This window comes from Actinomadura geliboluensis, assembly GCF_043197915.1.
Lineage (GTDB): Bacteria > Actinomycetota > Actinomycetes > Streptosporangiales > Streptosporangiaceae > Spirillospora > Spirillospora geliboluensis.
Window position 1 is genome coordinate 1 of sequence record NZ_JBICUA010000019.1, and the last position, 57,671, is coordinate 57,671.

The 57,671-nt window shown below is 70.2% G+C and carries 46 protein-coding genes, 1 tRNA gene and 1 riboswitch (1 of these 48 running past the window's edge); of the genes, 23 read left to right on the top strand and 24 right to left on the bottom strand.

Annotated elements, in window-relative coordinates; translation table 11 throughout:
- Positions 1-360 (bottom strand): helix-turn-helix domain-containing protein (locus ACGFI1_RS41080; RefSeq protein WP_392793063.1); only part of this gene is annotated, 360 nt, incomplete at its 3' end.
- 138 nt (positions 361-498) lie between these two features.
- Here ACGFI1_RS41080 and ACGFI1_RS41085 point away from each other — a divergent pair.
- From ACGFI1_RS41085 to ACGFI1_RS41100, 4 genes are all read left to right on the top strand, one after another.
- Positions 499-888: an ATP-binding protein gene (locus ACGFI1_RS41085; RefSeq protein ID WP_392793065.1), complete on the top strand. Its 390-nt coding sequence runs from the start codon at positions 499-501 to the stop codon at positions 886-888.
- Positions 889-1,060: 172 nt separating this feature from the next.
- Complete coding sequence (locus tag ACGFI1_RS41090) at positions 1,061-1,204, top strand: hypothetical protein (RefSeq protein ID WP_392793066.1); 144 nt, start codon at positions 1,061-1,063, stop codon at positions 1,202-1,204.
- Between the two features lie 81 nt (positions 1,205-1,285).
- Complete coding sequence (locus ACGFI1_RS41095) at positions 1,286-1,453, top strand: hypothetical protein (RefSeq protein WP_392793067.1); 168 nt, start codon at positions 1,286-1,288, stop codon at positions 1,451-1,453.
- Positions 1,450-2,529 (top strand): methyltransferase domain-containing protein, encoded by a 1,080-nt coding sequence (locus ACGFI1_RS41100; RefSeq protein WP_392793068.1) that lies wholly within the window; start codon positions 1,450-1,452, stop codon positions 2,527-2,529. The genes ACGFI1_RS41095 and ACGFI1_RS41100 overlap by 4 nt, the downstream gene beginning before the upstream one ends.
- A gap of 58 nt (positions 2,530-2,587) precedes the next feature.
- On the opposite strand, the gene ACGFI1_RS41105 is transcribed toward ACGFI1_RS41100, so the two are convergent.
- The 4 genes from ACGFI1_RS41105 to drmD form a co-directional block, all read right to left on the bottom strand.
- Complete coding sequence (locus ACGFI1_RS41105) at positions 2,588-3,313, bottom strand: hypothetical protein (RefSeq protein WP_392793069.1); 726 nt, start codon at positions 3,311-3,313, stop codon at positions 2,588-2,590.
- Entirely contained in the window at positions 3,310-4,380 is a 1,071-nt protein-coding gene (locus ACGFI1_RS41110; protein WP_392793070.1) for an EcsC family protein, read from the bottom strand. Before ACGFI1_RS41110 ends, ACGFI1_RS41105 begins: the two co-directional genes overlap by 4 nt.
- Positions 4,381-4,953: 573 nt before the next feature.
- The gene (locus ACGFI1_RS41115; RefSeq protein ID WP_392793071.1) at positions 4,954-8,979 is read right to left on the bottom strand and encodes an Eco57I restriction-modification methylase domain-containing protein; all 4,026 of its coding nucleotides are present in this window, start codon (positions 8,977-8,979) and stop codon (positions 4,954-4,956) included.
- A 2-nt stretch (positions 8,980-8,981) separates the two neighbouring features.
- Positions 8,982-12,080, bottom strand: coding sequence for a DISARM system SNF2-like helicase DrmD (gene drmD / locus ACGFI1_RS41120; RefSeq protein ID WP_392793072.1), 3,099 nt, complete (start codon positions 12,078-12,080; stop codon positions 8,982-8,984).
- 213 nt (positions 12,081-12,293) lie between these two features.
- Between drmD and ACGFI1_RS41125 the strand changes: the two genes are divergently transcribed.
- From ACGFI1_RS41125 to ACGFI1_RS41140, 4 genes are all read left to right on the top strand, one after another.
- A complete protein-coding gene (locus tag ACGFI1_RS41125; RefSeq protein ID WP_392793073.1) occupies positions 12,294-14,102 on the top strand; it encodes a WD40 repeat domain-containing serine/threonine protein kinase in 1,809 nt (602 codons plus the stop codon).
- Positions 14,103-14,184: 82 nt separating this feature from the next.
- Positions 14,185-16,650, top strand: coding sequence for an AAA family ATPase (locus tag ACGFI1_RS41130; RefSeq protein ID WP_392793074.1), 2,466 nt, complete (start codon positions 14,185-14,187; stop codon positions 16,648-16,650).
- Positions 16,650-17,912, top strand: coding sequence for an McrC family protein (locus tag ACGFI1_RS41135; RefSeq protein ID WP_392793075.1), 1,263 nt, complete (start codon positions 16,650-16,652; stop codon positions 17,910-17,912). Before ACGFI1_RS41130 ends, ACGFI1_RS41135 begins: the two co-directional genes overlap by 1 nt.
- A gap of 338 nt (positions 17,913-18,250) precedes the next feature.
- The gene (locus ACGFI1_RS41140) at positions 18,251-19,768 is read left to right on the top strand and encodes an alpha-L-arabinofuranosidase B (RefSeq protein WP_392793077.1); all 1,518 of its coding nucleotides are present in this window, start codon (positions 18,251-18,253) and stop codon (positions 19,766-19,768) included.
- Between the two features lie 46 nt (positions 19,769-19,814).
- On the opposite strand, the gene ACGFI1_RS41145 is transcribed toward ACGFI1_RS41140, so the two are convergent.
- The 12 genes from ACGFI1_RS41145 to ACGFI1_RS41200 form a co-directional block, all read right to left on the bottom strand.
- The gene (locus ACGFI1_RS41145) at positions 19,815-20,783 is read right to left on the bottom strand and encodes a suppressor of fused domain protein (RefSeq protein ID WP_392793079.1); all 969 of its coding nucleotides are present in this window, start codon (positions 20,781-20,783) and stop codon (positions 19,815-19,817) included.
- A gap of 58 nt (positions 20,784-20,841) precedes the next feature.
- Positions 20,842-21,111 (bottom strand): hypothetical protein, encoded by a 270-nt coding sequence (locus ACGFI1_RS41150; RefSeq protein WP_392733296.1) that lies wholly within the window; start codon positions 21,109-21,111, stop codon positions 20,842-20,844.
- A complete protein-coding gene (locus ACGFI1_RS41155; RefSeq protein ID WP_392793081.1) occupies positions 21,108-22,319 on the bottom strand; it encodes a hypothetical protein in 1,212 nt (403 codons plus the stop codon). Before ACGFI1_RS41155 ends, ACGFI1_RS41150 begins: the two co-directional genes overlap by 4 nt.
- Before the next feature lie 82 nt (positions 22,320-22,401).
- On the bottom strand, positions 22,402-23,454 hold the full coding sequence (locus tag ACGFI1_RS41160) for an SRPBCC family protein (protein ID WP_392793082.1): 1,053 nt from the start codon (positions 23,452-23,454) through the stop codon (positions 22,402-22,404).
- A gap of 244 nt (positions 23,455-23,698) precedes the next feature.
- On the bottom strand, positions 23,699-24,940 hold the full coding sequence (locus ACGFI1_RS41165) for an IS256 family transposase (RefSeq protein ID WP_392793083.1): 1,242 nt from the start codon (positions 24,938-24,940) through the stop codon (positions 23,699-23,701).
- A gap of 148 nt (positions 24,941-25,088) precedes the next feature.
- Positions 25,089-25,388 (bottom strand): hypothetical protein, encoded by a 300-nt coding sequence (locus tag ACGFI1_RS41170; RefSeq protein WP_392793085.1) that lies wholly within the window; start codon positions 25,386-25,388, stop codon positions 25,089-25,091.
- Positions 25,389-25,426: 38 nt separating this feature from the next.
- A complete protein-coding gene (locus ACGFI1_RS41175; protein WP_392793086.1) occupies positions 25,427-25,678 on the bottom strand; it encodes a hypothetical protein in 252 nt (83 codons plus the stop codon).
- Between the two features lie 37 nt (positions 25,679-25,715).
- Positions 25,716-25,943 carry a hypothetical protein gene (locus tag ACGFI1_RS41180; RefSeq protein ID WP_392793088.1) on the bottom strand — a complete coding sequence of 76 codons (228 nt, stop codon included), beginning with the start codon at positions 25,941-25,943 and terminating at the stop codon, positions 25,716-25,718.
- 37 nt (positions 25,944-25,980) lie between these two features.
- Positions 25,981-26,856 (bottom strand): hypothetical protein, encoded by an 876-nt coding sequence (locus ACGFI1_RS41185; RefSeq protein ID WP_392793089.1) that lies wholly within the window; start codon positions 26,854-26,856, stop codon positions 25,981-25,983.
- A 256-nt stretch (positions 26,857-27,112) separates the two neighbouring features.
- The gene (locus tag ACGFI1_RS41190) at positions 27,113-28,405 is read right to left on the bottom strand and encodes a HEAT repeat domain-containing protein (RefSeq protein ID WP_392793090.1); all 1,293 of its coding nucleotides are present in this window, start codon (positions 28,403-28,405) and stop codon (positions 27,113-27,115) included.
- A gap of 16 nt (positions 28,406-28,421) precedes the next feature.
- Positions 28,422-30,929, bottom strand: coding sequence for a multicopper oxidase domain-containing protein (locus tag ACGFI1_RS41195; protein ID WP_392793092.1), 2,508 nt, complete (start codon positions 30,927-30,929; stop codon positions 28,422-28,424).
- Complete coding sequence (locus ACGFI1_RS41200) at positions 30,926-32,116, bottom strand: hypothetical protein (protein WP_392793093.1); 1,191 nt, start codon at positions 32,114-32,116, stop codon at positions 30,926-30,928. The genes ACGFI1_RS41195 and ACGFI1_RS41200 overlap by 4 nt, the downstream gene beginning before the upstream one ends.
- A gap of 59 nt (positions 32,117-32,175) precedes the next feature.
- Between ACGFI1_RS41200 and ACGFI1_RS41205 the strand changes: the two genes are divergently transcribed.
- On the top strand, positions 32,176-32,952 hold the full coding sequence (locus tag ACGFI1_RS41205; protein WP_138640416.1) for a DUF2249 domain-containing protein: 777 nt from the start codon (positions 32,176-32,178) through the stop codon (positions 32,950-32,952).
- 100 nt (positions 32,953-33,052) lie between these two features.
- Here the strand turns inward: ACGFI1_RS41205 and metH are convergent, their stop codons facing one another.
- Complete coding sequence (gene metH / locus ACGFI1_RS41210; RefSeq protein ID WP_392793094.1) at positions 33,053-36,658, bottom strand: methionine synthase; 3,606 nt, start codon at positions 36,656-36,658, stop codon at positions 33,053-33,055.
- A 173-nt stretch (positions 36,659-36,831) separates the two neighbouring features.
- Between metH and ACGFI1_RS41215 the strand changes: the two genes are divergently transcribed.
- Positions 36,832-37,461, top strand: a complete 630-nt coding sequence (locus ACGFI1_RS41215) for a uridine kinase (RefSeq protein ID WP_392793096.1) — start codon at positions 36,832-36,834, stop codon at positions 37,459-37,461.
- On the opposite strand, the gene ACGFI1_RS41220 is transcribed toward ACGFI1_RS41215, so the two are convergent.
- The 4 genes from ACGFI1_RS41220 to ACGFI1_RS41235 form a co-directional block, all read right to left on the bottom strand.
- Positions 37,458-37,841 (bottom strand): DUF6221 family protein, encoded by a 384-nt coding sequence (locus ACGFI1_RS41220; RefSeq protein WP_138642253.1) that lies wholly within the window; start codon positions 37,839-37,841, stop codon positions 37,458-37,460. The two genes, ACGFI1_RS41215 and ACGFI1_RS41220, sit on opposite strands and share 4 nt — an antisense overlap.
- A gap of 58 nt (positions 37,842-37,899) precedes the next feature.
- Positions 37,900-39,153 carry a lipase family protein gene (locus ACGFI1_RS41225; protein ID WP_392793098.1) on the bottom strand — a complete coding sequence of 418 codons (1,254 nt, stop codon included), beginning with the start codon at positions 39,151-39,153 and terminating at the stop codon, positions 37,900-37,902.
- Positions 39,154-39,289: 136 nt separating this feature from the next.
- Entirely contained in the window at positions 39,290-40,426 is a 1,137-nt protein-coding gene (locus ACGFI1_RS41230; protein WP_392793099.1) for a glycosyltransferase, read from the bottom strand.
- Positions 40,427-40,471: 45 nt separating this feature from the next.
- Positions 40,472-41,566: a hypothetical protein gene (locus tag ACGFI1_RS41235; RefSeq protein WP_392793100.1), complete on the bottom strand. Its 1,095-nt coding sequence runs from the start codon at positions 41,564-41,566 to the stop codon at positions 40,472-40,474.
- A 104-nt stretch (positions 41,567-41,670) separates the two neighbouring features.
- Between ACGFI1_RS41235 and ACGFI1_RS41240 the strand changes: the two genes are divergently transcribed.
- The 9 genes from ACGFI1_RS41240 to ACGFI1_RS41280 all read left to right on the top strand — a co-directional run bounded on the left by ACGFI1_RS41240 (position 41,671) and on the right by ACGFI1_RS41280 (position 50,540).
- Positions 41,671-43,059, top strand: a complete 1,389-nt coding sequence (locus ACGFI1_RS41240; protein WP_392793101.1) for a type I restriction-modification system subunit M — start codon at positions 41,671-41,673, stop codon at positions 43,057-43,059.
- A complete protein-coding gene (locus tag ACGFI1_RS41245) occupies positions 43,052-44,083 on the top strand; it encodes a restriction endonuclease subunit S (RefSeq protein ID WP_392793102.1) in 1,032 nt (343 codons plus the stop codon). Before ACGFI1_RS41240 ends, ACGFI1_RS41245 begins: the two co-directional genes overlap by 8 nt.
- Before the next feature lie 31 nt (positions 44,084-44,114).
- On the top strand, positions 44,115-44,894 hold the full coding sequence (locus tag ACGFI1_RS41250) for a class I SAM-dependent methyltransferase (RefSeq protein ID WP_205719471.1): 780 nt from the start codon (positions 44,115-44,117) through the stop codon (positions 44,892-44,894).
- A gap of 42 nt (positions 44,895-44,936) precedes the next feature.
- A tRNA-Glu gene (locus ACGFI1_RS41255) sits at positions 44,937-45,008 on the top strand.
- 1 nt (position 45,009) lies between these two features.
- Positions 45,010-47,205, top strand: coding sequence for a transcriptional regulator (locus tag ACGFI1_RS41260; protein ID WP_392793104.1), 2,196 nt, complete (start codon positions 45,010-45,012; stop codon positions 47,203-47,205).
- A gap of 236 nt (positions 47,206-47,441) precedes the next feature.
- Positions 47,442-47,954: an ATP-binding protein gene (locus ACGFI1_RS41265; protein WP_171069247.1), complete on the top strand. Its 513-nt coding sequence runs from the start codon at positions 47,442-47,444 to the stop codon at positions 47,952-47,954.
- A 153-nt stretch (positions 47,955-48,107) separates the two neighbouring features.
- Positions 48,108-49,148 (top strand): hypothetical protein, encoded by a 1,041-nt coding sequence (locus ACGFI1_RS41270; protein WP_171069246.1) that lies wholly within the window; start codon positions 48,108-48,110, stop codon positions 49,146-49,148.
- Between the two features lie 41 nt (positions 49,149-49,189).
- The gene (locus ACGFI1_RS41275) at positions 49,190-49,945 is read left to right on the top strand and encodes a class I SAM-dependent methyltransferase (protein WP_301174445.1); all 756 of its coding nucleotides are present in this window, start codon (positions 49,190-49,192) and stop codon (positions 49,943-49,945) included.
- A gap of 10 nt (positions 49,946-49,955) precedes the next feature.
- Complete coding sequence (locus ACGFI1_RS41280; RefSeq protein WP_392793105.1) at positions 49,956-50,540, top strand: methyltransferase domain-containing protein; 585 nt, start codon at positions 49,956-49,958, stop codon at positions 50,538-50,540.
- Between the two features lie 26 nt (positions 50,541-50,566).
- Here ACGFI1_RS41280 and ACGFI1_RS41285 read toward each other — a convergent pair whose 3' ends face one another.
- Positions 50,567-51,385, bottom strand: coding sequence for an exodeoxyribonuclease III (locus ACGFI1_RS41285; protein WP_392793106.1), 819 nt, complete (start codon positions 51,383-51,385; stop codon positions 50,567-50,569).
- 214 nt (positions 51,386-51,599) lie between these two features.
- Between ACGFI1_RS41285 and ACGFI1_RS41290 the strand changes: the two genes are divergently transcribed.
- Together ACGFI1_RS41290 and ACGFI1_RS41295 are read left to right on the top strand one after the other, a co-directional pair.
- A complete protein-coding gene (locus tag ACGFI1_RS41290) occupies positions 51,600-52,751 on the top strand; it encodes an FKBP-type peptidyl-prolyl cis-trans isomerase (protein WP_138639226.1) in 1,152 nt (383 codons plus the stop codon).
- A gap of 210 nt (positions 52,752-52,961) precedes the next feature.
- Positions 52,962-55,649 carry a transglycosylase domain-containing protein gene (locus ACGFI1_RS41295; RefSeq protein WP_392793108.1) on the top strand — a complete coding sequence of 896 codons (2,688 nt, stop codon included), beginning with the start codon at positions 52,962-52,964 and terminating at the stop codon, positions 55,647-55,649.
- Positions 55,650-55,717: 68 nt separating this feature from the next.
- Here the strand turns inward: ACGFI1_RS41295 and ACGFI1_RS41300 are convergent, their stop codons facing one another.
- Positions 55,718-56,089, bottom strand: a complete 372-nt coding sequence (locus ACGFI1_RS41300) for a hypothetical protein (protein WP_392793109.1) — start codon at positions 56,087-56,089, stop codon at positions 55,718-55,720.
- Positions 56,090-56,141: 52 nt separating this feature from the next.
- Positions 56,142-56,258: riboswitch (SAM riboswitch) on the top strand.
- A 42-nt stretch (positions 56,259-56,300) separates the two neighbouring features.
- Here ACGFI1_RS41300 and ACGFI1_RS41305 point away from each other — a divergent pair.
- Positions 56,301-57,560, top strand: a complete 1,260-nt coding sequence (locus ACGFI1_RS41305) for an aminotransferase class V-fold PLP-dependent enzyme (RefSeq protein WP_392793110.1) — start codon at positions 56,301-56,303, stop codon at positions 57,558-57,560.
- Between the two features lie 101 nt (positions 57,561-57,661).
- Positions 57,662-57,671, top strand: the 5' end (the start) of a protein-coding gene (locus tag ACGFI1_RS41310; RefSeq protein WP_392793112.1) for an SseB family protein. The gene runs 3,767 nt beyond the window's last position; 10 of the gene's 3,777 nt are visible here — the first part of the coding sequence; its start codon is at positions 57,662-57,664; the stop codon falls past the right edge of the window.

Below are 57,671 nucleotides of genomic sequence, written 5' to 3' on the forward strand. Positions count from 1 at the left end.
AGGCTCAAGCACTAGCCTGGAATGCATTCCGACCTTCCATCGACCTCCAATCATGCATTCACTCGAAACGTGCGACTTCACGTCGCACAACCAGTTCGGGTCATGCGCCATACGGGCGTACCACAGCAGCAGTTCAAAGAGTCCGCCAGTCTCGAATTTCACGTCGAGACGCCGCGCATAGTCCACCTGCAGCTTCGCACGCCCGGCTTCGATGTTTGAAACGCTCGATCGAGCCATCCCGATGATCTTTCCCCACTGAGCGAGCGACAGCTCCTCCTTCTCCCGCATGAACCGCAGGTAGTAGGCCAGGAAGTGCCACATTGAGGTCTTGGGGTCGAGGGGTTCGCGGACGATCTTCATCGGCCCTCCGTGTTTTTGATTTCCGTTGATACAGGCGAGATTAGCCACCGCGCGTGATCCTCGTTACAGGAAATCGGAAACTCGGGCAAGGACGGGACGATGGCGATGACTGCGGCCGCAGAGCCGATCATGCCCCTGATGGGCACACCTTCCGCAGTGGGGCAAGCTCGCACATTCACGGACACACAAATCCGTAAATGGAACTACCCGCACATTCTCGACAGCGCGCTTCTCATCGTCTCGGAACTCGTCACGAACGCGGCCCGCCAGACGCCGGACGAGGAGATCCGCCTCCAGCTCAGCCGGGACGACTACGGGGTCATCATCGCCGTCTGGGACGCCGACCACGAGCTGCCCGCGGCCAAGCCGATGAAGGAACTCACCCTCGACGACCTCGACCTGTCGGAGGAGGCGTTCGACGACAACGGCGGCTGGGGCCTGCACATCGTCCAGGCCATGTCCGCCAAATGCGGCGTCACCGCCGACCCCGCAGGCGGCAAGTGGGTCTGGTCGCGGATGCACCCGTAGCCGACCTCGGCTCCGCGCTCATCCGCATCGCCGGTCCAGGCATGACCTCGACGAGAGGCAGCACGAAGATGACCACTGACCACCTGTCGTGCGGCATCGTCGCGCGCAGCGGTACGGCCGCCGCCGACACGATCGCGCACGCGGTCGGCGCGCACGCCGGAATCCGTCCGTGATGGGGAGCGAGTTCGCGCAGCTCCTGCGGCTGTTCCTGCTCTTCGGAGCGGGATGCCTCCTCTTCGGAGCCATGGCGGGCTACCTCCTCGGTCCGGGCCTGGTGCACCAGACCCGCCGCCTCCTGCACAGGCTGCGCCGATAGGGCCGATCACGGCCGACGCCTGGACCCCTCCGGGCGGACGGCGTTCCGGGCGCGGCACATGCCCGTCCGTCCGGAGGTTCAGTGCGGTTCACCAGCCGCAACGACACAACCAAGGAGAAGATGATGGGCGACCGCGACAAGGGAAACAGCGACGAGAGGACCGCCACCGACGGGGACAAGCCGCAGGGCGGATCCCGTGGGACCGGTGACAGGACCAACGGCAACCCCAACGACGGGAAGCGTTCGTGACCAACTGGCACGAGACCATCGGCTCGGTGCCCCGGCGTTCGTTCACACCCGATGTGGTGTGGGCGGACCTGGGGCCCGGCCCTTGGGCACGGATCGACCGCAACGCCGACCCCGGCACGTGGGAAGAGGTCGTGGCGCTCGACCAGCCCCTGGTGACCCAGTTCGAGGACGGCCGGACCGAGGGCGAAGGGCTGGCCAGCTCGTCGCTGTCGATGCCGACATTGGTGGTCGAGTTCCTGGAGCAGCTCGACCCGTACGACCACGATCGCGTCCTGGAGATCGGCACCGGTTCGGGATGGACGGCCGCGCTGCTGTCCGCCCGGGTGGGCGCCCACAACGTGACCACGGTGGAAGTCGACGCGGACCTGTCGGCCAAGGCCGCGGAACGGCTCCGGGCCGCCGGCCACGAGCCTCGCGTCATCGTGGGCGACGGCGCGAACGGATACCCCGAAGGCGCCCCCTACGACCGGCTCCACGCGACATGCGCGGTCTCGCGCGTGCCGTACGCATGGGTGGAGCAGACGCGGACGGGCGGACGGATCGTGACCCCGTTCTCGGCCGGGTTCGGATGCGGCGCCGTCCTGCGCCTGGACGTCCTCGACGACGGGACGGCCGTGGGCAGGTTCGCCGGGTCGGCCGACTACATGGTGCTGCGCGCACAACGCCCCGCCTACGGGCCAGCCCGGACATGGGCGAAGGCCGTGGACAGAGAAGTCCGGGTAAGCCGCACCCGCCTGGACCCCCGCTCACTCTCCTACGGACCAGTGAGCATCGACCTCACCGTGGCAGCCCTCGTGCCAGGCGTGGTCTCAAGGCTCTACTCCGACGCCACCGGAGCGACCGCCTGGGTCCTGGACCGCGAATCCCATGAAGGCGCGTGGGCCTCGGTCGACTACGAGCCCGGCCGACCCGACTACGAGGTCCAGCAGGCAGGAGACCGGTCCCTCTGGGACGAGACCGAGGCCGCCTACCTGCAATGGCTCAGATGGGGACGCCCCGACATCACCCGCTTCGGCATCACCGTCACACCCGACGACCAGACGATCTGGTTGGACACCCCAACCAACCCGATCTGATCGGCAACACCCGGCTGCCAGCCCCGCTGACCCGAAACCGAGGCTGGCAGCTCACTTCTCATCCAGACCGTATTGCCAGAGCGGGCGGGGCCAACATCCGCGCCGGGCGGTGGGCGAGGTCGAGCGCCTCAGCGTCCGGCAGGCGTGGAAGCGGCGTCAGTTGCAGTGGCGGCGCGCTGGTCGCGAAGGCGGCCCGGTGACCGGGGCCGATCAGCCATGTGCAACGAGGTCGGATGGTCCACAGACGCCAGGCGAGCTGGCGCTGCTCGTCGCCCCGCTTCTTCGTCTCCGGCCCCGGTGCCTCGTCGGCGAACCGGCTCAGCATGCCTTCGCGTAGCCGCTTCAGGGCGCCGGTGTCCCGCTTCGCCTCACCGAGAACCACGACATTCGATTCGTCATCGACTATGGCCAGGTCCAGTTGCAGGGCCGCCGGAGGCAGCTCGAAGAGCACGCGCTCGGCCGGATAGTAAAGGTTGGTGATCGCGTCCACGTAGGACGCGATCTGGGGAAGGTACTCGGCGTTGTACCAGCCGCCGGTGCGCGACCGCGACAGCAGCCCCCAGCGACCGGTAGGTGTCGGACGATCGATCGTGTTGAACCGCGCCCCGCGGTGCAGCGTGATGAGTCCACGCTCAACCCCCGAGAAGAACAGCGCGAGGTCGTCGGCGTCGATCGCGTTGGCCGTGGGGTTCAGTTCACCGGTGCTCATGAAGTCGGGGTTGTCGGCGTACAGCTCGGCCGCTCCCCGCTGCAGCAGCTCGATGAAGTCGTCCAGCAAGCTCATCCACGCTCGCCGCCTTCTGCACCCGGCGCGGGTTCGCGGCGTTCGCGCTCGTTGTCGTCCTCGACGATCTCAGCGTCGACGATGTCGACGATGTCGACGTCATCGCGGGAGTCCGCATCCGCATCGGCGGCGACCGGGTCGGGCTCCGCCTCGATTCCGTAGCGGTCGCGCAGGAACCGCTCGCGGTAGAGGTGCTCCGCGTCATCCGTGATGCGCCTCAGAAACCGCGTGTTCATCCCGGCGCCGATCGCGATGCCCATGACCGGAACCGCTTGCCCCAGCTTCACCTTCGTGAGGCGGAACCCGAGGCGCGTGAACACCGTCTCCACCACCTTGGTGACGACGCTCTTGTTGAGATGCTCCCACGTAGCGTTCCGTGCGAGTGCTTGGACGAGCTTGTTGAGCTCCGCGTAGGCAATGACCTTCCCCGCCTCGGAGGCCGTACCGAGGTTGAGTATGCCGAGCATGAAGAGTTGTTCGTCAGGATGGTCGGGGTCGTAGCCGTAGTAGGCACCGATGTGCGCGATGGCCCGCTGACCGGCGAGAAGGACCGCCGCGGAATCGGCTACCAGCGTTCCGATGACGAGTGCCGCACCGGGCGCGGCGCCGGCACCGGCTCCCGCGACGGTGCCGCCCGCCGCGAGCAGTCCGCCCCCGGAGGCGGCGAAGCCCGCTCCCGCACCTTCGGCACCGGCGAAGGCCGTGTAACGGAGGCCGAGCCGCGGCTTGACCTTGTCGATCAGCGCGAGATCGAGCTCCCGGATGTCCTCAAGATCTTCTACTTCGGCGTCGTGCTTGCGGTACGCCTTGACCACGGTCTTCTTCGGGACCGTCGCAATTGCCGCCCGGCCACCCAGCCCCACCAGTTCTTCGAGCGACTTGAGGAAGACCTTCTCGAAGTCGGGCAGGCCGGGCACGGCCTCGACACGGGTGCGGACCTTCTGCCCGACGCCGCGAAGACGCTCACGTGTCCCATCCGGCAGGGCTGCCCGCCGCGTGCGCGCGGCAAGGCGATCATTCCGCCATGCCTCGATCTGATCCCACGCCTTGCGGTCGTACGGCGCCATCTCACCGAGCATTTGGTTCCCGCCGTTCATCATGTCCCCCGTGCCACCTTGAGGGGCCCCACGTTTTTCGGACAGCCTTAAATAGGCGACCAGTAGGCAGACCTACACTGCCCGCCGCCTATCCAGCTCACGAGGTGAACCTCGGCCGACGTCCCACAATCACCAACAGATTGAAGACCAGGCCAATTGTAGAAGCCGTCGAAGCACAACACAATAGCGCGGCAAACATTGGACCACGGGGTCATCCACCAATGCATCAACGCGCGCGGAACGGCCGGCAAGTGGTCGGGCCAGGAGCGGTAGTTTCTCGGGCTCAGGGCGACAGTCCCGCGTATGGACCAGGTTATCGGCGATGAAACTGCTACAGGCGTAGAGGCGTCAGACGGTCCAGGTTCGCAACACCCCACCTGGATGCTCGGCCCGACCCCTCCAACTCGCCCCTCAAAATCGCCCTTCGATGGAAGGGCACCGCATCCGAAAGGCGATCACGGGCATCTTCCCACCCGAACCCGTCGGTTTCCGGCGTGTTGCCCGCATGCACGTCCTCATGACAATACGCCGCAAGTCAACGAATCAGAAGAGGCCGTCCTGTTCACTGGCTTTGCGGCGCTTCTTGCCCTTCTTGTCATGCAGACCGGCGGCTACCTCGGCTGCGTAGCGTTCGTGGTTCAGCTCCAGCAGGCGATCCACCAACTCCCGCTGGACGGCAGGACCCACGGTGTATCGAGTCTCACGTCCGATGTCGTGGTGCCCGTGGTCGAGCTGCGAGATTAGGTCATCCCACCCATACGCCCGACACACAGCCTCATCGATCGACTTGTGGGTCTCTCGCAGTTCAACGATGTCCGCATCGCTGCACTCCGGGTCATGGACGAGGTTGTACGTCTTCGTCAGCCCAGCCTGCCGCGCCAACATGACGTCCTGCCGGAACCGATCAAGCCGATCCCCCAGCCTGCGCATCTCCTGCGTCATCTCTGGCAACGGCAACGTCTCAAACACATCCGACGGCGTGTACCGCAGGTCAGCCTTCATCGATGAAGCACGCGAGACCGCCCACCAGTAGTGCGGCGAACTGCTCAGCAAAGCCAACATTGCCGTGTCATCCGTCGCGAACACGCCCAGCATGTGCGAAAAAACCTGCCCAGTCGGCACCATCACCGGCATGACCGTCTTACTGACAAACGTGATGGCGATAACCCGCTGCAGCCCCACAATCGCTTGGCGCATGGTCATCTGGTTCTCGGCATACTGCCACCAGCGTTCACGATAAATTTTCCGCGCGACCCTGTCGCGTTCAGGTTTCACTAGGCGAAGAACGCGATCGAAGCAGTCAGGGTAGGATTTCGCCCTTTGCAGAGGCCAATCTCGAAAGTCAATGATCCACCGACTGGCCGACAGATCGGGACGAGAATTCAGATCTTGACCGATAAGATAAGGATGCAAAACCTCTGCATTTTTCGGGTCAGTCGCGATCAATCCTTGAGCAACTTCGGGCTCCATTGTAAACCCTAGTCCGTTAACCAGGATCCCGTAATGCGCGATGCCCTGGCTGGCGACAAGCCTTTGCGCTCGTCCGGTCACACGCGATACCGGTTCAAGGGAGGAAGTAATACCCGCAACAGGCAGGCCGTCAGCTACACGCCGCGCGCTCTCCCCAAGCGGCCTCTTGCTAGACCAAAATACACAGTACTCAAGCACGGCACTCTTAGACGGCCAAGGGCGCGACTTAACAGACCCGCGAATCACAACCCCTGAAGCGAGAAGCTGGTCCAATCCCACTTCGCGCGTATCGCCTTGCGCTAGACTGTTTGTCGCAATTAGGCCGACCTGCCCTTCTGAATTTACGATCCAGTGGGCCCGCAAGACAAAATACGCAACCAGGTCAGCGGATCCTTTTTTGCCATCAGCGACCGAGACCACCAAGTGCTCGCGATATGCGACACCAGCAGATCCGGAAATTTTACGCCCGCCCAGAAATGGCGGGTTTCCGATAATGGCGTCGAAGCCGCCGTTCTCGAAGACCTCTGGAAAAACGAGGGGCCAGTGAATGGGCTCACGGTCGAAGGCTCCCGGCGGCTGGTCGGTGCGTAGCCACATGTGCAGTTGGTCACGGGCGGCAAGCTCGGCTGCCGCGTCACCGGACATGACCTTGAGAGCCTGGGTCACGCCCTGCTTGGAGGCTGTGTCCAGACCCGCCGCTCCCCTGCTGGCGTAGGCCAACGCCGCTCCGGTGGTGAGGTCGGCGAGGAGGCGGGCGCGTTCGGTGTCCTTTTCGACCTCGGCGAGCATGGCACGCTTGGTGGCCAGCTTGTCCAGGTCGGTGCCTTCGATGGCGACCAGTTCGCGGCGCTTGTCGGCGACGCGGGCGACCAGCCCCCGAATGCCCGTGGTCAGGTCGAAGAGGGCGCCGTCGTCCTCGTGCAGTTTCCGGCCGGCCTTGGCGTCCATGTGCATGACTTCGAGCTGGTCGAGTGACGTGATCCCGAGCAGCGAGTCGCCGACGATGAGGCGGTCGTCCAGGAACGTGAAGGGCTTGTTCGGGTCCATGGAGACGAGCCACAACGAGAGCTTGGCCATTTCGACGGCCATCTCGTTGATGTCCGCGCCGTAGAGGCAGTGCTCGATGATCTGGCGGCTGGCGTCGATGGTGACCGGGTCCGTCTCGGCGTCGGCGGCCGTGGTGGTCGACTTGCCCTTGTAGTCGCGGACACGCTCGTCGCCCTCGCGGACCCACGCCTCCACCAGCTTGTCGGCCAGGTAACGGCAGGCGGCCACCAGGAACGCGGCCGAGCCCATGGCGATGTCGGCGACCTTCAGCGACAGGATCTCGTCCGAGGTCTTGAGCTTCCACTCATTCTTGTCGGCCGTCTGCAGGGGGCCGGGCGAGTAGACGAGCGGCTCCAAGGCACCCTCGACGACCTGCTTGGCGAGGAAGCTCGGTGTGTAGTGGGTGCCGGTGTTCTTCCGCAGCGACGACTCCGTGACGTACAGGGCGTCCGTCAGGATCACCACGGGCTCGTCGCGAAGGTCCCTGCGGATGAGGTTGTAGAACGGCAGCAGGCGTTCGGTCAGCGGGTAGTCGCCTCCCGTGACGGCCAGGAGTTTGCGCTGGGCGTCCTGCTTCTCGGCATCCGACAGGGGCGCGAGGCGCTTCTCAAGAGCCTTGGCGGAGCCGATCCGGGAGTCCTTGTACTCGGTGGCCAGCCTCGCGGCCAGCGACGGGACGTCCGGGCAGTCGGCGGCGAATTCCTCCAGGGTGCGGAGGGCGACCTCTTCTTCCAGCCCGGCCTTGCCGATCAGGCCGACGTAGGTCTCGTCCGCGTAGAAGCCCTCGAAGGAAAGCAGGCCCTCGTAGACGTATCCGATCTGCTCCACGTCCAGGGCGGCGAAGGAGAGCCTGCGGCGTTCGCGGCTCTTACCGGTTCCGATCTCGACGTACTGCACCGCTCGGAGCATGTGCAGAACGGTCCGGTCGTCGATGGTGTGCGGCAGCCACGCATACGTCTCCGGGTTGAAGATGGAGCCGTCGTGGGCGTGCATCTTCATTTCGGGATGGTCGACGCCGTAGTACACCGCGTTGAAGAGGGCGAGGAGGCGGTGCCAGCCGGTGTAGGTGTGTTCGAGGTCCTCCTCGCTGCCGTCCAGGGCGCGCTGCTCGAGTTCTGAGCAGAGGCGGCCTGCGGAGTATGCCGTCAGGTACAGCTCCCTGTCGGCGGGGAGGAGTCCGCGTTCCTCGGCGAAGAGGAGGAACACCACGCGCATCATGACGGCGACTGCGCCCCGGTAGACCTCGTGAGCGGACACGTCCCCGATGCCGCGTCCGCCTTGGGCGACGTCGGTGGTGTGGGCGCGTCCGATGGCGGCGACCAGCAGCTCCACGGCCTGGCGGACCTGGACGCCGAGGGCCTCGGTGATGTCCTCCTGGTTGTCCTTGCTGACGTCGAGGAGGTGTACGAGCGTCTCGTCGTCCGGGACGGCGAAGAAGCGGGCGCGATGGAGAATCGACACGAAGGCGCGGACGACGTCGCGTTCGGCGGCCTCGTGCCAGTTGACCGCGTCGAAGACGGCGGTGGTGGTGACGCCGCCGCGCGGGGCCCAGACGAGGGCCCACCAGCGTCCGTCGGTGGCGAGTCCGAGCTGGACGTCGTGGTGGCGGCAGAGCTGGGCGAGGCGGTCGACGGGAGTCGCGGCCCAGTCCGAGTCCTTGATCCGCTGGGTGGGGCGGTCGTCGCTGATGAGGCCGAGGAGCCGGACGTTCTTCGCGTCCGTGCCGGGGGTCGTGCCCGGTTCGAGGAGGGCGAACGACGGGGCGACCGCGGTGTCATGCTCGGGGACGTCCATGGACAGGGCGTCCAGGCCGGTGAAGTGCGCCGCGTCGTCCCAGCCGAGGAGTTCGGTCAGGACGTAGCCGATCCACGGGCGGCCCGGGAGGGCGGCGTGCTCCTGGCGGCGGCGTTCACGCGTGGCCTTGTCGAGCGCGTCGAGGGTGGGCCAGACACGGCGGAGTACGGGAACGCTGAGGAACGGGCCGGACACGTCGATCAGGCTGAGCCAGTCGGCGTGGTTGAAGTCGTCCTTGTGCTTGGGGAACCGTGCCATCGTCAGATCGCCTCTCGCTTCGGGACGACGAACACCACCGCGACGGGGAAGGAGTGCGGTTCGGGACTCGCGTAGCGTGCCTCGATCTGCTGGAGTTCGAGGGCCTTCTCGTCCTCCAGGCGTTGCAGGCGGTCCTCCCAGGACTTGCGGTCGTTCTGGTACTGGCGGATCTCGTCGCGGCTGCGCGTCTCGATCACCGAGAACAGGGTGTCCTCCTCGTCGCCCTTGGCGAGCTGGCCGCGCAGCGTGGCGGCGAACTGATCGATGTTCGCGGTGATGCGACGGGATTCGGCCTCGCGGCGCTGGTCGAGGCGCCGTTCGAGGGACTCCTGGCGGGTGTCCGCGCGCCACTTGATCGCGGCTTCGAGACCGGGGCGCAGCGACTCGAACCGCTCGGCGACCCGGTTCTGGATGCGCGGGGTCGCGGCCGTGCCCGCGGTGAGGGCGCGGTCGAGGATACCGCCGAGGCGGGTGAGGTTCTCCAGGCGGCGGAACCGTCCCCCCTCGGGCGCCCAGCCGCCCGCGTGGAGGACCTCCTCGTGCAGGCGGACGCCGTCCGCGCCGACGAGGACGAAGCGGGAGAACGCGGCGACGAGCGTCGCCTCCAGCTCCGGGTCGTCGCTGGTGACGGCGGTGACCCGGTGCAGGTCGATGCGGTCGTTGGACACGGCGGCGCGCAGCAGCCGGGTCGACATCGCGACGAGCGGGTGCCCGAGGTGGGCGAGGACGACGTCGTCGCGGTCCTTGGCGATCCGCTGGTCGAACGTGACGGGAAGCTGGCGGGGCGGCTGGCCGTCCTTCGGCAGCTTCTCCAGCAGGCCGGTGGACGCGCGCTCCCACGACCCGGTCAGGACGGGCACCTCATAGACGCCGTCGTCGGGATCGACGGCCTTCTTGAGCGGCTGCTGCCGGGCGAGTTCGAGGGCGGTGTCGACGACGCGCTTGATGCCGGGCGGGGTGATGCGCAGCTCGCGGACCGTCTCGTCCAGATTCTCGCGGAGCTTGCGGACCTGGCCGCCGACGTCGGACTCGGAAGGGACATTGTCCTTCTTCGCGGCCCTCGCGGTCTCGGCGTCCACGTCGACTCGCTCGCCGAGAAGCCGGCGCTGCACGGCGTCGGCGAGGACGGCGTTGACGGACCCGAGGTCCTCCTGCATCTGCGCGACCTTCACGGCCACGCGGGACAGGAACTCCAGGTCGGCCTCGTAGGAGTCGACGGCCTTGTCCCATCCGGTGCCGACGAAATGGCGGATCTCCGGGACCTCGGTCTGGCCGTAGCGGTCGATGCGGCCGATGCGCTGCTCCAGCTTGTTCGGATTGAACGGGATGTCGTAGTTGACGAGCCGGTGGCAGTGGTTCTGCAGGTCGATGCCCTCGCTGGCGGCGTCGGTGGCGAGCAGGATGCGGACGGGATGCTCGGCCGGCGACTTCTGGAACGCCAGGCGCAGCGTCTCCCTCTGCCCGGCGTCCATCGAGCCGTCGAGTTCGGCGACGCGGTCGCCGCCCATGCCCTGGGCGCGCAGAAGGTCGCGCAGCCAGTCCTTGGTGTCGCGGTACTCGGTGAAGACGATGACGCGCTCGTTCGTCCAGTCGCGGTCGGGACGGCAGACCGACCGCAGGTACTCGATGAGCTTGCGGGCCTTCGCGTCCGGCTGCGCCTCGTGCGCCGCCGCCCAGTCGTGCATGCGCTGGAGGAGGGCCAGTTCCTCGTCGCGGGACTCCACGAGCGGGGTGGTGAGGGTGAGGGCGTCGGACTCGGCCTCGTCCAAGGACTCGTCGTCGAGGGTGGCGACGTCGTCGAAGAAGCCCTCCAGCCATTCGTCCTCTGGCGGGAGGATGCGGCGTCCCTTCGACCGCAGCGTCTCCATGTAGGCGGCGACGGTGTGCGCGAACGCGGCCGGGCTGGAGAACAGGCGCTTCTTCAGCAGCAGGGTCACCAGGTCGGCGGCGCGGCGCCCGCGGGTCTTGTTGAGGCGCCGGCGGCGGATCCGCGCGAACTCCTGCAGCAGCTTGTGGATCTCGCGCTCGTCGTCCGGGTAGACGACGGGGATCTCGCGGGCGTCGCGCGCCTTGAAGCGCGGGTCGCCATTGTCGATGATCTGGCGCTTGAGCCGCCGGACGACCGTGTCCTTGACGGCGGAGTCCTCGGGCCGGACGCCGCGGGCGAAGCGCTGGTCGTCGAGGATCTCCAGCAGCGCGGTGAAGCTCGCCTGGTAGCCGTTGTGGGGGGTCGCTGACAGGAACAGGCGGTGCGTGAAGTGCTGCGCCAGCCTCCGGATGAGCTTGGTCTGCTGGGAGTCGACCGCGTAGATCTGCTTGGGCGCGGCGGGAGCGACGTGGTGCGCCTCGTCCAGGATGAGGAGGTCGAACGTGCGCGGATAGGTCGGGCCGTCGGCCGGGAGTACCTCGTCCAGGAGACGCTGCGCCTTGGCGCCGCGCAGCCACGGGAGCGACACGATCGCGTGCGGGTACACCGCGAAGGGATTCGCGGCGCTGCCGTGCGTGCGGCGGACCCTGGCGCATTCCTCGGAGTCGATGATGGTGAAGTCGAGGCCGAACTTCTCGGCCATCTCGTCCCGCCACTTCACCGTCAGGCCGGCCGGGCAGACGATGAGGATCTTGCGCCCGCGCTGGCGGAGCAGGAGCTCCTGGGCGACCAGGCCCGCCTCGATGGTCTTGCCGAGGCCGACGTCGTCCGCCAGGAGCAGGTTGACGCGGGGCGCGTCGAGCGCGCGGGCGACGGGTTCGAGCTGGTAGTCCTCGATGGCGACGCCGGAACGGAACGGCGCCTGGAGGGTTCTCACGTCGGCGGACGCGACGGCGCCCCAGCGGACCGCGTCAAGGAACGCGGCAAGGCGCTCGGGCGGGTCGAACCTTCCCTGCCCCACCTCGGGGAGGGAGCCGGAGGGAAGGGTGCGGCGGCCGGGCTCGACCTCCCAGATGACGGAGAGCGTCTCGCCGTACCGGCCGTCCTCGACGGACTGGAGGGTGACGAGCGTGCTCTTACGCTGCTCGTCCACACTGCTCACGACCCAGCGCTGGCCGCGCACCTGGACGAGGGCACCTGTCTCGGGACGCTCATCGGGCACTGTCGCCGCCAACAGGTCTCCTCGGGTCGTGGCCACATTGAGCTGCGCACACTTCGTAGCACAGTGGCCGCGGGACATGTGGCGCATAGTCCCTATCCGGCCGACGGGAGCTCTGCCACCCTACGCCTGCGGCACATATCCGATCAACAGATGGATGTCGCGTGTAGCAAGTACACGACCAGAGACGTGATGCGTGCGTGATAGCCGATGTCTATCGTTGGCGCCGTGGCGGGGACTTCTGAGCTGGTGGGCGGCCGGTACCGGCTGGTCGAACTGGTCGGCCAAGGCGGGATGGGCCGGGTGTGGCGCGGCCACGACGAAGTGCTGGACCGTCCGGTAGCGGTCAAACAGATCCTGCTGCACACCGGGCTCGCGGACGGGCAGCGCGACGAACTGAACCGGCGGCTGCTGCGGGAGGCGCGTGCCGCGGCGCGCCTCAACCATCCGGGCATCGTCACGGTGCACGACGTCGTCGCGCACGACGGCGCCCCTGCCATCGTGATGGAGTTCCTTTCCGGCCCGTCACTCGCATCCCTGATCGAGCAGGAGGGACGGCTGCCGCTCAAGCGGGTGGCCGAAATCGGGGCGGCCATGCTGGACGCCCTGCGGGAGGCGCACGCCGCGGGCATCGTCCACCGCGACCTGAAACCCGACAACGTGCTGCTCGCCGGGCGCCGGACCGTGATCACGGATTTCGGTATCGCCAACGTCGCGGACGCCACGGCGCTGACCGCGTCGGGCACCGTCTTGGGCACCCCGGTCTTCATGGCTCCAGAACAACTTGAGGGCCAGCCCGCCGGCGGGGCGTGCGACCTGTGGTCACTAGGCGTGACCCTGTACAAGGCGGTGGAAGGTGTGGCCCCGTTCAGCGGACCGACCCTGACGTCCTTGTACGGGGCGATCCTGACGAAGGAGCCTCGTCCGGCGGAGCACGCGGGTCCTCTGGCGGAGGTTCTGGCGGGTCTCCTGGTAAAGGATCCCGCCCTGAGAGCCACCGCCGACCAGACGGCCGACGCCCTGGCCGCGCTTTCTCGCGAGGCGCCGCCTGCCGTGGGAGCGGGCTCAGCCCTCCCTCCCGGTCAGGCCACCGCCCCGCTCACCGAGCACACCGCCTTCAATGGCACCACCGTGCCCGCCTTTGATGCGGCCCTGGTGGCCCCTGTCCCTGACCAGCCGACACCACGGCTGCTCAAGGCCCACACCGACGCCGTCCGCGAGGTGGCGTTCAGCCCGGACGGCGAGGTGTTGGCCTCCGCGAGCCCCGATCGGACGGTCCGGTTCTGGGACATCGCCACGGGTCGCGTCATCCGCACGCTCGACGGTCACGCCAGCGCTGTCGAGTCGGTGGCGTTCGGCCTGGACGCCCGCACCGTGGCCACCGGCCACGCCGACGGTACGGCGCTGCTGTGGGAAGTGGCCACAGGCAGGACCATCCACAACTTCACCCTTCCCAGATCCGGCATCCGGTCGCTGGCATTCAGCCCCGACGGCACGATGCTCGCCATCAGCAACGCTTACACGACGCAGTTGCGAAGCGTGGAATCAGGCCGCACCGTCGTCACCCTCACGGACAAGTACAGCGGTGCCGGCTCGGTCGCCTTCAGCCCCGACGGCACCACGCTGGCCACCAACTCATGGTTGTGGGACGTGTCCACTGGCCACATGATCCACGGATTCCTGGAGTACAACGGCCACGTCAACGCCTCCGCGTTCAGCCCGGACGGCACCGTCCTGGCCACCGCCGACCGTGACGGGGCGGTGATGTTGTGGGACCTCGCCACCGGTGCCGCCACCACCCTCGAAGACCACATCCACATGGTCAACTCGGTCGCGTTCAGCCGCGACGGCATCCTGGCGGCCGGCAGCTCCGACCATACGGTCCAGCTGTGGGACACCGCCACGGGCAGCGCCTTCGGAGAGACCATCGCTCACAAGGGCTCGGTCGACACGGTCGCGTTCAGCCCGGACGGCACGCTCCTGGCCAGCGCCGGCGCGGACCGAATGGTGCGATTGTCGTCGGTACCACCGTCATGAGCCGGCCACGAGTGTCGCGAGTCGGTCACGAAGCGCATCCACGGGTTGATAGGCCCCGGCCTGGAACCGCTACCAATGGAGTATGGGTACCGGGCTGAGCGTCACCATCAACGAAACCCCTGACGGGCGTCGCATCGTCCACTACGACGGGCAGTCCTACGAGCTGACGCCGTCTTCCGGCGAGGTGATCTGCCCGGCGAGCGACGGGACGGCGCTCCACCACAGCCGGACCTGCACGCATATGGTCGGATACGAGGACGGGTGGAGAATCCATCCCGATCCGGACGGTGACCTTTGGCGGCACCTTCTGGAAGCGGCGTCGGCGGATGACGCGCGAGGGCGGCATGCGTTCGCAGAGGGTGCGGGGCTTCGGAACGGGGCGGGCCGTCCGGTGTCCAAGGTGTGCCAGACGTGCACGTTGGTTCCGCTCACGAGCTTCAGCGGCATCACCACGGCAGCGAAGCCGCTGTCCAAGGCCATCGCCGAGTTCGACCGTTCCGCCTGCGCGCCCCTCACCGCCGAGGCGGACGCGGAGATCGCGCAGGTGGTTCGCGACTTCCCGCTGGGCGCCTGGGCGACCATGCCCCTCGAGCGCTACGCCCTCGGGACGGACGTCTACCAGGACTCCTTCTGCCATCGCATGGAGTTCGGAACAGACGCGCTGTGCAGTATGAGAGGAGGAAGCGCCGGTAAGCACATCATCTTCCGGCGCAAGAAGGAGGGCGTATGGAGATATCCCTCCGAGTACGACGATGAGCAGAACGCATGGGAGGCCGTGCGCGCCGGCTTCGTCGAGGCTTTCGACACCATCCAGGCCGGGCGCATCAGCGATATCGACACCATCGCATCAATCCGGCCCGGGCCGGCGCTGACGGCCAAGGCGATCTCCTGCTATTTCCCCGGCGCACTCATCCCGGTCACGAGTCGGAACCATGTACGCGCGTTCATCTTCCAACTGTCCGGAGAGCGCGCCCAGCTGGACGCGTTCGCCGCGCACGAGCGGCTCAAGCAGGTCATCGATGACGACGGGCGGTTCGGCGGATGGCACCCGTACGAGATCGGAAGGTTCTTGTACGAGTGGGCCGACCCGCGTCCGGCTACCACGACGATCCTCAAAGTCGCACCCGGCGAGAACGCGAAGTTCTGGGACGAGTGCTTGGCGGGCGGATACATCTGCATCGGCTGGGAAGACGTCGGGGATCTCAGCGAATACGGCTCGGAGGAAGAATTCCGTGCCGCGTTCGAGGAGGCCTACACCACCGAATACAAGGGCAACAAGAGCAAGATCTCGGCGAAGGCGAATGAGGTTTGGCGGTTCTACCGGCTGGAGCCGGGCGATCTGGTCGTGGCCAACAAGGGCATCAAGGAGGTGCTCGCGGTCGGCACGGTGACCGAGGAGGGCTACCAGTGGCGTGAAGAGCGTACGTCCTTCCAGCACACCGTCGCCGTGAACTGGGACACCGGTTACGCGCAGAATCTCGCGAAACCGCAGAAGTCGTGGGGCACCGTCACCGTCGCAAAAGTCTCGGCCGAGCTGTGGAAATCGCTCCAGCCGTCCGGGACGGCCAGGCGTCCCCAGAGCAGCATCGTCCCCGCGGATCCGCTGTTCACCGAGATCGCCGGGCTTCTCGGCCGCAAAGGGCAGGTCGTCCTCTACGGACCGCCGGGAACCGGGAAGACGTACACGAGCCTGCGGTTCGCGCTCTGGTGGCTGGCGACCCAGATGCCGCACACGGCGGTGGACTCGCTCGCCGAGTACGGAACGGCCGGATTCCGGCGCGCCCTCGAGACCTTTCACGCAGCCGGGCATCTGACACAGGTGACGTTCCATCCCGCGTACGGGTACGAGGACTTCATCGAAGGGTTCCGGCCGGCGGAGGGCGACGGCGGCGGGCTGCGGCTGGTGCTGCGGGACGGGGTCTTCAAGCGGGTGTGCGAAGCTGCCGCGGCGAACCCCGAACGGCCGTACCTGCTGCTGATCGACGAGATCAACCGGGGCGACATCCCGAAGATCCTCGGAGAGCTGATCACGCTGCTGGAGCCCGACAAGCGGGGCATGCACGTCACGCTGCCGTCCGGAAGGCGCTTCGCCGTGCCGTCCAACGTCTACGTGCTGGGGACGATGAACACGGCGGACCGCAGCATCCGGCTGCTGGACTCCGCGCTGCGGCGGCGTTTCGCGTTCCACGAGCTGCTGCCCGACACCGACGTCCTCGATGGGCAGAAGGTCGGGGAGGTGGACCTGGGCCTGCTGCTGCGGGAGCTCAACCGCCGCGTCGTCAAGGAGTTGGGGCGGGAGCGGCAGATCGGGCACTCGTTCTTCATGCCGGGCGGAGAGCCGGTCGACAGCGAGGCCGACCTGGCCGCCATCGTCCGGACCGAGGTGCTGCCCCTGCTCCAGGAGTACGCCTACGACGACTATTCGATGCTGTCCCGCTTCCTCGGCCAGGAGATCGTGGACGTGCAGGCGCACACCGTCGCAGGGCTGAGTGATGAACGGCTCGTCGAGGCGCTGTCCTCGGAACTCCAGGCGAACGCGAGCGAGTAGTGGAGGCGGTCGTCGTCGAATACGGGAGCCGGCGGGTGCCGGGCCTGGAGCCCAGCGCGGCGGACCTGGCCATCGCCGAGTCGGAGGAGCTGGCCAAGCGGATCACCCTCCGGTGGCTCCGGGACGGCACTCTGGAGATCGTCGCCGGATCCCATGTGGGAGTGGTGGAACTCGACTGCGTGTCCGTCCACGTCCGGCCGAAACTCGCCGGATCCGAACTCGGCGTGCTGGAGATGCTCGACTACGCGGCCGGGCTGGACTCCCTGCGCGAGTTGCCGCTGCTTCGGCGGCTGGGCACCGGATTGAATCTGCGCGACCTCGTATGTCTGCTGCTGACTCGGGAAAGCGAGCGGCTGCTCCGGCACGGCCTGCGGCGCGATTACCTGCGGCGGGAGGACGCGCTGCCGGTCGTCCGCGGGCGCCTGCTTGTGGAACGGCAGGTCACGCGGCGATTCGGGATGCTCGACCGGCTGGAGTGCCGGTACGACGAGCGCAGCGCCGACATCCCGGACAACCGGCTTTGCGCTGCGGCGCTCCAGCTCGCGGCCCGTACGGCGGAGAACGCGGATGTGCGCACCGCGGCGCGGCGGCTCGCGGCCGATTACTCCAGCGTGTGCGCGGTCGGCGCCTTCGATGTGCGCGCGGCCGTCGAGCGCCTCACCTACCACCGGGCCAACGAGCACTACCGCAACGCGCATCGGTGGGCCCGGATGCTGCTGGAGGGCTCGTCCTTCACCGATCGGCACGCCGTGGACGGCAGGACGACCCACGCCTTCATGATCGACATGAACACGCTGTTCGAGAAGTTCGCGACCAGGCTGCTGCGGGACGCCTTCGACGGATCCGATGTCGTCGTGCGGGCGCAGGAGCCCTTGACCGGGGCGGTCCGGGGCGAGGGCGGCGGGGCGTACACCGAGATTCGGCCGGACGTTCAACTCGTTCACGGGCATGGGCGGCGCGCCCGGCGCTGTTCCGTCGACGCCAAGTACAAGCTCTACGCGGGCAAAAGCGTCGCGGCGCCGGATCTTTACCAGAGCTTCGTGTACGCACAGGCGGCCAGCGGCTCGAAGGCAGTTCCGGTCGCCTTCATCATGTACGCCAGTGATCGGTCCGTGCCGGTCAGGACGGTCACTCTCCATCGCGGAGACGGGAACGCGGCCGCGCGGGTGACCTACGTGGCGGTCAACATTCCCGAGGTGCTCAGTTCCGTCGACGCCCGGAGAGTGCTGCTCGCCGAACTGCGGCTTCTGATGACCCCCTAGTTCCATGCCGGAACGACATGCGCGTCCGTTGTGCGGGTTCGCTATGGAGGGTTGACAGCGTCCGCTGGTTGGTATGTGCTCTCAGCACCGCCCTCAACAACGACCTGATCAGGGAGGGATGCCGCGATAGCGAAATGTTAGCGATAACATAGGTGGTTATCCCCAGCAGGCGCACCACGTGTGACCCCTGTGGATATCCGGCTAGCTCCCTGCTTCCACATGTGAGCGCTAACTACCTTGCCCGGAAACACCGTGAAACGCCGCTGCGCGTCCAGCAGCAGAAATGGAGGGTATGCACGATGACTCGGTTACGGCTTGCGCACTGGAAAAGGAGACTGATGGTCGCGGCGGCGGCCGCCGCGGTCGGGTTCGCCGGGCTGGTCGGGATGCCCGGACAGTCCCTGGCCGCCGGGACGCTGCCGTGCGACATCTACGCGTCAGCCGGGACGCCCTGCGTCGCCGCGCACAGCACCACCCGGGCGCTGTTCGGCTCCTACGGCGGCCGCCTCTACCAGGTGCGCCGCGCCTCCGACAACGGCACCCGCGACATCGGCGTGGTCGGCGCCGGCGGGTACGCCGACGCCGCCGCGCAGGACGCGTTCTGCGGCGGCACCGCCTGCGTCATCACGGTCATCTACGACCAGACGTCCCGCCACAACGACCTGACCCCGGCCCCGCCCGGCGGTGTCGGCGGCCAGGACGCGCCGGTCCCCGCGGACGCGCTGCCGATCACCGCCGGCGGCCGCACCGTCTACGGCGCCTCGTTCTCCGGGCACATGGGATACCGCGACAACTCCACGTCCGGCATCGCCACCGGGAGCCAGCCCGAGGGCATGTACATGGTCACCACCGGGACGCATTACAACAGCAGTTGCTGCTTCGACTACGGCAACGCCGAGACCAACAACCTGGACAACGGCAACGGCCACATGGACGCCATCTACTTCGGCACCCTGTGCTGGTTCTCGCCCTGCCACGGCTCTGGCCCGTGGGTGATGGCCGACCTGGAGAACGGCCTGTTCCAGTCGAACGCCGGCGGCAGCCAGAACACCGGTTACACGGGCAACCGCAACCCGTTCGTCACGGCGATGCTGAAGAACAACGGCACGAACTACTTCGCCATCAAGGACGGCAACGCGCAATCGGGCGGGCTGTCCACGCGCTATTCCGGGGCCTTGCCCACCTCGCCCTCCGGCTATTCGCCGATGCACAAGGAAGGCGCGATCATCCTCGGCATCGGCGGCGACAACAGCAACACCGCCATCGGCTCCTTCTACGAGGGCGTGATGACCTCGGGCCTGCCGTCCGACGCGGCGGAGAACGCCGTCCAGGCGAACATCGTCTCGGTCGGCTACGGCGCGCCGAGTCCGGTCGCGGCGGGCACGCTCAACCCCGGCTCGACCATTTCACTGCGCGCGACGACGGCCTGCTGCACCACGCGCTACATCCGCCACCAGAACGACGGCGTCGTCACATCGGGGATCTCGTCGGGCAGTTCGTCCCTCGACAAGAACGACGGGAGCTGGATCGTCCGCCGGGGCCTGGCGAACAACTCCTGCGTTTCGTTCGAGTCGCGCAACTACCCCGGTGACTTCCTGCGGCACTTCAACTACCAGCTCTACCGGCAGCCGATGGACGGCTCGGCCATCTTCCGCGCCGACGCCACATTCTGCCCGCAGGCCGGGAAGAGCGGCAGCGGAACGTCCTTCGCCTCCTACAACTACCCGGACCGTTTCCTCCGCCACTACAACGACACCCTTTACATCGCCAGCAACGGCGGCTCTCACGCCTTCGACGCGTCCGCGAACTGGGCCGCCGATGTCACCTGGGCCGTCACCGCCCCCTGGGCCCCCTGAAAAAGGCGCGAGCCGCCCCCCGGCCTGGAGGGGCGGCTCGCCCGCGTCAGGGGACGATGGTCACGGTCAGGGCGTCGACCCGGTAGGTGCCCGGCTGGGGGCGGACGGTCTCGGCGATGGCGTGGCAGACGGCGTCCGGGAGGGTGATCTCCAGGGCATGGTCGGCGTCGTTGTGCGTCACGGACTGGCCCGGGAGCAGCGCGACGGGGCGGCCAGGGCCGCGCAGGATCAGCGGGTTGCCGTGCGGGACGCGCGCCGGCAAGACCCGCGTGAACTGCGGGACATGCCTCGCGCCGATCTCCAGCGTCACGCCGTTGGACGTGTCGGCGCCGAGCTGGTGGAAGAACAGGTAGCCGGTGCCCGACCCCTCACGACGGGACCCCTCCCGGACGGTGTCGGCGACCCCGGGGACGTCCGCGAGGGACGTGCGGCCCAGGTCCGTCACCAGCAGCGGGAGGTGCGGCGCCATCGCGTCCATCAGGCCCGCGACGTGCCAGGACTGGGCGGCGTGCAACTCGTCGGTCGTGATGCCGACGAACTGGAGGAAGGCGACCTCGCCCAGGGGCGTCCCGGCGCGGCCGAGTTCGGGGTCGAGGACGAACGCGCCCGCGCGGACCGCCGAACCGGGCCGCTCCGGGTCGAGCGGGTCCGGGAACTCGATGTAGTGGCCCGGCTCGAAGTCGTTGCCGCTGTTCGACACGTACGACGCCAGCTTCTCCAGGTGCGCCATCGCCCAGTTCGGCGCGGCCGTCTCACCCGGGAGGCGCGGCACGCGCAGCGTGAACTCGTAGCCGCGCTCCTCGAACGGCGCGGTCAGCGCGTAGCCGATGAGGTGCCAGTGCGGCACCGGCTCCGTGCGCGGGTAGACGGCGATCGTGTTGGTGACGAACTGCCCCATCGGCATCGGCCCCATCGGCCGGTAGGGCATCGGCGCGTCCCACTCCAGGCGCTCGGCGTCCCCGTACCGCGCGTTGAGCACCCCATCGATCGCGTTCCATCCGTCGACGTTCAGCATCCTGCTCCCTCTGGACGATCACATGTCCAGGTACAGACGCGGGAGAGCTGATCTTGGTTCAGCCGTCGACGTCCGAGTCCGGGGGCTGCAGCTTGGCCGCGATCGCGTAGTCGATCTGCACGTCGCGGTAGGTGACGTGCGCCTCCACCTCGTCCGGGATATTCGTGCGGGAACTGCCGGACGACGACTCGGCGGAGGCGTCACCGGAGAACTCCACCGAACTCTCCGGGACGACCTCGAAGCGCAGTTCATCGGCCTTGATGCTGGCCGTGAAAAGGATGTCGGCCGTCCGCCGGACCTCGGCGTCCGGACGCTCGTCGCCGCTCATGAACGCCCCGCCCCGCCGGAGACCAGCCGGAGCAGCGCCCGTCCCAGATCGCGCACGGACTCTTCGGCCTCGTGGAGCGCCTCCTCCATGGATCCCGACCCGCCGGGCTCACCACCGCCATCGCCCTCATCGGACCCGCTCTCCGGCGGGTCGTCGCCCTTGGCGTCCTCGGTTCCCTTGGCCTCTTCGGCTTCCTTGCGGTCCTCGGTTCCCTTGGCCTCTTCGCTTTCCTTGCGGTCCTCGGTTCCCTTGACCTCTTCCGTTTCCTTGGCGTCCTCAGTTTCCTTGCGGTCGTCGCCGGACTCCTCGGTCTTCTCCGTGGATGCCGTGGGACGTTCCGTTTCGGACGAGGTATCCGCCTCGCCCGCGGCGCCTGCGGCCTTGCCCGCCTCACCCGCGACGCCCGCAGCGCCCGCCTTGCCCGCCTCGCCTGCAGCGCCCGCAACGCCCGACGCGGCCGATTCCGCAGCCTGTCCAGTGCCTTTGCCGACACCTTCGACCGCGCCGCCCGCACCCTTACCGACATCCTGGACCGCACCACCCGCGCCCTCACCAACGCCTTGCACGGCACCGCCCGCGCCCTCACCGACGCCTTGCACGGCACCACCAGCACCCTCGCCAACGTCCCGCACTGCGCCGCCCGCGCCTTCACCGACCTCCCGCACGGCGCCACCCGCGCCCTTGCCGACGTCCTCGACAGCACCGCCCGCACCCTTACCAACGTCCCGGACGGCACCACCGGCGCCCTTACCAACGTCCTCGACAGCACCGCCCGCACCCTTGCCGACATCCCGGACGGCACCACCGGCGCCCTTGCCCACCTCGCCGACGGCGGCGCCGGTCCCGGAGCCGATGTCGCGCGCCGCCGCCTCCACGCCGCGTCCGACATGCTGGAGAAGCTCCGGGTTGCGGTCGAGGGTGGTCAGGACCCGGTCGACGATGACGGCCACATTGTCCAGCCGGACGTCGAGCCGCGCCTGCGCCTGGACTCCCTTGATCTCCAGCTTGACCCTGCCGAGGAACACGTCCGCGCCGACGTTCAGCTTGAGCAGGTCGAGAACCTGGGCGACGAGCGAGACGTGCGCCTCCAGGTTCTCGACCTCAAGGGAGATCTCCTCGACTTCGACTTGGGGGACGTTGAGGTAGACGTCGGGCCCCTCGCTCTGCTTCCGCTCGAGCTTCTGCCTGCCAGACGCGTCGCTGTCCATCGCTCCCCCAGAGCCTCGGCCGGTCTCTGCCTCCGTGTCACGACCCGCTACCCGACGCCTACCAGCGAAAACGTCGGGGCTCTCAGGCACTGCTCCCGGCCTTCTCCTTGTCGCGGGCTTCCTTCTCGGCCTCCTGGCCCTCTTGCTCCTCCTGCTCCTCCTGGCCTTCCTGCTTCTCCTGGCCCTCTGGCTCCTTCTGGTCCTTCTCCTCCTCCTGGTCCTTCTGCTGCTCCTGGCCTTCCTGGCCTTCCTGGCCTTCCTGGCCTTCCTGCTTCTCCTGTTCCTCCTTGAGGGCGTCCTCATGGGTCTTGACGACCTCGCCGTCGCGAATCTCGCCGCGCCAGCCCTCGACTTCCTCCTGCTTGAGGAGGGCCTGGGTCATCATGTGGCGCTTGATGTGCTTGAAGTCCAGGCGGAGCCGGCGCCCCTGGGCCCGCCACAGGTTCGCGGTCTTCTCCACGAAGCCGTCCGGGTGGTACTCGGCGACCAGCAGGATCCGCGTCATGGTCGGGGCCAGCTCATGGAACGTCACGGCGCCGTCGACGTAACCCTTGGACCCCTTGGACTTCCAGATGATCCGCTCGTCCGGCACCTGCTCGATGATGTTCGACTCCCAGCTGCGATGCGACAGGAAGATCTGCGCCCGCCAGTTGATCTTCTCGTCCGACTCCTGCTCGACGCTTTCGACCTTCCGCGTGATGGTCGGGTAGTCGGCGAACTGCGTCCACTGGTCGTAGGCGACACGGCGCGGCAGTCCCACATCGAACTGCTCGATGATGTTGACCACCTTGGGACCGCCACCGGTCCCCTTGCCGTCCCCGCCGTCCTTGCCGCCGCCGAAGGGCAGGGCATTCTTCACCTTCTCCTTCGCGCCGGTCATGCCCGCGCTGACCCCCGCCTTGAGCGGGGACTCCCCCTCGGCGAGCTTCTTCGCGCCCGCGGCGGCCATCTTCGTGCCGGTGTCCCCACCGTCCGCGGCGTCGGTCAGCCGCTGGGTCATGTCCTGGATCTTCCCGCTGGCCCCCGTGATCGCCCGCACCATGAGCGCCTGGACGAGATCCCGGCCGGCTTCCTTGAGCTGCTCAACGGGTAGCTCCTTGCTCTGGTCTCCGCCGCCCGTGTCCGCCATGGTCATCACTTCGCTCGGTAGACGATGCCTCGTACACCCCCGCCATAGCCCCAGAAATCGCCACGAAACGACCGTCCCCCGCCCCTGACCAGCAAAAAGCAAAGATCTACCGCCCCTTGCCACCCCCACCGCCCCACCCCTTTCGCCGCAGGAGGGCGTCCAGACACCAAACGGCCCCGCCCACATGCAAAGGGTCACGTCCAGTGGAGTGGTGTATGAGTTGATCTTCGCGTGATCCTGTTTCTGCAGGTTAAGCGGTGAGTTCTCGCTGGTCGATCTCGGGGTCGGGTGTGTTGCCCTCGACTACTCGAAGGCGGGCTTTGGCCAGGAACTCCAGGCCCATGTAGCGGCGGGCCTCGGTCCACTCATCGGTCTGCTCCATCAGCACGGCGCCGACGAGGCGGACGATCGCGGCCCGGTCGGGAAAGATCCCGACCACATCAGTGCGCCGGCGAATCTCCTTGTTCAGCCGTTCCTGGGGATTGTTGGACCAGATCTGCCGCCAGAGCCGACGCGGGAAGCCGGTGAAGGCCAGCAGGTCCTCGCGGGCGGCGTCCAGGTGCCCGGCCGCCTCGGGATGCTTGGCCTCCAGCGAGGCGACGACCCGGGCGTGCTGGGCGTGGACCTCCTCGGCGGCGGGCTGGTCGAAGATGGTCCGCACCAGCGTGGCCACCCACGGCTGCGCCGACTTGGGCACCCGGGTCAGCAGGTTGCGCAGGTAGTGCGTCCGGCACCGCTGCCAGCACGCGCCGGGCAAGGTGGAGCCGATGGCCTCGACCAGGCCGGCGTGGGCGTCGGAGATCACCAACTGCACCCCCGACAGGCCGCGGGCGACCAGCCCGCGCAGGAACGCCAGCCACCCGGCGCCGTCCTCTGCCGAGGAGACCTCGACCCCCAGAATCTCGCGGTGCCCGTCGGCGTTCACGCCGGTGGCCACCAGCACATGCACGTTCACGATCCGGCCGCCCTCACGGACCTTCTGGGTCAGCGCATCGACCCACACGAACGCATACGGACCGCCCTCCAAAGGCCGGTTGCGGAACGCGGCGACCTGGGCGTCCAGCACCTTGGACATCTCGCTGACCTGGCTCTTGGAGATGCCCTTGATGCCCATCTGCTCCACCAGCTTGTCCACCCGCCGAGTGCTGACGCCCAGCAGATAGGAAGTGGCCACTACGCTGACCAGGGCCTGCTCGGCCCGGCGACGCCGCTCCAGCAGCCACTCGGGGAAGTAGGACCCCGACCGCAGCTTGGGGATCGCCAACTCCACGGTGCCGGCGCGGGTGTCCCAGTCCCGGACCCGGTAGCCATTGCGGCGGTTGACCCGCTCATCCGAGCGGGTCCCGTAGCCGGCGCCGCACACCGCGTCGGCCTCCGCGCTCATGAGCGCCTCGGCCATCGTCTTGACCATCGACCGCAACACATCGGGCTCACACGCACCGATCTGCTCGGCCAGCCAGCCCGCAGGGTCCACACTGTTGTCCACGGCCATCGCGTTCTGTTCTCCTTCGGTCTTGGTCGATTCGAAGGATCACGCGATGGCCGTCTCACGTCACGACGCCACGCCATCTGACCAGGTCAAACTCATACACCACCTCCGTGGACGCAACCATGCAAAGTGGGCGGGACCGTAGGGGACGTCAGTCGAAGAGGTCTTCGGCCTTGTCTACGAGGGCCACACGTTTGGCCCAACACTCAAGCTGATCGGTATCCATGCAGCTCGTAATGCGCTGACGCGTCTCGCCCGAGACAGTGATTCCCCGAGCCTCCAACACAATGAGAACCGCCCTCGCCGCCCCCTCAGCGCGCGCCTCAGCACGCACCTCAGCACGCGCCTCAGCAAGGCCTTCGGCGCGGCCCTCAGCAAGGCCTTCGGCGCGCCCCTCAGCACGGTGTTTCTTGGCGAAGTCGGACTTCCACTCGTAGCCCGCAAGCATCATCGTGCCCTCCCGCAATATCGGCAGGACTGAACCAACCGTCAGTCCAGCAGGTCCTCAGCCCGGTCAACAACCGCAGCCCGCTTGAGCCAGCCCTCAAGCTGGTCAGAGTCGACACAACTCATGACGCGCTTACGCACCTCATTGGGAACCGCGATCCCACGACCTTCCAGCACCAGAAGGAGCGCCTTCGCCTCCCCCTCGGCACGTCCCTCGGCACGTCCCTCGGCACGGCCCTTGGCGCGGTGAGCCTTGGCGAAGTCGGACCTCCACTCGTAGCCCACGAGCATCATCGTGCCCTCCCGCAGTATGCGTAGACCGAGCCGGACGTCAGTCCAGCAGGTCCTCGGCCCGGTCAACGACCGCAGCGCGCTTGAGCCAACGCTCGAGCTGATCGGAGTCGGTGCAGCCCATGACACGCCTGCGCACCTCGTCCGGAACCGCGATCCTGCGGCCTTCCAGCACCACGAGGAGCGCCTTCGCCTCGCCTTCGGTGCGGCCTTCGGCGCGGTGGGTCTTGGCGAAGTCGGACTTCCACTCATAGCCCGCGAGCGTCATCGTGCCCTCCCGCAGTATGGGCAGTCCGAGCCGGACGTCAGTCCAGCAGGTCCTCGGCCCGGTCGACCACGGCAGCGCGCTTGAGCCAACGCTCGAGTTGGTCAGAGTCGGTGCAGCTCATGACACGCTTACGCACCTCGTTCGGAACCGCGATCCCGCGAGCTTCCAGCACCACGAGGAGCGCCTTCGCCTCCCCCTCGGCACGTCCCTCAACGCGGCCTTCGGCGCGGTGGGTCTTGGCGAAGTCGGACTTCCACTCGTAGCCGGCGGTCTTCACGATCTCCTCCAGGAGCTTTCGGGCGGCTTCGGAGAACTGCTCAGCCAGGTAATCATCGTACAGACAACCGTGGTCGTGCTCCTTGGCTGCGACGACGGCGATGGCGGCGGCCACGCTGGTCAGGACGGCTTCGGCATGCGGGCCGTCGGCGTGGGCGGGGGCGCTGTAGACGGCCAGTTCGGGGAGTTGGCGGGCCTGGTCGGGGTCGGTGACGGGGGGCAGCATGCCGGGGTGGACGGTCAGTGGCCGGAGCACCCATTCGGGATGCCCCATGTCGATCGGCTGGGCGCAGCGCTCCGCGACCGCCGCATTGGGGCAGAAGACCAGCAGGGTCGCTCCGCACCTGTGGCGGTGCCGGAGCAGTGCCGCGTAGGCGGGCCAGCTGAAGATCTTGTCCTCGTCGAACTTGAGTTGGGACTCCACGATGATTCCGTGGCTCGGCTTCTTGGGATCGTCGAGGACGACTGTGGCGTCGCAGCGCAGCTCGGCCGGGTTCAGACCGGCGAACGACTCCGAGGACAGGGTCGCCGCATCGTAGGAGATGTCCAACCCGAAGACGGTCTGCAGGATCACCGGGGCGAGCACCGGCTTCTCACGGACCAACTCGAGTGGCATCTCGTGATCGGTTGATGGCATGACGAGCAAACTAACGGTAATCAGAGGCTCGCGGAGCGTTAAAGGCGCGCGGAAGCGGGTCATTTGACGACTTGGCCCGGGTGGACTGTTTCACCTGGTCAGACAGGGTGATGCGAGGTGTCTGCTTTGCCTGTTGGCTGGGGATAGATGGGGCCAGAAGGGCGAGTGCCGGATGTGCGCGACGCCTACGTCGGCGGTCTCGTGGAGGGGGCCGAGGCCGGAGGTGGGCCGGCCTCGGCGGGGCGGGCTGGGTTGGTCAGATTTCCAGGGCGCCCTGGGGGTGGCCGTGGGCGCGGCCGCAGGCGGTCAGGGCGAGGACGCCGTGGCCCTCGACGCGGGTGTGCGGGCCGAGTGCCTCCGGGTTCACCGACAGTTGCTCGGCGATCGTGGTGGCGTCGGCGGTCTCAAGGTCTTCGGGGAGGTCGTCGTCCCCGAACTCTTCGAGGTCCGGGAGGTGGTGGCCCTCCTCGGCGGCCAGGGAGCCGAACTGCTCCTCCGGCTCCTCGGAGTCGTAGTAGCGGACGATCTCGCCCTTCTCGGCGATGCACCAGGACGTCCATCCGTCGCCGCCGCTCACGCCGTACCAGTGGACGGTGCCGAAGTGGTCGCTCAGGCTCCGGCAGCGGGCGAGGACGATGTCGCGGAAGGCTTCGTCGTCTTCGTCCTCGTCGTCGCCCAGGCCGCTGATCAGGTGGGCGTCTTCAGAGTGGTGGCCGAAGACCAGCGTCCAGCCGTCGAAGGCCGGGGAGACGTACACGCGGGAGCAGCCGCCGTGTTCGGCGTCTGCGTGGGTGTCGTTGTTCCATGCCAACTGACCGAGCCGCATCGTCACCGGTTCGGGGTCGCTGAGGTCGAACGCCTCCAGGACGGCCTTCTGGTCGGTCGTCGGAACGGCGTACCAGGCGCCGCAGAGGTGCATGGGTTCCGGTGTCTCGTTCGCGAGCTTGATGCGAATCAGGCGCCGGATGAGGGCCTGGTCGCGGTCCTCCATGGCGGACGGTCCGGCAATGGCGGCGATGGCCTGTAGGGCGGGCACGCGGCGGCGGCCTGCGGTGCTGGAGCGACGGACATCCCTGAGCAGGGGCAGCACCTCGGGGCCGATCCCCTGGAGGGCCCAGATGATGCGCTGCCGGACGTCGGCGTCTGGGTCGTCCAAGAGGGCGATCAAGTCGGGGGCATAAGGAAGAGCAGCCTCGCCCTTCAACTGCAGCGTGTACGCGACGTCCGCGCGGACGGTCGGGCTCGGGTGCCGCAGGCCGGGGACGAGCGCCGACAGGTCGTCGAGCTTCAGGCCGCAGAGCGCCCAGCCGCAGCGGCGGGCGACCTCGGTGGTGGGGGCCGCCACTATCGCTTCGAGCAGCGGGTCCAGGGAAGGACGCCCGATGTGGCGCAGCACGGTTGCGCTGGTGCTCCACTCGACCGGTGAGTCCTCGTCGCAGAGGACGTCCAGGACGGGGCGCACGGCCGGGGCGCCGAGCTGGACCAAGGCATCGCTCGCGGACTTGTGGTCCGGTCCGGCCAGTTGCTCTATAAGGGCCTGTATCTCCACGGACAGGATGATTGCATCAGTCAGTGACTTTCAGGATTCCGTGGGCGCCGGATTCGCCGTGTCGCATGTCGTGGTCGACGAAGGGATAGTGGCCCGCTTCGGGGACGACGGTTTCGACGAAGCCGCCTTGGCCGGGGGCCAGGTCGAGGATCTGCGCGCCGCCGGGGTCGTTCTTGCGGAGCAGGTAGGCGCCTTCTTTGTAGAGGGTGTCGAACTGGGCGCCGACGATGTGGAAGGCGGTGCTGGAGGAGGGTCCGGCGTCCACCACCCAGACGCGGACTCGGTCACCGGTGCGGGCGGTGAGCGGGGCGTGGTCGTAGCCGGCGGCGGTGCCGTTGAACATCCACGCGTCCGGGCGGCCGTCGCGCATCTTGCCCACCTGCGCCTCCGAGCCGGGCGTGCCCAGGTACAGCTCGCCTTGGACCAGGACGTACTCGCGGTCGGCGCGCGGGAGGTTCGGCGGGTCGATGATGACCGCGCCGTACATGCCGTTGGCGATGTGCTGCAGCATCGGCATCGTCGAGCAGTGATACAGCCACGCCCCGGCATGCTCAGCGGTGAACCGGTACGTCAACCGCTCCCCCGGCTGGATCGTCCGCATCGGCACGTCCGGGGCCAGGCTGCCGGCATGGAAGTCGATCCCATGACCCATGGTCGTGTCGTTGACCAGAGTGATCACGAACACGTCCCCGACCCTGCCGCGCAGCGCCGGGCCGGGGACGCTGCCGCCGAACGTCCACATCGTCTGTCGGACGCCTGGCGCGACCTCCAACTCCCGGTCGGTGGCACGCAACTCCACCCGATGCTCCCTCGCCCCGGGGGCGGGCTTGAGGGAGGCGTCATAGGGTTTCCAGCCCGCCGACGGTTGGGCCGATAGGTCGAGTTGGCCCGTGCCCATCGCCTGATGGCTCATCGACGGTGCGTGCGTCTCGTGCGTGCCGGTCGTCTTGATCTGCATCGTCATGCCAGCGGCACGATGGCCCGCAACGGTGCACCAGCCGTCAACCGTCCCCTTCAACGGCGGCAGCGTCAGCGTTGCCGACTCTCCCCGGTCGAGCATCGGTGTGGCCTGACCCGACGCCAGACGCAAGTCGTGCCGCATCGCATCCTTATTGGTCACGCGCAGCACCAACCGCGTCCCCGGCGCGGCCTCGATCGTCCCCGGCCGGATCCGCATGTTCGCCAACGTCACGTCCACCACACGCGTCCCCGACGCGGCCACGGTCCCGGGAGAGGAATCGCCGCTGCCCGCCGCCACCCCCACAGCCAGGGCCGAAAGGACGATCCCGGCAGTGATGCCCGCAACAACTGGTGACGGCCGGTGCGAGCGGAGAATAGTCGCCACCGCCAGCAGGACGAACGCAGCAAGCGCGGCCAGGACGACGATCCAGCCGCCCCGGTTCGCCCATGCCGGCACCGGGAGGACGAGCAGCGGCACCGCGACGTTGATCGCCACCACCCGGACGATCCAGGAGCGCTCGATGAGCCCGGCGTTCGCCTTCAGCGCCGCCGGTCCGCCGCCCAGGACGACCGGGAGCAGGAAGGTCAGCGCCCCCAAGAGGGTCTGCCCCACGAAGCCGACCAGCACGAGCGGGAGCAGCCCCGAGAGGCTCTGCCGGGACGCGTCCGCCAGCAGTGTCACGGCGAACCACAGTGTTCCGGCGGCGAGCATCCAGGACGCGGGCGTGTGCGGGCGCCGCTGCAGGAGCGTCCGGACGAACGGGACGAGGGCCAGCGCCGCAGCACCCGCGTAGACCACGAGTCCGGCGACGACGATCCAGCGCAGTTCGGCGAGCAGGCCGCCGACCGCGATCCCCAGCCCCGGCACGGCGACGCGCAGCGACCAGCGGGCGATGCGGCCCGTGCCGTCCACCATCCGGGTGCGCAGGACGGTAGGCCACAGCGTGAACAGCGTGCCGAGCACCGCGAGCCCGACCCAGCCGAGGATGTTGACGTGGGCGTGCGCCTCGCGCATCGGCGCGTGCCACTGCGACGGGACGCGGCCGGACGCCATCAGTCCGCCCAGCGTCCCGCCCACGATCAGGGCCGCTCCGGCCCACAAGTACCAGCCGACGACGTGCGCGAAGCGTCCACCCAGGGCGCTTCGGCCGCGCAGGGCCAGCACGGTGATGTGCGCCGCGACCACGCCCACGACCGCGACCGCGCCACCGACCGCCACCCACGGGAAGCCTTCGGAGACCCCGTACAGCACCGCGACGATCCCAGCGTTCAGCGCGGCGAGCCGCGTCACCGGCCACCAGTCGGGCGGTGCCGGGACGCGGAGCAGCGCCGACGCGAAGTGCTCCGTCCACGTCACGATGGCGTTGGTCACCGCGCCCAGCAGGAACAGGTGGATGAGCAGCCAGCGCGGCGCGGGCAGCTCGTGTCGGACGAGCGCGGCGGCGACGGTCAGCGCCAGCCAGACGAGCACGACCCCGTTGGCGGCGGCGTGCCAGGCTGCGCGCGGGCGGCGCGGCGTCGGGGGCGGCGGGCCCACCTTGGGGCGGATGCCGATGGACGTCATGACCGTTCCCTTTCGACCGGCCGCGGCGCGGCCCCTCCCGCAGGCTGCGGCGCGGCCCCTCCCGCCGCCCGTGGCGCGGCGCCTCCCACCAGTCGCGACGCGGCCACCGCGCACGCGCCGAAGAGCAGCAGCGACACCTCGCCCAGCACTCCCCCAGCCGTCCGCGCCGCGGAAGAGCCCGCCAGGTCGCCACCCACGCGCAGCAGGAGCGAAGCGTGCAGCAGGACCAGCGGCGCGTACAGGACGGGGTGGTACGGCAGCCGGATCCGCAGCACGGCGGGCAGGATCACCGGCGCGTGCCCGAATACCATCGACATCACGAAGCCGAGGAACACCGCGTGCAGGGCGGCGTCGTAGGCGCCGCCGCCGGGACGTCCGGCGATGAGCCAGATGGTGCCGGCGGCGGCGAGCCAGGCGTACCCGGCGAGGAGGCAGGCGGCGGCGAAGCGGGGCAGGCCCGTCCCCCGGACGGTGCGGCGAGCGATGTCGTGGACGGCGAGCCAGCCCGCGAGGGCGGCCATGCCGAGGCCGGTGAGGCGCCAGCCCGGTTCGGCCCACCACACGGAGACGGCGGCGCCCGCGCCGATCAGTGCGGCGGTGGCGACGAGGCCGTCGGAGGCGCGGCGGCCGAGGAACGCGACGCGGGCGAGTTCGAGGCGCTCGCCCGCGATCGTGAGGACGAGGAACGCGGCGAGCCACGGGACGATGTCGCCGACGCCGCGGCCGCCGATCCACAGCAGCCCGGCGGCGTACCAGGCGACGGCGCCGGCGGTCTGGACGGCGAGGTCCCGACCGGTTCGGCGGCCGAGGACGGCGATGTAGACCGCGACGAGCCAGCCGCCGGCGGCGGTGAGGAGCACGCGTCCGGGGGCGGCGAACCCGGCGGCGGTGGTGAGGGCGCCGAGGCCGGCGAGGGCGGGCGACGCGTAGGCCCAGGGGCGGCCGAGGGCGACGGCGCGTTCGAGGGAGATCAGCGTGCCGAGGAAGCCGAGGGCCATCAGCGGGCCGTGCTGCTGCGCGAACGCGGTGCGCGGCAGCGGGACGCCGACGTCCAGCAGGGTGAGGGCGCCCCACAGCCCGGCGATGAGGGAGAGCAGCGCGCCGGCGAGCAGCGGTAGCCGGCGCGCCGCGAGGCGGGGTGCGGCCCGGGGGCTTCGGCCGTGTACCCCGGTTCCCTGATTCTCCATGGCAGCTATTATAAATACAAGCAGCGTTGTGAAAAATACGCCGGCATCGAGGAGTGCGCATGACCACATCGACCGCGAGCCCGCAGCAGGAGACGGTGCGGGCCATCCTGGACCACCACGAGCGGCTCGGCCGGACCCTGGCCGACCACGCGCTCACCATCGCCCGCGCCGTCGACCAGCTCGTCGCCCCCTACGAGCGGCGCGACACGCTCGTCGCGTTCCTGAAGGAGGAGATCGTCCCGCACGCCGAGGCCGAGGAGGCGACGCTCTACAAGGCGGCGGAGGAGGTGCCGGAGGCCCGGCTGCTGCTGCGGGCCATGCTGCGCGAGCACGCCGTCCTGCGGGACCGTGTCGCGGCGCTGGAGGCGGCCCGCACGCCCGCGGAGGCGGTCGGCGCCGCGGCGGCCGTCAACGCCCTGTTCCAGTCGCACCTGGAGAAGGAGAACGAGCTCATCCTGCCCGCGCTCGTGGACGCCGGTGTGAAGCTCGACACGCTGCTCGACGGCATGCACGAGATCCTCGGCAAGGACGAGGGGTCCCACGGCGGCGACCACCACTGCACCTGCGGCGGCCACGACGACCCGGGCACGCCGGGCGCGACCGCCGAGGTCGCCGACGGCGAGCTGGACGTGCGGACGCTCGTCCCCGCGCAGCGCCACCAGCAGATCTTCGCCGCGTTCGGCGGGCTCACCGCCGGGACGGCGTTCGTCCTCGTCAACGACCACGACCCGAAGCCGCTGTACTACCAGTTCGCCGCAGAGCACCCCGGCGAGTTCACCTGGGACTACGAGGAGTCGGGCCCCGAGGTGTGGAAGGTCCGCATCGGCCGTCCCTGACCTCGGGCGAGAGCACGCCTGACGGCCGCGGCGCGGCGGCCGTCAGGCGTTTCGCACGTTCGCGAACCCCGTCAGGACGGCAGGACGTTCGCGAAGCCCGTCAGGACGGGTCGTAGGCCAGGTTCGGTGCGAGCCAGCGCTCGACCTCGGCGACCGGGAGGCCGCAGCGGACGGCGTAGTCCTCGATCTGGTCCTTGCCGACGCGGCCGACCGTGAAGTACCGGGACTCCGGGTGCGCGAAGATCAGGCCGCTGACGCTGGCGGCGGGCGCCATCGCGAACGACTCGGTGAGCTTCATGCCGAGGCGGCCCGCGTCCAGCAGGTCGAACAGCTGCTGCTTCAGGCTGTGGTCGGGGCTCGCCGGGTAGCCGAGCGCGGGGCGGATGCCGCGGAACCGCTCGGCGTGCAGGTCGGCCAGGTCGGGCTCGGCGCCGGGCTCGAACCAGGTGCGGCGGGCCTCCAGGTGGACGTACTCGGCGAACGCCTCGGCGAGCCGGTCGGCGAGGGCCTTGACCATGATGGCCTTGTAGTCGTCGTTCTGCTCCTCGAACTTCGCGGCGAGGTCCTCGGCGCCGAGGATCGTCACGGCGAAGCCGCCGAGGTGGTCGCCGGCCGGGGCGATGTAGTCGGCGAGGCACCGGTTCGGGCGGCCCTCCGGCTTGGACGTCTGCTGCCGCAGCATCGGGAAGCGCGGCCCGCCGTCCAGGATGATGTCGTCGCCCTCGGAGTGCGCCGGCCAGAAAGCGTACGCGCCGGACGCCTCGAACGCGCCGTCCGCGATGATCTGGTCGAGCAGCTGGTTGCCCTCGTCGAACAGCTCCCGCGCGACGGGCTGGTCGAGGATCGCCGGGTACTTGCCCTTCAGCTCCCAGGCCAGGAAGAAGAACTGCCAGTCGATCATCTCGCGGATCGCGGTGAGGTCGGGCTGGACGATCCGGACGCCGGTGAAGTCGGGCGTCGGCAGGTCGGAGAAGTCGACCTTCTCCCGGTTCTCCCGGGCCCGCTCGATGGTGAGCATGGGCCGGCGCTGCTTCTTCTCGTGCTGCTCGCGCAGCCGCGCCTGCTCCTCGCGGTTCGCGGCGTCGAGCGCGGCGGCGCGGTCCTCGTCAAGGAGGTCGGAGACGACGCCGACGACGCGGGAGGCGTCCAGCACGTGCACGGTCGTCGACTCGTAGGCGGGCGCGATCTTCACGGCGGTGTGCTGGCGGGACGTGGTGGCGCCGCCGATCAGCAGCGGCAGCCGCATGCCGCGCCGCTCCATCTCGGCGGCGACGGAGACCATCTCGTCCAGCGACGGGGTGATCAGCCCGGACAGCCCGACCGCGTCGGCGTTCTCCGCGATCGCGGTGTCGAGGATCTTCGCGGCGGGGACCATCACGCCGAGGTCGACGACGTCGTAGTTGTTGCAGCCGAGCACGACGCCGACGATGTTCTTGCCGATGTCGTGGACGTCGCCCTTCACCGTCGCCAGGACGATCTTGCCCTGGCCGCGGTCCTGCTGGACGCGCCCGGCGGCGAGCGCCTCCTCCTTCTCCTTCTCCATGAAGGGCTCCAGGTAGGCGACGGAGCGCTTCATGGCGCGCGCGCTCTTCACCACCTGCGGCAGGAACATCTTCCCGGACCCGAACAGGTCGCCGACGATCTTCATGCCGTCCATCAGCGGGCCCTCGATGACATCGAGCGGACGGGCGGCCTGCTGCCGGGCCTCCTCGGTGTCCTCCTCGATGAAGTCGACGATGCCGTGCACGAGGGCGTGCGAGAGGCGCTGCGCGACCGGCGCGTCCCGCCAGGACAGGTCGACCTCGCGGACGGTGCCCTTGCCCTTGACGGTCTCGGCGAACGCCACGAGCCGGTCGGTGGCGTCGGGGCGGCGGTCGAACAGTACGTCCTCGACGAGTTCGAGCAGTTCGGCGGGGATGTCCTCGTAGACGGCGAGCTGCCCGGCGTTCACGATGCCCATGTCGAGCCCGGCGCGGACGGCGTGCAGCAGGAAGGCCGAGTGCATGGCCTCGCGGACGACCTCGTTGCCGCGGAACGAGAACGACAGGTTCGAGATGCCGCCGCTGGTGCGGGCGCCGGGGCAGCGCTCCTTGATGCGGGGCAGCGCGTCGATGAACGCCTTCGCGTAGCCGTTGTGCTCCTCGATGCCGGTCGCGACGGCGAGGACGTTCGGGTCGAAGATGATGTCCTCGGCGGGGAACCCGATCTTCTGCGTGAGCAGGTCGTAGGCGCGCGCGCAGATCTCGACCTTGCGGTCGGCGGTGTCGGCCTGGCCGGTCTCGTCGAACGCCATGACGACGACGCCCGCGCCGAAGTCGCGGATGCGGCGGGCCTGCGCGAGGAACGGCTCCTCGCCCTCCTTCAGGGAGATCGAGTTGACGACGCCCTTGCCCTGGACGGTCTTGAGCCCGGCCTCCAGCACGCTCCACCGGGAGCTGTCGACCATGATCGGGATGCGGGCCACCTCGGGCTCGGTCGCGATCAGGTTGAGGAACGTCGTCATCTCCCGCTCGCTGTCGAGCAGGTCGGCGTCCATGTTGACGTCGAGGAGGTTCGCGCCGCCGCGGACCTGCTCCAGCGCCACGTCGACCGCGGCCTGGTGGTCGCCCGCCTCGATGAGCTTGCGGAACCGCTTGGAACCGGTGACGTTCGTCCGCTCGCCGATCATGATGAAGCCGGTGTCGGCGCCGATCTCGAACGGCTCCAGGCCGCTGAACCGGCTCGCCTTCGCCGGCCTGGCCACCTCGCGCGGCGCGAGACCGCGCACCGCCTCGGCGATCTTCGCGATGTGCGCGGGGCCCGTCCCGCAGCAGCCGCCGACCAGGTTGACCAGGCCGGACTCGGCGAAGTCGCGCAGCAGGGCACCGGTCTCCTCGGGCGTCTGGTCGTAGCCGCCGAACGCGTTCGGCAGGCCCGCGTTCGGGTGGCTGGCGACGTAGGTGCCGGCGATCCGCGCCAGCTCCTCCACGTGCGGGCGCATCTCCGCGGCGCCGAGCGAGCAGTTCACCCCGACGGCGAGCGGGTCGGCGTGCTCGATCGACCGCCAGAACGCCTCGACGGTCTGCCCGGACAGCGTCCGGCCGCTCAGGTCGACGATCGTCACCGAGATCCACAGCGGCAGCTCGGGGGCGACCTCGCGGGCCGCGGCGATCGCGGCCTTCGCGTTCAGCGTGTCGAAGATCGTCTCGATCAGCAGCAGGTCGACGCCGCCCTCGGCGAGCCCGGCGATCTGCTGCGCGTAGGACTCCTTGACCTGGTCGAACGTGACGGTGCGGTAGGCCGGGTCCTCGACGCGGGGCGACAGCGACAGGGTCACGTTGAGCGGGCCGACCGACCCGGCGACGAACCGGCCGCCGAACTCGTCGGCCGCCTGCCGGGCGAGCCGGGCGCCCTGCACGTTCATCTCGTGCACCAGCGACTCCAGGCCGTAGTCGGCCTGGGCGATGCGGGTCGCGGTGAAGGTGTTCGTCGTGGTGATGTCGGCGCCGGCGCCGAGGTACTGCCGGTGGACGTCCAGGATCACGTCCGGCCTGGTCAGGTTGAGCAGGTCGGGGTCGCCGGTGACGTCCTTGGCGTGGTCGCCGCCGACGCGGTCGCCGCGGTAGTCCTCGGGCTTCAGCCCCGCGCCCTGGAGCATCGTGCCCCAGGCGCCGTCGAGCACCGCGATCCGCTCGTCCAGAAGCTCGCGCAGATTCGTGTGGGTCATAGGTTTTCGAGCACCTCCCAGCTCATGTGGGAGGCGCCCTTGCGGAAGTCGGTGTGCCGGGCCCGAGCGTGGCGGGCTGACGCCCGTTGCAGCGCCTCTCGGACCCGTTCCGAGGTTACCTTCCCGAGATCCGGTGTGTCAGTCGCGTCCCACGATGCGGGCACGATGAGGTGATGCGCGCGCGACCGATCTCACCGTCACGGGTGGTCACCGAACTGTCCGAGCGGATCGCCGCCGCCGGGCGCGGTTCGTGGCTCCGGGTCGCGGTCGACGGCGCGCCACCTGCGGCTCCGTGGGATCTCGCCGACGCGCTCGCCGCGCCGCTGCGCGCGCTCGGGCGGGACGTGGTCCGGGTGTCGGCGCGCGGCTTCCTGCGCCCCGCGTCGCTGCGCTACGAGTTCGGGCGGGACGACCCCGACGCCTTCTACGACGCGTGGCTCGATGTGAACGGGCTGGTCCGGGAGGTGCTGGCGCCGCTGGAGCCGGGCGGGACGGGGCGGGTGCTGCCGAGCCTGTGGGACGCCGAGCGCGACCGGGCGACCCGGGCCCGGTACGTGGACGTCCAGCCGGGCGGGGTGTGCCTGCTGGACGGATCGCTGCTGCTCGGCCGGGGCCTGCCGCTGGAACTGACCGTCCATCTGACGCTGTCGGCCGGGGCTCTCGCGCGCCGCACGCCGGATGACCGGATGTGGACGCTGCCCGCCTACGCGCGCTACGACGCCGAGGTGGCTCCGGTGCGCACCGCGGACGTCGTCCTGAAGGTGGACGACCCCGAGCACCCGGCGCTGATCACCGCCGCCTAGGCCGCTCCGGGGCGCCATTCCTCCTGGTAGGCGGGGTGCGTGGCGTACGGGAGGGCGAGCAGGCGCAGCACCGATTCGCGGACGGCCTGCGCCGCCTCCGACTCGGACGTGCGGTGGCCCTGCCCGAGGATCCAGGCGTTCTTCTCGTAGTCGTCGACGATCCGGCGCCTGGCGGCGACCTCGGCGAGCGTCCGGGCCGGATGGTGGCGGGCGATGTGCTCGGCGTAGGCGTCGTTCTCGGCCTTGGCGACGAAGGCGGGATCGTCCGCGTCGGTGTCGACGGTCCCGGAGGGCGTGGCCTTCCAGGGGGCGGACGCGCAGTCGCGGGCGATCTGCTCGTCCCGGGCCAGCCGGGCGCGGAGGAACTCCACCAAGTCCATGGGGCCATCCTGCCCTCTGCGAGAGCGGGACGGCCCCATGGAGTTCAAGTGATCGGAATCAGGCGGCGCAGTTGCCGGTGACGGGCTTGCCCGCGAACCGGTCGGACAGGAACGCCATCGCGTCGGGCTCGCTCCAGAGCATGCCGGTCGCGTGCTCGGCGAACGTGTAGGTCTTCCAGGTCAGGTTCGCGCCCTTCGCGCACCACGCCCTGTGCAGGGTGTCGGCCTGCGCGAACGGGATGATCTCGTCGTAGACGGCCTGCGTCTGGAACACCGGGACGGACGGGGCGGCGGAGCCGAGCTTGTTCTCGTCCAGCCGCTGCCGCCACTCGGGCGTGGCCAGCGGGTCGCTGGTGGTGTAGTCGCTGATCTTCTTGAACAGCGTCCCGGCGAGGGTGCCGATGCCGTCGACGCTGACCAGGCAGAGGCTCTCGGCCTTCTTCAGCAGCTCGCGGCCGGCGTCGTTGAGGTACTTCTCCAGGTCCAGCTCGGGGTAGGCGGTGTCGTAGCCGACCGCCGCCATGAACATCAGGCCGACGAACGGGGAGCCGTCCAGGCCCTTGGCGACCGCCAGCAGGTCGGCGGGGACGCCGCCCGCGAAGGCGCCCTTGATGTCGAGTTCAGGCGCGTAGCTGTCGGCCAGTTGCGCCGCCCAGCCCGAGGACGTCCCGCCCTGCGAGTAGCCCCACAGGCCGACCGGCGAGCCGCCGAGGCCGGCGTCCGGGAGGCGCTGCGCGGCCCGCGCCATGTTCAGCACGGCCTTGCCCTGGGAGCCCCCCACCTCGTAGGTGTGCTGGCCGGGCGTGCCGAGGCCCTCCATGTCGGTGACGGCGACGGCCCAGCCGCGGCTGAGCGCGTCCGCGACGAAGAACATCTCGTAGTCCATGCCCTGGGTGAGGGTGTAGGACGGGGCGCAGGCGTCGCCGAGGCCGCGCGTCCCTACGGCGTAGGAGACGAGCGGGCGCTTGCCCTGGCCCGTCCACGCCTTGGTCGGGACGAGCACCATGCCGGACACGGCGGTCGGCGCGCCCTGCACGGTCTCCGACCGGTACAGGACCTGCCACGACTTGACGCCCTCGTACGGCGAACGGCCGATCGGGTCCATGCTGAACACTGCGGGGCGCGACCTGATGACGTCGCCGGGAGCGCCCGCCGGGAGCGGTGCGGGCGGCGTGTAGAACGGATCCTCGGCCGGGGGGCTGGTGTCCTGCGGTGCTGCGGCGGCGGTGCCCTGGAGGGCGGTCGCCGCCATGGCGAGCCCGACGCAGGACGCCGCCACGGTGCGCAGCACCCGGCGGACGGTGATGGACATGGCGGGTAACCCTTCGTCTTCGCCTGCCGTCGGCGTGACGGCCACCCGACCGTAACGTAATTGGACACTTACTCCAATGAAGTCCGGAACACATCGGCGCCGCCGCTTTTGTCGTGCGGCGACAAAACCGGCGGCCTCAGTCCCGCAGCGGCGCGCGGACCGTGCGCCCCTTCCACGCGCCGCCCCGGCCGGCGCGGTGGCGGCGCGCGGAATCGACCGTCATGGCGGCGTACATGAGCGCGACGAGCGGCAGCCCGAGGGCGCGCAACGGCGACAGGCCGTAGAAGCTGAGCATCGGCACGTAGGTGAGGGTCATGAGCGCCCAGGCGACGGCGCCTGCGACCAGCGCCGTGCTGTCAGCGGCGACAGCCCCGGTAATGGTCGCGGCGGGCGGGACCGCATAGAGCAGGAGCAGGCCGAGGACGGTGCCCGCCAGCAGCGCAGGCGAGTAGCGCAGCTGGTGGTAGGCGCTGCGGGCGATCATCATCCACAGGTCGGCGAGGCGCGGGTAGGGGCGGCGGCTGACCACGTCCCGGCTCAGGTCGAGGCGGCAGCGCCCGCCGGCGCGCTTGATGAGGCGTCCCATCGCGACGTCGTCGATCAGCGCGCCGCGGATCGCCGCGACGCCGCCCGCCTCCTCCAGGACGTCGCGCCGGACGAGCATGCAGCCGCCGGCCGCGGCGGCCGTGCGGGCCCCGTCGCGGGTGACGCGGCGGAACGGGTAGAGCTGCGCGAAGAAGTACACGAACGCGGGCACGATCACCCGTTCCCAGCGGGTGCGGACGCTCAGCGTCGCCATCTGGGAGACGAGCTCGCGCCGCTCCCCGGCGGCCGCGCGGACGAGCCGCCGCACGGTGCCGGGCGCGTAGGCGATGTCGGCGTCGGTGAAGAGGTAGAGGTCGGGATCACCGGCGGCGCGGACGCCCTCCGCCATCGCCCACACCTTGCCCGCCCACCCCTCGGGGCGCTCCCGCGCGGGGACCGCCCGCGCTCCGAGGCGGGCGGCCGTCTCGGCGGTGCCGTCGCTGCTCCCGTCGTCGACCACGACCACGCGGAACGCACCCGGATAGTCCTGGGCGAGGAGCGTCGGCAGCGTCTCCGGCAGGATCGCCGCCTCGTCGCGGGCCGGGACGACCGCCGCGACCTCCGGCCACTCGGGCGGGTCGGGCGCGTCCGGCAGGCCGGGCCCGGTGCGCCAGAAGGCGCCGTGGCCGAACGCCAGGTACAGCCATCCGGCCAGTGCCGCCACCGCCGCGACGTCCACGATCACCATTCTCCGCAGCGTGGCACCGCGCCGGGGCGCCGTCCACCAGCCGGGTCAGCTCAGCGCGTCGAACGCCGAGCGGACGAGGGCGCGCTCCTCTGCGGTGACGTCCGCCGGACGGTGCGCGCACATGTTGTCGATCGCCGTCCGCAGCCGCGCCTCGGCGGCCTCGGCGGCGGAGGTGAGCGCGCCGACGACGGCCAGGGAGGTGGCGGCGCCGCGCGTCCCGGCGTCGAGCTTCTGGTGCCGCTCGAACTCCGCGGCGAGGCTGCGCAGCCCGGCCGCCTGGTCGGGCACCGGCAGCACGATCGCTCCGGCGGCCAGGGCCAGGTGCTCGTGGTAGCGGTCCTGCCAGGGCGTCCACTGCCAGCCGGGCCAGTGCGCGCCGGCCTCGTCGAGGACGCGGTCGAGGGTGCGGAGCGTCCAGACGCCCGCGCTCTCGGCATCGGCGTCGAGGTGGACTCCCTCGTCCGGGAAGGCGGGCCAGGAGACGACCGGCGACCAGCTCCGGTAGGCGTCCAGCGAGGCGGCGCCGTTCTCGATCACCATGGACGCGGTGGCGCGGGCCATGTAGGCGCGGGTCACGCCGCCCCGGACGACGGTGACCAGGGTCGCCGGGGACGCCTCTTCGGCCGGCCGCACCGGAGGCACCGGGATCGGCAGCTCCCTCGGCAGCTCGCTACCGGGCGGGTAGACGTCGGGGTTCAGCTCGAACTGGGGCAGCGCGGCCATGAACTGCTCGGGCGTGCGGATGTCGTCCGGCACGGGGATGCCGCTCCAGCGGCGCACGCCCCGCTCGTCCTGCCCGACCGCGCCGGCGATCTCGCGGAGGCCGTCGTAGGCCCAGTCGAGCCGCCAGCCCGCCGGCCAGGTCCGCCGGAGGGCGGCGAGCGCCGCGGCCCGGTAGGCGGGGCCGTCGAGGCAGTCGGAGAACCAGAGCAGCCGCCGCTCGCCGCGGTCGATGAGGGCCGCCCCGCTGCACTCGCATTCGTTCATCCACGCGTCCACGCGCCGCTGCCCGCGCGCGAACCGCTCCGCGAACTCCGGCCCGGGGAGCATGTCCAGCTCGATGGAGTACCCGCCCCACTGGGAGTAGTACAGCTCCCAGGAGCCGCCGTCCTTGATCACATAGTGCGCCCGCTCTCCCATGAACGCCGATGGTAATCGAATCATTACACACCGTTGGGACGTTTCCGGGAATCGGCTCGCTTCGGCCGCCGGGCGGCGCGGCGGCGGACGCTAGAGTCACGCGGGTGGACGATGTCCTCTGGAAGGCCCTCTGGAAGGCGGCCGGCACGCTGCGGGGCTCGGTCGACGCGGCGCAGTACAAGGACTTCGTTCTCGGGCTGGTGTTCCTCAAGTACGTCTCCGACGCGTCCGGCGACGGGTCGTTCACCGTGCCGGACGGCGCGCACTGGGCGGACCTCACCGGCGAACCTGGAGAGCCTGATGGGCTCGGCGCGCGGATCGACGCGGCCATGGACGCGGTCATGCGGGCGAACCCCGCTCTCGACGGCGCGCTCCCGAAGATCTTCACCGGGGTCGACCAGCGGCGGCTCGGCGAGCTCGTCGCGGTGATCGGCGACGTCCGGTTCGGCGGGCGGGCCGCGCGGGACGTGCTGGGCGAGGTCTACGAGTACTTCCTGGAGAAGTTCGCCCGCGCGGAGGGCAAGCGCGGCGGCGAGTTCTACACGCCGCCCTGCGTGGTGCGGCTGCTCGTCGAGATCCTGGAGCCGTTCAAGGGGCGGGTGTACGACCCGTGCTGCGGCTCGGGCGGCATGTTCGTCCAGGCGGAGAAGTTCGTCCTCAGCCACCGGGGGCGGCTGGACGACATCGCCGTCCACGGCCAGGAGGCCAACGAGCGGACGTGGCGGCTGGCCAAGATGAACCTCGCCGTGCACGGGATCTCCGGCGACATCCGCCGTTCCGACACCTTCCACGCGGACGCGCATCCGGACCTTCAGGCCGACCACGTGCTGGCCAACCCGCCGTTCAACATGTCGGACTGGTACCGCGACCCCGGCGACCCGCGCTGGCGGTACGGCGTCCCGCCCGCCGGGAACGCCAACTTCGCCTGGATCCAGCACATCATCTCCAAGCTCGGGCCGGGCGGCCGCGCGGGCGTGGTGATGGCGAACGGCTCGATGTCGTCCCGGCAGTCGGGCGAGGGCGGGATCCGCACGGCGCTGGTGGAGGCGGGCCTGGTGTCGTGCGTCGTCGCGCTGCCGGACCGGCTCTTCCGCAGCACCCCGATCCCCGCGTGCCTGTGGTTCCTCGACCGGACCCCGCAAGGCCGCGTCCTGTTCATCGACGCCCGGCACATGGGGACGATGGTCGACCGCACCGAACGCGTCCTCACCGGGGACGACATCGCCCAAATCGCGGGCGCGTACCGTTCCTGGCGCAGCGGCGGCCACGCGGACGTCCCGGGTTTCTGCCATTCGGCCGGTTTGGACGAGATCAGATCCCATGACCACGTCCTCACGCCCGGCCGGTACGTCGGCGCCGCTCGGGCCTCGTCCGGTGCGGAGCCGGCGGACGACAGGGTCGAGCGCCTCACCCGCGAACTGCTCGCGCACCTGGACGAGTCGGCGCGGCTCGATGAGGTCGTCCGGACGGAGCTGGGACGCCTGGATGGCTGACGTGGCGCTCGGCGAGATCGTCACCTTCGCGAACGGCAAGTCGCGTCCCGCCGAGGGCTCCGCCTACCGCACCTTTGGGGCCAACGGCGTCATCGGCGCATCCGGTGACTTCAACGCCGCCGCGCACACGACCATCGTCGGACGCGTGGGCTCCTACTGCGGCGCCGTCCATTACAGCCCGGAACCGTGCTGGGTCACCGACAACGCCATCATCGCGACGCCGAAGGACGGCGTGAACCCGCGCTACGTCTACTACCTGCTGAAACGGCTCGGGCTCAACCGGTACCGCATCGGCTCGGGGCAGCCGCTCCTCACGCACGGGATCCTGAATCGGCTCACGACCGGGCGGCTGACCAGGGCGCAGCAGGACTCGGCGGCGTCCGTCCTCGGCGCCCTCGACGACAAGATCGCGGTGAACGAGCGCATCGCCGCCTGCGCCGACGAACTCGTCCGCGCCCGCTACGCGTCGTCCCGCGCCGGGGCCTCGGTCCGCATCGGCGAACTCGGGGACCTCGTCCGGGCGAACGTCCCGCCCGCGCGGATCGGCGGCGCCGAGAACTACATCGCGCTGGAGCACATGCCGAAGCGCCGCATGTGGCTGTCGGCGTGGGCGGACGCGTCCGGCGTCACCAGCGCGAAACTGCGCTTCGCGTCCGGCGACATCCTGTTCGGCAAGCTGCGGCCCTATTTCCACAAGGCCGGGCTCGCGTTCGTGGACGGCGTCGCCTCGACCGACATCCTCGTCGTCCGGCCGAAGGAGCCCGCGCACCGGGGCTGGCTGCTCGCGGCGCTGGCGAGCGACGAGGTCGTCGCGCACGCGTCCGCCGTCGGCGACGGCACCCGGATGCCGCGCGCCCGCTGGCCCGACATCGCCGCGTTCGAGATCCCGTGGCCGGGCGACGCCCGCGTCCGGGAGTTCCAGGGCTTCGTGGCGCCCCTGGCCGCCCGCGTGGAAGCCGCCACGACCGAGACCCAGGCCCTCACCGCGCTCCGCGACGCCCTTCTCCCCCGGCTGATCCCGTGACGTTCCGGCCGGACCGCGCCATCATCGACGGGTGGAGTATCTGCTGAGCAACCGGCAAGTCGAGGCCGGGGACCGGTTCGCCGCCCTCTCGGAGCTGTTCGACCCGTGGACGTTCCGGCACCTGGACGACCTCGGGGTGGGCGAGGGCTGGCGGTGCTGGGAGGTCGGCGCGGGGTGGCCGTCCGTCCCGACCTGGCTGGCCGGACGCGTCGGCGAGAGCGGGCACGTCCTCGCCACCGACATCGACGTGTCGTGGCTCCGGGACGCGCCGGTGGAGGTCCGGCGGCACGACATCGTGCGCGACGCGCCGCCGGAGGGGCCGTTCGACCTCGTCCACGCGCGCCTGGTGCTGGTGCACCTCGCCGACCGGGACGCGGCGCTCCGCACGATGGTCGACAGCCTGCGTCCCGGCGGGGTGCTGCTCATCGAGGACGCCGACCCCGAACTGCAGCCGCTCGCCTGCCCCGACGAGCGCGGGCCGGACGAGCGCCTCGCCAACAGCGTCCGGCGCGGGTTCCGCAAGCTGCTCGCCGAGCGCGGCGCCGACCTCGCCTACGGCCGCACGCTCCCCCGTGTCCTGCGGGACGCGGGCCTCACCGACGTCCGCGCGGACGCGTACTTCCCGATCGCGTCGCCCGCCTGCGGGCTGCTGGAGGCCGCGACGATCCTCCAGGTCAAGGACCGGCTCATCGCCGGCGGCCACGCCACGAGCGGGGAGCTCCGGCGGCTGCTCGCGGCGATCGCCGAGGACCGGCTCGGTCTCACCCTGGCGCCGCTGATCTCCGCCTGGGGACGGGTTCCGACCGATTAATGCTTTGCCTCCGGAAATGCCGATCTTTAGCGTGTTCGTGAGCAGCGTGTAGCTCAGCAGCAGAGCACCGGGCTTTCATCCCGGAGGGCGCGGGGGCGGGACCCGCCACGCTGGCATGGACGAGGAGCTGCGGGCGAACCCCGGCTACGCCGCCGGACAGCTGGCCAAGGCGCTCGTGACCGCACGGTCGCACGAGGACGCGGAGACGCGGCACCGGGCCGGGGAGCGGCTGGACCGCTGGTCGCGCGTGCTCTCCGGCATGGGCGACGGGACGCTGCGGATCGGCTCGCGCACCCCGGTCGCCGGCCTGCCCGCCTGGGTGACGCCCGAGGTCGTCAAGGGCGGCTTCGCCACCAGCGCCCCGGCCGCGGGCGGCGACCTGACCGGCCCCGAACTCGACGCGGCACGGCAGGCCGGGATCCCCGCCAACCGCCGCGCGCTGTTCGCGCACCACCTGACCGACGCCGGGCTGGCCCGCCTTGAGGCGCTGCTCGATAGCGGGCGGTATGAGATCGCCCTGCCCGAGGAGGCGGCGCTGCTGACCGTCGCGTGGCTGCTGCGGGCCGGGGACCGGACGGCGGCGCTGGACGTCCTGGAGAGCATCGGCCCGTTCGCCGGCACGCTGCGGTTCCTGCCGAGGCCCGCCGCGCGGCCGCCCGGCGACGCGTCCCTGGTCAGCCGGGAGACGGCCGGCGACGTGCGGCGGAGCCTGGCGTCGCGGCGCCCGAACCCGGCGGTCGCGGCGATGAACGAGGCGCTGGCCGTCTGGAACCCATTCGCGGACGGGCTGCTGGCGCACTGGCTGGAGACCGTCCGGGACGGCCGGATCCTCGCCGCGGAGCCGGACGGCTGGCGGGACCGGGGCGCCGCCCTGCTCACCCGCTACACGGCCCTCGCGGCCGAGCACACTCTCTGCACCAAGCACCGCAAGCCGAAGTCGAACCCGGCCATCCTTCGCACGTCCCTCGCGGAGGTGCTCGCCGGGCGGCGGCCCTCCCCGCTGCTCCGGCACGCCATCGACTCGATGGTGGCGAAGCGCGGCGCGCCCGGCGAGGCACGGCATGCCGCGCTGCGTGCTCGGCAGTCCGCCGACGCGGCGCGGCCCACGCACCACGCGCTGGCGCAGGCCGTGGTCGAGCGGCTTGACGCGGTGCCGCAGGACCGGGGCGTCCCGTCCACGGACCCGTTCACCGCGCCCGTCCCGGTCGACGGCCGCGACGTCGAGCTTCCCGACGGAATCCGGGCGGTGGTGGACAGGGCGCTGGAGGCACCGGTCAGCACGCTCGCCGAGCGCGGGATCGTCCGGTCCGCGGAGGTGCTGGCGGACCTGGTGCCGCAGCTGGTGGCGTCCACGACGGCGCTCTCCTACCCGGACCCGGCGCTGCGCACCCTGATGGCGTCCGTCCACCGGGCGTTCCGCAACCGGCGGTCGCTGCTCCTGCTGAACCTGGAGCACCAGGTGCGGGTGGACGAGCTCCCCTGGGTCGAGGCCGTCCAGAAGTACCGGCGGACGGACGGTGACGCACGGCAGAACGCGCACGCCGTGCTGACGCAGCTCGGCGGCCTGACCCTGCACGCCTTTCCGGGAACGGCCATTCCCAACCCGATGATCAGCCAGCTCTCCGGACTCGCCAAGCAGGCGGGCTTCGCCGTTCCCTTCGTCGAGGAACTCGCCGTCGACATCTTCATGGGCACGTTCACGCGCAAATTCCTGAACGCGGCGAAACTGGCGGGCGAACTCCTCGACGGCACGCTTTACGCCCGCTACTACGGCATCGATTACGCGGCCGTCGGTTCGATGCGGAAGGGGTTCGACGAGCTCTGCGCGAAGCGTGCCGGGAACCCCGGCGTGGGGCCGTGGGGCCGGGTCGCCGCCAACGGCATGGTGATCGAGCAGGCGCAGATCATCACCACGCACAACCTGGCCGCGCTCGTCCACCCGATCGGCGTCACGCCCCTGGACGGCTGGGACGGCCTCGCCCGCCGCTCGTTCGGCGTCACGCACCGGCTGGTGCGGCGGATCCAGGGCAACCCGCGGCCGCTGCGCACGGTCAAGGACGCCGCCTACGCCTGGCGCCAGACCGTCTTCTACCTGGCGCTCTGCGGCCTGAAGGAGCAGGTGTCCGCCATCGCCTGGATGCAGGACGAACTGGACCGGCAGCCGGCGCACACCGTCCGGCGGCTCGACCCCGTGCTGGCGGGGCTGCGGCATGTCCTGGCCGGCGGCACCCTGGACGACGGGTCGGCCTCGCACGCCCGCCGCTTCCTCGGCTGGTCCACGACCGGCCACTGGATGGCGCCCCGGGACTGAACGTCCACTCGGACGCGCACCAGGCAAGACCCGCGCAGGGCCGAAGCGAGGACGCTCACGCCGAGTGACGGTTCACTGGCCGCGGTAGGCGGGTTGCGTGCGTGCAAGGGTTCGTGACTGGCGTGTCCGGAGTGCGTCAGGCTGTGGGTTGTTCCACTTCCACGTCCGACTTCGACTTGGCCTGAGAACTCATGTTCGCTTACAGCCCGACACGGAGACGTGAAGCTTACGCCGCCATGAACGCATCAGACGCGTGCACGGGGGGCCCGCCGCCGGCCCCCGCGCCATCACTGGAACTCGGGATCCCGTCCGCCTGGCACAACGGCAAGGCGTCGTCGGGACGGCTCATCGGCGAGATCGACCTCGCGGCGACGCCGCCGGCCGTGCGGCTCGCGCGGTCCTACGTCCGGGAGCTCGTCGGGCAGCACTTCGGCGCCGACCGCTCCGAGCTCGGCGACCTCGAACTGCTGACCAGCGAGGCCGTGACCGGCTCGGTCCTGCACGGCCGCCCCCGGCGGGACGGGACGATCATGCTGTCGGTGCTGCACCTCGACCGGTACGTCCGGGTCGAGGTCACCGACGGCGGGCCGGCCCCCGGCGGCGCGGAGGACGAGCACCTGCCGATGCGGGGGCGCGGACTCGCGGTGCTCAAGGCGCTCGCCACCGACTTCGGCGCCCACCGGGGCCGCAACGGGACGTTCACGTTCTGGTTCGGGGTGGGTGTGCGGGACGGGTGGCGGCTGCCGTGACGGCGCCGGCGCGGGCCGTCCAGGCGGGCGGGGGCCTCCTGGACGCCCCGCGGTGACATGACGGCCGCGCTGCTCGCCGCCGATCGCCCGCCCTCGGCGGCCGGCGCTTCGCTAGGATCGAAGCGTCGACAATTGCCACCGCGAGGGCGAGCGATGACAGCGGACGGTGCGCCGAAGTCCCTCTCCGACATCACCAGGGACATGGGCCTCAACATGTCCGACGTGGCGGCCTTCTCCGGGCTCGACGAGAGCACGATCTTCCGCCTGTGGGACAACACCGAATGGCTGGACCGGATCAGCGGGCGGTCCCTGCAGAGCCTGATGTCGTCCGTCCCGGGAATCGCCGAGTACTCGATGGCGCACGCCGTCCGGAAAAGGCGGGACGGGCTCGTCGGCGAACTGCACGGCGAAGGGCTCGCGGTCGACCTGGACGCCCTGGAGAACTCCCCGGTCGCGCAGCAGCACCTGCTGAACGCGCTGGAGGCCGCGCTGCACATCGTGCGCGGGCAGGCGACGCAGAAGACGTCGTCCTTCATCGCCCGGTTCTGGGGCCAGGAGCAGGACCGCGCGCTCGAAGCCATCTACTCGACGGACCGCGGCCTCCTGGAGGACCCGCAGAAGCTCTTCGACGCGTCCGTCGACCTGGCCCCGCGGCTGAACCGCAAGACGTACTCGTTCCATTCGATCCTGGCGCTGAACATCCTCACGCACCAGGTCAGCAAGGTGACGGGGAAGCTGGAGGCCGACCTCGGCTTCGAGGTCCCCGGGCGCCAGGCCGCGTTCATGATGCGCGGCGTCGTGATGGGCTCCCTGATCGGCTCGAACGACTTCGAGCTCGCCGAGCGGTACCGCCGGGAGCTCGACGCGACGCCCGTGTACGCGGCGCTGGAGGAATGGGCGTTCCCGACCTACACCAGAGACGGCCGGATCAGCAGCGACTTCACCTTGCCGAGCTCCCTCTCGCTGCGCAACACGGCCACCGAGGTGCTGCGCGAGATAGCGGTGTACAACGACGCCTACCTGTACTACCTGGCGTCCACGTACATTCCGCTGGCGTTGAAGCGCGACCCCGCGTTCGGCGGCAGGCTCGCCGAGCTCGTCCAGGCGCTCGAGCTGCGCGGGGCCGACTGCCGGGACAGAACGACCAGACAGACCTGCAACGCGCTGGTTCGGCGGCTCAAGGGCCTCGCCTGAACCGGATGTGGAACACGGCCGCACGACGGAATGGGGAGCCGGTGGAGGACTCGGCGCAAGCCATCGCAAATCTGACGCGTGAAAGGTGGGAGGCCAACGCGCAGTACTGGGTCAAGGTCATCAGGGAGCGCCGCGACCGGTACCGGACGGAGCTGACCGACGCCGCCGTCCTCGACGCCGTCGGCCCCTGCGCGGGCCTGAAGGTCCTGGACGCGGGGTGCGGCGAGGGCTACCTGTCCCGCACGCTCGCCTCGATGGGCGCCGAGGTGACCGGCGTGGACGCGGCGCAGGGCCTCGTCGACGCGGCGGCGTCCCACCCGTCCCCCGGCGCGACCTTCACCCGCGCCAGCGTCGACGACCTCCCCATGGAGGACGGCCGGTACGACCTCGTCGTGTGCAACCACCTGTTCAGCCACCTGCACGACCCGACCCGCGCGATCGGCGAGTTCGCGCGGGTGCTGAAGAGCGGCGGGCGGCTGGTCCTGCTGACGCTGCACCCCTGCTTCTACGTGGAGAACTCCGAGCAGGGCGCGATGAACAGCGTCCCGGCGTCGCAGTACTTCGCGTCCCGCGGCGTCGATCAGCGGTTCCTGGTGGACGGCCTGGAGTCCCCTTCGCTCATCACGAGCTGGCTCCGGCCGCTGGAGTACTACGCTGGAACGCTCCGAGACGCCGGATTCGTCATCGCGGACCTGCGCGAGCCGCACCCGACGCCGGAGCAGCTCCGGGACGACCCGTGGTGGCGCAAGGGCTTCCCCACGGCGATGTTCATGCTCCTGATCGCGGAGCGCCGCTAGAGTCGCCCGCATGGACGACGTGCCGGCCGAGCTCGCCGGGCATCCGGACAGGCTCCGGTGGAACGGCAAGTACGGCGACGACCCGGCGCTGTCGCCCGTCCATCCGCTGGCGGAGCGGGCGCTGGCGCTGCCCATGCCGGACGGCGCGGTGCTCGACCTGGCGTCGGGGCCGTCCGGCAGCGCGCTGCTGGCCGCCGGGGCCGGGCGCCGCGTCACGGCCGTCGACATCTCCGAGGCCGCGCTCGGCCGGCTCGGCGCGGAGGCCCGGCGGCGCGGCCTCGAACCGCTGATCACCCTCGTCCAGGCCGACCTCGGGACGTGGCGGCCGCCGCACGGCTACGCGCTGGTCCTGTGCACGGGTTTCTGGGACCGCGCCGTGTTCGGGCGCGCGGCCGGGGCCGTCCTGCCCGGCGGCCTGCTCGGCTGGGAGGCGTTCACCGAGGACGCCCGCCGCGACCGCCCGGACATGCCGGCCGAATGGTGCCTCGCGCCCGGCGAGCCCGCCGCACTGCTGCCGGACGGCTGCACCGTCCTCGACGAGGCCGACGTCCCGGCCGCCCGCAAGCTCCGCCTCCTCGCCCGCTTCCCCGATTGACCTGAGAGTGCGGGCGGCCGGCGGCGTCAGTCCAGGTCGACCACGATCGGGGCGTGGTCGGACGGCCCCTTCCCCTTGCGGGCCTCCCGGTCGACATAGGCGGACCGGACCCGCCCGGCGAACGCGTCGTTCCCGTACACGAGGTCGATGCGCATGCCGAGGTTCTTGTGGAACGCGCCGGCCCGGTAGTCCCAGTAGGTATAAGGGTGCGGGCCCTTCATCGGGGTCGGGACGACGTCGTGGAGGCCCAGCTCGCGGAGTTCGGCGAGGGCCTGCCGTTCGGCGGGCGTGACATGGGTGGAGCCGACGAAGACGGACGGGTCCCAGACGTCGTCGTCGGTGGGGGCCACGTTGTAGTCGCCGGTCGCCATCAGCGGCGCCCCCGCCGGCAGTTCCTCGGCCAGCGCGTCGCGGAGGGCCGCGAACCATTCGAGCTTGTAGCGGTAGTGGACCGACTCCGGGGTGCGGCCGTTCGGCGCGTACAGCGACCAGACCCTTATACCGCCGCATGTGGCGCCGATCGCGCGGGCCTCGGGAACGAGGAGGGCGGGCTCTGTCAGCTTCGCCTGCGCCTCGGCTTCGCCCTCATATACGGGCTCACCGGGAAATCCGTTGGAGACGTCCTCAATGCCGACCCGTGAAAGAACCGCGACGCCGTTCCACCGGCCGTCGCCGTGCGCGGCAGTGGCATAGCCCAACTCCGCGACGTCGGCGGACGGGAACTGGTCCGCGCGGCACTTGATCTCCTGCAGGCAGACGACGTCGGGTTTCGTCTCGTCCAGCCAGGCCAGAAGGCGCGGCAGCCGGGCCTTCACCGAGTTGACGTTCCACGTCGCGAGGCGCATTCCCCCAGCCTGCCATCCGGAGGGCGTGAGTCATCGCGCCGGCGGGGATATCCTGGCGGCTTCTCCTGTCCCCTGCCGGACGGCACCGCGACCCACGCGTGACCGGTAGATTGCGGGTCGGCCTCCTTTGCACGGTTTTCACGCTGCGCTTAGCCCGGCCCTGGAAGGGTGGTCACGTTCGTGATGTCGTCGAACCCGGAGCAAGTGAGGAACCATGTCCGAGGATGACAAGCCCCGGGGCAAGCCGGCGGTCAAGGCGAAGGCGAAGATCCCGAACGCCCAGAGCATCCGCAGCCCCGAATTCACCCCGCACGGCATCAGCGCCGGGCGGGGCAGCGGGCTGAACCGGCCGTCCGCCCCGTCCGCGCTGACCGCCAAGCAGGCGCGCAAGCGGCGGATGATGATGATCGCCGGGATCGTGGTGGCCGCGCTGGCGATCTCCGGCGGCGTGTACTGGTGGGTCAACCGCCCCGACCCGGTGATCGAGGTGACCGGCAAGTTCGCCGCCGAGCCCAAGGTCGAGATCCCGACCAAGCTCGCGCCCGCCACCGGTGTGAAGATCACCAACCCGATCAAGGGCGACGGCCGCGCGGTCGCCGACGGCGACACCGTCTACGTCCAGTTCGCGACCTACAAGTGGTCCAAGGACAAGGACGACGAGAACTCGCGCGTCAAGAGCACCAGCGAGAAGGTCAGCTCGACCTACGAGCAGCAGGCCCAGCAGCCGAGCGGCCCGCGGCCCCTCGTCATCGGCAAGAGCGGCCTGAAGGAGATCGACAAGAACCTGGTCGGCCAGACGGTCGGCAGCCGGGTCGTGCTCCAGCTCCCGCCGTCCAAGGACCTCAGCCAGCTGAGCCCGCAGCAGATCACCGACAAGGACGCGGTGGTGTTCGTCATGGACATCCAGGCCGCCGTCCCGAAGGACCCGAAGCCCGAGGGCACCCCGAAGAAGCTGGACGACAAGAACCTGCCGAAGGTCGAGGACCAGGGCGCCAAGGAGCCCAAGATCACGGTCCCGGACGCGGACGCGCCCGGCAAGCTCCAGGTCAAGACGCTCGTCGAGGGCACCGGCCCGGCGCTCGCCAAGGGCGACGACGCGGTGGTGAACTACGTCGGCAAGATCTGGAAGAGCGGCGACAAGTTCGACTCCAGCTGGGACAACAAGCAGCCCGCGAACTTCCCGATCGGCACCGGGGCGACCATCCCCGGCTTCGACAAGGGCCTCACCGGCGCGAAGGTCGGCAGCCGCGTGCTGCTCGTGCTGCCGCCGGCGGAGGGCTACGGCAAGGAGGGCAGCCCGCCCAAGATCAAGGGCACGGACACCCTGGTGTTCGTCGTGGACATCCTGGCCAAGATCCAGAAGTAGCGCCCGACGGGCGCGTGACGGCGGCGGGGTGCCCGGATCGGGCCCCCGCCGCTCCGCGTTGCGGGAAAGCGCGCATTGCGACGTCCGTCACGACAACCGGCGGCGCGGATTGCCCGTCCTCCTATTGGGCGGGCACCGGGCCGCGCATTGGGCGTCCGGCGCACGGATCCCCTCAGGTATGGTCGGTAACGCATTAATCACGGGGGGCTTGTGAGCGACAGCGAAAAGGTCCCGGAGGGCGACGCGTCCACCGGGGCCGCCGAGGTGGACCTGCACGGCTCCGAGGCGGGGACACCGGCCGACCAGGACGGTCCGGCGACCGCCACGCTGACCGCGGAGGCCGAGGAATCCGCCCCGGACGCCGAATTCACCGGCGAGGACGGCATATCTCAGAACGGCGATAAGGCTCCCGAATCGGGTGACTCCGGCGACGATGCGGGCGAATCGGCGGCCGCGGAGCGCGACCCGGAAGACGCTCCGGAAGGGGCCCCTGAAGGCGACCGGGAAGGCGACCGGGAAGAGGGCGGCGAAACGGCGCCGGGCGAACCAGGTGATCTAGCCGACGAACCGGGCGATCCCGCGGGCGAATCGGCGTCCGCCGGTGTCGGAGCGCCGGACGGCGGTGATACCAAGAGCATGCCCGCCGCCTCGTCCAAGCACGGAGGACCGCCGCCGCCCGGAAGCGACGGCGGCGGAGGCGGCGACGGGAGCGGCGGGGGCCGCGGCCGCGGCCCGCGCAAGCCGCGCAGCCGCAAGGCCCGCATCCTGCGCCGGACGGTCTTCCTGCTGCTCGGGTTCATCGGGTTCTGCGTCGCCGCGTTCGGCGTCGCCTACCTGCTGACCCCCGTCCCGTCCCCGCAGGAGAAGGCGATCGCGCAGGGCCCGACGTTCTACTACGCCGACGGCAAGACCGTGATCGCCAAGACCGGCATCAACCGGGACGCGGTCAAGCTCGACCGGATCCCGGAGAGCACCCGCAACGCGGTCATCGCGGCGGAGAACGGCAGCTTCTACGACGACCCCGGCGTCTCCGTGCAGGGCACGACGCGGGCGTTCTGGTCGACCGTCACCGGGCAGCAGCTGCAGGGCGGGTCCACGATCACGCAGCAGATGGTCCGCAACTACTACGGCGGCATCGGCAAGGAGCGCTCGGTCACCCGCAAGCTCAAAGAAATCATGGTCGCGCTGAAGGTCGACCGGGAGAAGTCCAAGGACTGGATCCTGGAGCAGTACCTCAACACGATCTACTTCGGGCGCAACGCCTACGGGGTGCAGGCCGCCGCGCACGCCTACTACGGCAAGGACGTCTCCGCGCTGACGCCCGCCGAGGGCGCCTACCTCGCCGCGGCGATCCAGCAGCCGAGCAACTTCGCCGACCCGACCGGCGCCCAGCGCACCGCCGCCGAGCAGCGGTGGCGCTCCGTCCTCGGCAACATGGCGCGGGACGGCTACCTGACGTCCGCCGACGCCGCCGCGATGGAGTTCCCGACGCCGGTCAAGCAGAAGATCACCGACGTCCTCAAGGGCCAGAAGGGCTACATGGTCAACGTGGCCAAGAAGGAGCTCACCGAGCGCCGCGGCTACAGCGAGGACGAGCTCAACCGCAGCGGGCTGAAGATCACCACGACGTTCGACAAGCGGCTGATGGACGCGATGAAGCGGGCCGTCAACCAGAACGCCCCCGACGGGATGAGCAAGAAGATCCGCACCGGGGCGGTGTCGGTCGACCCGGCCACCGGGCAGGTGCTCGCCTTCTACGGCGGCCGCGGCTACCTGGAGGAGGCGCTGAGCAGCGCGTTCGGCGACTGGGCGCAGGCCGGGTCCGGGTTCAAGCCGATCGCGCTGGCCGCCGCGCTGGAGGACGGCCGCTCGCTCAGCTCCACCTACGACGGCAGCTCACCGCAGACGTTCGCGGGGTCGTCCATCCGCAACGACAGCAACCAGAGCTTCGGGTCGGTGAACCTCGTCACCGCCACCCAGAACTCGATCAACACCGCCTACGTCAACCTCGGGCAGGACATCGGCACCGAGAAGATCGCCGAGATGGCCGAGAAGATGGGCATCCCGGCGAGCCAGATGACCAAGGCGCAGCGCGGCGCCGCCACGTTCCCGCTCGGCATCGTGTCGCTGCACCCCGTCCAGCAGGCGGGCGTGTTCTCGACGTTCGCGTCCGAGGGCGTGTACCGGGCGCCGTTCGTGGTGAAGGCCGTCACCGACAACGACGACCACAAGCGCACGTTCACCGAGAAGGGCAAGCGGGCGCTCAGCGAGCAGAACGCGCGGGACGCGACGTACGCGATGGAGAAGGTCGTCGAGGGCGGCACCGGGACGGGCGCCCAGCTGCCCGACGGCCGCGACGTCGCGGGCAAGACCGGCACGACCGACAAGGGCAAGGCGATCTGGTTCAACGGGTTCATCCCGCAGATGGCGACGTCGGTCGCGATGTTCCGCAGCGACGGCAAGCCGCTGAACATCCCGGGCTACGGCGCGTACGGCGGGCAGCTCCCCGCGCAGATCTGGCGCACCTACATGACCGACGCCGTCGACATCAAGGACTACGAGCCCAAGTCGTTCGGGTCGCCGTCGATGCGGCCCGGCACCGGCAACGGCCTGCCGAACCGCCCGACCAGCCCGGACGGGCCGCAGCCGCCCCGCACCACCGGGCCGTCCCAGCCGGAGCCGCCCACGGAGGAGCCGGACATCCCGACCCCGCCGACCGGGCTGCCGACCATCATCCAGCCCCCGGACGGCGGAGGCGGCGGTGACGGCGGAGGCGGCGACCCCGGCGGCGGCGGTGACGGCGGAGGCGACGGCGGAGGTGGTGACGGCGGCGGTACCGGCGACGGCGGCGGCGGTGGCCGCATCGGCGGCTGGACCCGCTCCGGCGTGACCGGCTGAGCCCACCCCGGCGTGACCGCCCGCGCCCGCCCGCCTCGCGCGGGCGGGCGCGAGCGGGCGGGCGGGGCTCAGTCGCAGGCCTTGCCGATCTTGGCGGGCGTCTCCTGCATCACCGTGTCGAGCTGGGAGACGTCGCCGGTGCCCACGGCGGGCGCGGCGGCGCGCAGCCTGCCCGCCTCCGCCTTCAGCGCCTTGCTCAGCGCCGCGTCGTCGGCCTGCTTCGCAAGCCCGTCCACGCGTCCGGCGAGCTGCTCGGTCGCCTGCCGCCACTGCGCCGGCTCGGCCGCCGGCACGCTCCGCACCTGGGTGATGTACTGCTGGAACGCCTTCTTCGTGTCGGCGCACACCTGGTCGGTGTTGCCGCCCAGCATCCCGCACCCGCTCAGGGTGCCGAGCACCATCACGCCCCCGGCCAGCGCCCGCGCCACCGCGTACCGCATCGCATCCCCTCCCGCTTGATCCCAGAACGGACCCGCATATAATTCCGCATTAGGTCATGAGCGCCAGCGTCAAGCCCCGGCTTGCTGGCCGGCAACCCTTCGTCCGCGATGGGGTGCCCCGGGTGAGGACCTGGCCGGACGCACCACCGCGTCCCGGCAAGCGCGGATCCCGGCCTGTGTCCCGGGGTCCCTGACCCCGGAAGGTCCCGGCATGCCCACGCTGCTCGCCCGCTCCCCCATCACGCCCGCTGAGACGCGCACCGAGGGGGTCCGGGTTCACCGGATCCCGCGCGTGATCGGGGCGGACGTCCCGGTGCCGCTGCGCGACGGCCGCCGCGTCCCCTACGCCAACCTCGACTACGCCGCCAGCGCACCCTGTCTGGAGGCGGTGCAGGACGCGGTCACCCGCGCGCTGCCGTACTACAGCAGCGTGCACCGCGGTGCGGGCTACGCCTCCCAGGTCACTACCGGCGCCTATGAGGAGGCCCGCGAGACCGTCCGCTCGTTCCTCGGCGCCTGGCGCCGCTCCGCCGTCGTGTTCACCCGCAACACCACCGACTCCATGAACCTGCTCGCGCACGCCGTCCCCGCCGGGACGAGCGTCGTCGTCTTCGAGTCCGAGCACCACGCCTCCCTGCTGCCGTGGAAGCGCGCCGTGCGGCTTCCCGCGCCCGCGACCCCGGCCGAGGCCATCACCGCCGCCGACCGGGCGCTGCGGTCGTGCCCGGTCGAGCCGCGGCTGCTCATCGTCACCGCCGCGTCCAACGTCACCGGCGAGTTGTGGCCGGTCGAGGAGCTGGCGCGGGTCGCGCACCGCAACGGCGCCCGCATCGCGGTGGACGCGGCGCAGCTCGTCCCGCACCGGCCGCTCGACATGACCGCGCTCGGCCTGGACTACGCCGCGTTCTCCGGCCACAAGCTGTACGCGCCGTTCGGCGCCGGCGTGCTCGCCGGGCGCGCCGACTGGCTGCGCGCCGCCGACCCCTACCTGAAGGGCGGCGGGGCGAGCGCGTCGGTCGGCGCGACGACGCGGTGGGCGGCGTCCGCCGAGCAGCGGCACGAGGCCGGGTCGCCGAACGTCCTCGGCGCGATCGCGCTGGCCGCCGCGTGCGAGGCGCTCTCCGCGTCCTTCCCGGACCTCGCCGCGCGGGAGGAGGCGCTCGTCGGACGGCTGCGGGCGGGGCTGGCCGCGATCCCGTCCGTCCGGGAGCTGAGCTTGTGGGGCGGCCGGGCGCCGCGCGTCGGGATCGTGTCGTTCATCGTGGACGGCTGGAACGCGCGCGACGTGGCGCTTACGCTGTCGGAGGAGCACGGCATCGGCGTCCGGGACGGGAAGTTCTGCGCCCACCCCTTCGTCCGGCACCTCGCCGGCGGGGACGCCGCCGCCGTGCGCGCCAGCATCGGCATTGGGACGAGCGAGGAGCACATCGACCGGCTGCTCGCCGCCCTCGCCGGGCTGGCGGCGCGCTGACCTGCGGGGACCCGCGGACGGCCGGGCGAATATGCTCTTTGGTCCTGTTCGCCCATGTAGCGTAGGCAGTCGCGCGGGGACGAGCACGGAGGAAACAGGGGGTGGCGACCG

Coding starts and splice junctions, on each gene's coding strand:
- ACGFI1_RS41305 (WP_392793110.1), top strand. CDS start 56,301: ATGCCCACGCTGCTCGCCCGCTCCCCCATCACGCCCGCTGAGACGCGC.
- ACGFI1_RS41235 (WP_392793100.1), bottom strand. CDS start 41,566: ATGGGAGAGCGGGCGCACTATGTGATCAAGGACGGCGGCTCCTGGGAG.
- ACGFI1_RS41160 (WP_392793082.1), bottom strand. CDS start 23,454: ATGACCATGGCGGACACGGGCGGCGGAGACCAGAGCAAGGAGCTACCC.
- ACGFI1_RS41150 (WP_392733296.1), bottom strand. CDS start 21,111: ATGAGCGGCGACGAGCGTCCGGACGCCGAGGTCCGGCGGACGGCCGAC.
- ACGFI1_RS41290 (WP_138639226.1), top strand. CDS start 51,600: ATGTCCGAGGATGACAAGCCCCGGGGCAAGCCGGCGGTCAAGGCGAAG.
- ACGFI1_RS41260 (WP_392793104.1), top strand. CDS start 45,010: ATGGACGAGGAGCTGCGGGCGAACCCCGGCTACGCCGCCGGACAGCTG.
- ACGFI1_RS41300 (WP_392793109.1), bottom strand. CDS start 56,089: ATGCGGTACGCGGTGGCGCGGGCGCTGGCCGGGGGCGTGATGGTGCTC.
- ACGFI1_RS41175 (WP_392793086.1), bottom strand. CDS start 25,678: ATGATGCTCGTGGGCTACGAGTGGAGGTCCGACTTCGCCAAGGCTCAC.
- ACGFI1_RS41155 (WP_392793081.1), bottom strand. CDS start 22,319: ATGGACAGCGACGCGTCTGGCAGGCAGAAGCTCGAGCGGAAGCAGAGC.
- ACGFI1_RS41225 (WP_392793098.1), bottom strand. CDS start 39,153: ATGTCCATCACCGTCCGCCGGGTGCTGCGCACCGTGGCGGCGTCCTGC.
- ACGFI1_RS41105 (WP_392793069.1), bottom strand. CDS start 3,313: ATGAGCTTGCTGGACGACTTCATCGAGCTGCTGCAGCGGGGAGCGGCC.
- ACGFI1_RS41195 (WP_392793092.1), bottom strand. CDS start 30,929: ATGACGTCCATCGGCATCCGCCCCAAGGTGGGCCCGCCGCCCCCGACG.
- ACGFI1_RS41085 (WP_392793065.1), top strand. CDS start 499: ATGGGCACACCTTCCGCAGTGGGGCAAGCTCGCACATTCACGGACACA.
- ACGFI1_RS41280 (WP_392793105.1), top strand. CDS start 49,956: ATGGACGACGTGCCGGCCGAGCTCGCCGGGCATCCGGACAGGCTCCGG.
- ACGFI1_RS41230 (WP_392793099.1), bottom strand. CDS start 40,426: ATGGTGATCGTGGACGTCGCGGCGGTGGCGGCACTGGCCGGATGGCTG.
- ACGFI1_RS41130 (WP_392793074.1), top strand. CDS start 14,185: ATGGGTACCGGGCTGAGCGTCACCATCAACGAAACCCCTGACGGGCGT.
- ACGFI1_RS41115 (WP_392793071.1), bottom strand. CDS start 8,979: ATGGCACGGTTCCCCAAGCACAAGGACGACTTCAACCACGCCGACTGG.
- ACGFI1_RS41140 (WP_392793077.1), top strand. CDS start 18,251: ATGGTCGCGGCGGCGGCCGCCGCGGTCGGGTTCGCCGGGCTGGTCGGG.
- ACGFI1_RS41180 (WP_392793088.1), bottom strand. CDS start 25,943: ATGACGCTCGCGGGCTATGAGTGGAAGTCCGACTTCGCCAAGACCCAC.
- ACGFI1_RS41285 (WP_392793106.1), bottom strand. CDS start 51,385: ATGCGCCTCGCGACGTGGAACGTCAACTCGGTGAAGGCCCGGCTGCCG.
- metH (WP_392793094.1), bottom strand. CDS start 36,658: ATGACCCACACGAATCTGCGCGAGCTTCTGGACGAGCGGATCGCGGTG.
- ACGFI1_RS41205 (WP_138640416.1), top strand. CDS start 32,176: ATGACCACATCGACCGCGAGCCCGCAGCAGGAGACGGTGCGGGCCATC.
- ACGFI1_RS41200 (WP_392793093.1), bottom strand. CDS start 32,116: ATGGAGAATCAGGGAACCGGGGTACACGGCCGAAGCCCCCGGGCCGCA.
- ACGFI1_RS41165 (WP_392793083.1), bottom strand. CDS start 24,940: ATGGCCGTGGACAACAGTGTGGACCCTGCGGGCTGGCTGGCCGAGCAG.
- ACGFI1_RS41270 (WP_171069246.1), top strand. CDS start 48,108: ATGACAGCGGACGGTGCGCCGAAGTCCCTCTCCGACATCACCAGGGAC.
- ACGFI1_RS41215 (WP_392793096.1), top strand. CDS start 36,832: ATGCGCGCGCGACCGATCTCACCGTCACGGGTGGTCACCGAACTGTCC.
- ACGFI1_RS41090 (WP_392793066.1), top strand. CDS start 1,061: ATGGGGAGCGAGTTCGCGCAGCTCCTGCGGCTGTTCCTGCTCTTCGGA.
- ACGFI1_RS41145 (WP_392793079.1), bottom strand. CDS start 20,783: ATGCTGAACGTCGACGGATGGAACGCGATCGATGGGGTGCTCAACGCG.
- ACGFI1_RS41170 (WP_392793085.1), bottom strand. CDS start 25,388: ATGATGCTTGCGGGCTACGAGTGGAAGTCCGACTTCGCCAAGAAACAC.
- ACGFI1_RS41220 (WP_138642253.1), bottom strand. CDS start 37,841: ATGGACTTGGTGGAGTTCCTCCGCGCCCGGCTGGCCCGGGACGAGCAG.
- ACGFI1_RS41265 (WP_171069247.1), top strand. CDS start 47,442: ATGAACGCATCAGACGCGTGCACGGGGGGCCCGCCGCCGGCCCCCGCG.
- ACGFI1_RS41110 (WP_392793070.1), bottom strand. CDS start 4,380: ATGGCGCCGTACGACCGCAAGGCGTGGGATCAGATCGAGGCATGGCGG.
- ACGFI1_RS41185 (WP_392793089.1), bottom strand. CDS start 26,856: ATGCCATCAACCGATCACGAGATGCCACTCGAGTTGGTCCGTGAGAAG.
- ACGFI1_RS41245 (WP_392793102.1), top strand. CDS start 43,052: ATGGCTGACGTGGCGCTCGGCGAGATCGTCACCTTCGCGAACGGCAAG.